The sequence below is a fragment of the Pseudomonas sp. MD195_PC81_125 genome (assembly GCF_014060985.1).
In the GTDB taxonomy this organism is placed as follows: Bacteria; Pseudomonadota; Gammaproteobacteria; order Pseudomonadales; family Pseudomonadaceae; genus Aquipseudomonas; species Aquipseudomonas parakoreensis.
The window spans coordinates 1-45,586 of sequence record NZ_JABULD010000035.1; the positions used below are offsets into that span (position 1 = coordinate 1).

General features: G+C 59.8%; 27 protein-coding genes, 1 tRNA gene and 15 pseudogenes. 12 read left to right on the top strand and 31 right to left on the bottom strand.

All coding sequences use genetic code 11. From position 1 onward, the window contains the following. The 9 genes and pseudogenes from HT737_RS01785 to HT737_RS01825 all read right to left on the bottom strand — a co-directional run. A partial coding sequence (locus HT737_RS01785; RefSeq protein WP_182401172.1) for a hypothetical protein occupies positions 1-183 on the bottom strand: 183 nt, incomplete at its 3' end. A 106-nt stretch (positions 184-289) separates the two neighbouring features. Next, a complete protein-coding gene (locus tag HT737_RS01790) occupies positions 290-1,900 on the bottom strand; it encodes a gamma-glutamyltransferase family protein (protein ID WP_182401174.1) in 1,611 nt (536 codons plus the stop codon). Between the two features lie 25 nt (positions 1,901-1,925). Next, positions 1,926-2,967 (bottom strand): annotated as a pseudogene (locus HT737_RS01795) (polyamine ABC transporter substrate-binding protein). Between the two features lie 71 nt (positions 2,968-3,038). Further along, positions 3,039-3,819 (bottom strand): annotated as a pseudogene (locus HT737_RS01800) (amino acid ABC transporter ATP-binding protein). Between the two features lie 2 nt (positions 3,820-3,821). Then, a complete protein-coding gene (locus tag HT737_RS01805; protein ID WP_374011125.1) occupies positions 3,822-4,511 on the bottom strand; it encodes an amino acid ABC transporter permease in 690 nt (229 codons plus the stop codon). 99 nt (positions 4,512-4,610) lie between these two features. Continuing rightward, positions 4,611-5,417 (bottom strand): ABC transporter substrate-binding protein, encoded by an 807-nt coding sequence (locus HT737_RS01810; RefSeq protein WP_182401176.1) that lies wholly within the window; start codon positions 5,415-5,417, stop codon positions 4,611-4,613. 79 nt (positions 5,418-5,496) lie between these two features. Then, the gene (locus tag HT737_RS01815; RefSeq protein WP_182401178.1) at positions 5,497-6,165 is read right to left on the bottom strand and encodes a GntR family transcriptional regulator; all 669 of its coding nucleotides are present in this window, start codon (positions 6,163-6,165) and stop codon (positions 5,497-5,499) included. A 271-nt stretch (positions 6,166-6,436) separates the two neighbouring features. After that, a pseudogene (locus tag HT737_RS01820) lies at positions 6,437-6,746 on the bottom strand (plastocyanin/azurin family copper-binding protein). A gap of 14 nt (positions 6,747-6,760) precedes the next feature. After that, positions 6,761-7,706: pseudogene (locus HT737_RS01825) on the bottom strand (metallophosphoesterase). A gap of 178 nt (positions 7,707-7,884) precedes the next feature. On the opposite strand from HT737_RS01825, the gene HT737_RS01830 reads away from it, so the two are divergent. From HT737_RS01830 to HT737_RS01845, 4 genes and pseudogenes are all read left to right on the top strand, one after another. Next, the gene (locus HT737_RS01830) at positions 7,885-8,397 is read left to right on the top strand and encodes a sigma-70 family RNA polymerase sigma factor (RefSeq protein ID WP_041064046.1); all 513 of its coding nucleotides are present in this window, start codon (positions 7,885-7,887) and stop codon (positions 8,395-8,397) included. After that, positions 8,390-9,131: pseudogene (locus HT737_RS01835) on the top strand (anti-sigma factor). The gene HT737_RS01830 and the pseudogene HT737_RS01835 overlap by 8 nt, the downstream one beginning before the upstream one ends. Positions 9,132-9,269: 138 nt before the next feature. Further along, positions 9,270-11,892: pseudogene (locus tag HT737_RS01840) on the top strand (EAL domain-containing protein). 792 nt (positions 11,893-12,684) lie between these two features. Then, positions 12,685-13,572, top strand: coding sequence for a hypothetical protein (locus HT737_RS01845; RefSeq protein ID WP_306287136.1), 888 nt, complete (start codon positions 12,685-12,687; stop codon positions 13,570-13,572). A 168-nt stretch (positions 13,573-13,740) separates the two neighbouring features. On the opposite strand, the gene HT737_RS01850 is transcribed toward HT737_RS01845, so the two are convergent. Continuing rightward, positions 13,741-14,388 carry a hydrolase gene (locus HT737_RS01850; RefSeq protein ID WP_182401180.1) on the bottom strand — a complete coding sequence of 216 codons (648 nt, stop codon included), beginning with the start codon at positions 14,386-14,388 and terminating at the stop codon, positions 13,741-13,743. Between the two features lie 179 nt (positions 14,389-14,567). On the opposite strand from HT737_RS01850, the gene HT737_RS01855 reads away from it, so the two are divergent. The 3 genes from HT737_RS01855 to HT737_RS01865 all read left to right on the top strand — a co-directional run bounded on the left by HT737_RS01855 (position 14,568) and on the right by HT737_RS01865 (position 17,574). Further along, positions 14,568-15,485 carry a LysR family transcriptional regulator gene (locus HT737_RS01855; protein WP_182401182.1) on the top strand — a complete coding sequence of 306 codons (918 nt, stop codon included), beginning with the start codon at positions 14,568-14,570 and terminating at the stop codon, positions 15,483-15,485. A 189-nt stretch (positions 15,486-15,674) separates the two neighbouring features. Then, a complete protein-coding gene (locus tag HT737_RS01860) occupies positions 15,675-16,106 on the top strand; it encodes a VOC family protein (protein WP_182401184.1) in 432 nt (143 codons plus the stop codon). 484 nt (positions 16,107-16,590) lie between these two features. Continuing rightward, complete coding sequence (locus HT737_RS01865; protein ID WP_182401186.1) at positions 16,591-17,574, top strand: LLM class oxidoreductase; 984 nt, start codon at positions 16,591-16,593, stop codon at positions 17,572-17,574. Between the two features lie 38 nt (positions 17,575-17,612). Here HT737_RS01865 and HT737_RS31600 read toward each other — a convergent pair. The 5 genes and pseudogenes from HT737_RS31600 to HT737_RS01885 all read right to left on the bottom strand — a co-directional run. Further along, positions 17,613-17,795, bottom strand: a pseudogene (locus tag HT737_RS31600) (potassium transporter); the annotation flags it as partial. Positions 17,796-17,988: 193 nt separating this feature from the next. Further along, complete coding sequence (locus tag HT737_RS01870) at positions 17,989-18,291, bottom strand: putative quinol monooxygenase (protein WP_025569629.1); 303 nt, start codon at positions 18,289-18,291, stop codon at positions 17,989-17,991. 226 nt (positions 18,292-18,517) lie between these two features. Further along, complete coding sequence (locus tag HT737_RS01875; RefSeq protein ID WP_182401188.1) at positions 18,518-19,618, bottom strand: low temperature requirement protein A; 1,101 nt, start codon at positions 19,616-19,618, stop codon at positions 18,518-18,520. 98 nt (positions 19,619-19,716) lie between these two features. Continuing rightward, positions 19,717-20,256 (bottom strand): thioredoxin domain-containing protein, encoded by a 540-nt coding sequence (locus HT737_RS01880; RefSeq protein ID WP_182401190.1) that lies wholly within the window; start codon positions 20,254-20,256, stop codon positions 19,717-19,719. An 11-nt stretch (positions 20,257-20,267) separates the two neighbouring features. Continuing rightward, on the bottom strand, positions 20,268-20,810 hold the full coding sequence (locus HT737_RS01885; protein WP_182401192.1) for a redoxin domain-containing protein: 543 nt from the start codon (positions 20,808-20,810) through the stop codon (positions 20,268-20,270). A 510-nt stretch (positions 20,811-21,320) separates the two neighbouring features. Between HT737_RS01885 and HT737_RS31130 the strand changes: the two are divergent. After that, positions 21,321-21,434, top strand: a pseudogene (locus HT737_RS31130) (FAD-dependent oxidoreductase); the annotation flags it as partial. Between the two features lie 351 nt (positions 21,435-21,785). Here HT737_RS31130 and HT737_RS01890 read toward each other — a convergent pair. From HT737_RS01890 to HT737_RS01915, 6 genes and pseudogenes are all read right to left on the bottom strand, one after another. Further along, positions 21,786-23,142, bottom strand: a pseudogene (locus HT737_RS01890) (glutamine synthetase family protein). 12 nt (positions 23,143-23,154) lie between these two features. Continuing rightward, entirely contained in the window at positions 23,155-23,712 is a 558-nt protein-coding gene (locus tag HT737_RS01895; protein WP_047294492.1) for a helix-turn-helix domain-containing protein, read from the bottom strand. Positions 23,713-23,725: 13 nt separating this feature from the next. Further along, positions 23,726-25,015, bottom strand: a complete 1,290-nt coding sequence (locus tag HT737_RS01900) for an FAD-binding oxidoreductase (protein WP_182401194.1) — start codon at positions 25,013-25,015, stop codon at positions 23,726-23,728. Between the two features lie 93 nt (positions 25,016-25,108). Then, positions 25,109-26,294 (bottom strand): annotated as a pseudogene (locus HT737_RS01905) (DUF2252 family protein). A 62-nt stretch (positions 26,295-26,356) separates the two neighbouring features. Continuing rightward, positions 26,357-27,685 (bottom strand): annotated as a pseudogene (locus tag HT737_RS01910) (ATP-binding protein). Next, the gene (locus HT737_RS01915; protein WP_145598160.1) at positions 27,682-28,392 is read right to left on the bottom strand and encodes a response regulator; all 711 of its coding nucleotides are present in this window, start codon (positions 28,390-28,392) and stop codon (positions 27,682-27,684) included. The pseudogene HT737_RS01910 and the gene HT737_RS01915 overlap by 4 nt, the downstream one beginning before the upstream one ends. Positions 28,393-28,557: 165 nt before the next feature. Between HT737_RS01915 and HT737_RS01920 the strand changes: the two genes are divergently transcribed. Both HT737_RS01920 and HT737_RS01925 read left to right on the top strand, forming a co-directional pair. Beyond that, the gene (locus HT737_RS01920) at positions 28,558-28,881 is read left to right on the top strand and encodes a hypothetical protein (protein ID WP_182401196.1); all 324 of its coding nucleotides are present in this window, start codon (positions 28,558-28,560) and stop codon (positions 28,879-28,881) included. Between the two features lie 35 nt (positions 28,882-28,916). Continuing rightward, a pseudogene (locus HT737_RS01925) lies at positions 28,917-29,589 on the top strand (DUF3313 domain-containing protein). 22 nt (positions 29,590-29,611) lie between these two features. Here HT737_RS01925 and HT737_RS01930 read toward each other — a convergent pair. The 3 genes from HT737_RS01930 to HT737_RS01940 form a co-directional block, all read right to left on the bottom strand. Then, on the bottom strand, positions 29,612-31,234 hold the full coding sequence (locus HT737_RS01930; RefSeq protein ID WP_182401198.1) for a mechanosensitive ion channel family protein: 1,623 nt from the start codon (positions 31,232-31,234) through the stop codon (positions 29,612-29,614). A gap of 290 nt (positions 31,235-31,524) precedes the next feature. Continuing rightward, positions 31,525-32,226: a hypothetical protein gene (locus HT737_RS01935; RefSeq protein WP_182401200.1), complete on the bottom strand. Its 702-nt coding sequence runs from the start codon at positions 32,224-32,226 to the stop codon at positions 31,525-31,527. Between the two features lie 146 nt (positions 32,227-32,372). Then, positions 32,373-32,978: a TetR/AcrR family transcriptional regulator gene (locus HT737_RS01940; RefSeq protein WP_121185525.1), complete on the bottom strand. Its 606-nt coding sequence runs from the start codon at positions 32,976-32,978 to the stop codon at positions 32,373-32,375. Between the two features lie 161 nt (positions 32,979-33,139). Here HT737_RS01940 and HT737_RS01945 point away from each other — a divergent pair. Together HT737_RS01945 and HT737_RS01950 are read left to right on the top strand one after the other, a co-directional pair. Continuing rightward, a pseudogene (locus HT737_RS01945) lies at positions 33,140-34,525 on the top strand (aspartate aminotransferase family protein). 194 nt (positions 34,526-34,719) lie between these two features. Further along, positions 34,720-36,018: an OprD family porin gene (locus tag HT737_RS01950; RefSeq protein WP_182401202.1), complete on the top strand. Its 1,299-nt coding sequence runs from the start codon at positions 34,720-34,722 to the stop codon at positions 36,016-36,018. Positions 36,019-36,267: 249 nt separating this feature from the next. On the opposite strand, the gene HT737_RS01955 is transcribed toward HT737_RS01950, so the two are convergent. The 7 genes and pseudogenes from HT737_RS01955 to fdnG all read right to left on the bottom strand — a co-directional run bounded on the left by HT737_RS01955 (position 36,268) and on the right by fdnG (position 45,339). Next, a tRNA-Sec gene (locus HT737_RS01955) sits at positions 36,268-36,363 on the bottom strand. Positions 36,364-36,370: 7 nt separating this feature from the next. Next, positions 36,371-38,288: pseudogene (gene selB, locus HT737_RS01960) on the bottom strand (selenocysteine-specific translation elongation factor). Further along, positions 38,285-39,697, bottom strand: coding sequence for an L-seryl-tRNA(Sec) selenium transferase (selA, locus tag HT737_RS01965; protein WP_182401204.1), 1,413 nt, complete (start codon positions 39,695-39,697; stop codon positions 38,285-38,287). Before selA ends, selB begins: the two are co-directional and overlap by 4 nt. Before the next feature lie 49 nt (positions 39,698-39,746). Then, a complete protein-coding gene (gene fdhE / locus HT737_RS01970; protein ID WP_182401206.1) occupies positions 39,747-40,673 on the bottom strand; it encodes a formate dehydrogenase accessory protein FdhE in 927 nt (308 codons plus the stop codon). A gap of 3 nt (positions 40,674-40,676) precedes the next feature. Then, a complete protein-coding gene (locus tag HT737_RS01975; protein WP_121185538.1) occupies positions 40,677-41,342 on the bottom strand; it encodes a formate dehydrogenase subunit gamma in 666 nt (221 codons plus the stop codon). Continuing rightward, positions 41,339-42,274: a formate dehydrogenase subunit beta gene (gene fdxH / locus HT737_RS01980; protein WP_182401208.1), complete on the bottom strand. Its 936-nt coding sequence runs from the start codon at positions 42,272-42,274 to the stop codon at positions 41,339-41,341. Before fdxH ends, HT737_RS01975 begins: the two co-directional genes overlap by 4 nt. Further along, positions 42,275-45,339 (bottom strand): annotated as a pseudogene (gene fdnG / locus HT737_RS01985) (formate dehydrogenase-N subunit alpha). Between the last annotated feature and the right edge of the window lie 247 nt (positions 45,340-45,586).

A 45,586-nucleotide genomic window follows, 5' to 3' on the forward strand; every position in this document is an offset into this window, starting at 1 on the left:
GCCGAGGAAGGAAAACAGCCACGCTTCATAAACCGACACGGCGGCGCTGAGCAACGCCAGCGCGAGGACGTAGCCACGAGCCCCCCGAGTGCAGGCCCAGAGAAACCTGGCCAGACCGTTGGGCGGCGGTGGCAACTCGTCAGGCGGGAAAGGGTCGAGTCTTCGTTCAAACACACGAAGCATGGTGTTCTCCAAAACAGTCAAGTCAGGGAGATTCTGCCACCGATTGGATCCCGGGAGGTCTTTGTGAAAAAGTGTGTGCTCCTGACCTGACGAGTGCCTGACATCGCTACCAAACCGCGATATGCGAATCCGCCCTGGGCTCGGTCCCGCCACACAGCACACCCGTCACCGGATCACGCAAAATGATCTGCCCGCGTCCGTAATCCGTGAGGTCACTGGCGATCTGCACCTCATGTCCGCGACGCGCCAACGCATTGGCCAGATCCCTTGAAGCGCCCTGCTCGATGCCAACCTTCATCCCGCCCAGCCACTGCCAGCGCGGCGCGTCCAGTGCCGACTGCGGGTTCAGGCCGAAGTCCACCAGGTTCATGACCATCTGCACATGGCCTTGCGGCTGCATGTAGCCGCCCATGACGCCGAACGGTCCCAGCGCCTGGCCGTCCTTGGTCAGGAAGCCGGGAATGATCGTGTGAAAGGTCTTTTTGCCCGGCGCCAACGCGTTGGCATGCTCGGGATCAAGGCTGAATTCCTGCCCTCGGTTTTGCAGGGCGATGCCGCTGTCCGGCAACACCACGCCGGAGCCGAAGCCGTGGTAATTGCTCTGGATGAACGAGACCATGTTGCCCTGCCCGTCCGCGGTGGCCAGGTACACCGTGCCACTGGCGTGTGGATCGCCCGGCTTCGGCGGCTGCGCCTGATCGCCAATCTGAGCACGGCGGCGGGCGCTGTACTCGTCACTCAACAGATCGGCCACGGCCACGCGCATGTGCAAAGGATCAGTGATGTAGTGCAGGCCATCGCTGTAGGCCAGCTTCATCGCTTCCAGCTGGCGGTGCCAGGTCTGTTGGCTGTCACGGTGGTCGAAGTCGAAGCCTTCAAGAATTTTCAGCGCCATCAGCGCGACCAGCCCCTGCCCACTCGGCGGGATTTCCCAGACATCCACGCCGCGATAATTGACGTGGATGGGCTCGACCCACTGCGCGCGGTAATGCTCAAGATCCGTGGCGCGCAGATAGCCGCCCGTTGCCCGCGAATGCGCATCCAGGCGTTGCGCCAAATCGCCGCGATACAAACTCTCGCAACGCGTGAGGGCCAGTTCTTCGAGGGTTCGCGCCTGCGCCGGGTTACGGAAAATCTCTCCGGCCCTGGGCGCGCGACCGTCAATCAGGAACGTGTCGAACCAGGCCTGCAGCCCTTCATTGCGATGGGGACTGAACTCATCCAGCGCGATCTGCCATTGATGGGCAACCACCGGCGACAGCGGAAAACCGTCTCTGGCCAGACTAATCGCCGGTTGCAGCAGATCGGCAAATGGCAGCACGCCAAAACGTTGTGACAGCTCGGCCCAGGCCGATGGACAACCGGGTACCGTCACGGGCGTCCAGCCATACAACGGCATTTGCTCATGGCCGGCCGCCTTCACCGCTTCGATGCTCAGACTGGCCGGGGCATGGCCGTTGGCATTGAGGCCATGCAACTGGTCCTTGAACCAGACCAGCGCAAACGCATCGCCGCCCAGGCCACACCCCGTAGGCTCGACCACGGTCAGCGCCGCCGCCGTGGCGATGGCGGCGTCGATCGCGTTACCACCCTTTTGCAGCATCTCGATACCGGCCTGCGCGGCCAAAGGTTGGGACGCCGCAACCATGCCACGACGGGCGAAGACGCTTTGGCGTTGCGACGGATAAGGGTATTCGTGAGCAGAAAATTTCAACATGGCAAAGGCTCTTCAAATCAGCAATTCATTGGCCGGACTTGATCCGGTTCCATTCGCGGGTGATCAGACGCTGGATGTTTTCCGGCAGATCGGCGGAGACGAAGGCGTGGTTGATCACCTCTCAGTCGGGTAGATCCCCGGATTCACCGCTGACCTTCGGATCCATCAGCGCCGTGGCGTCCTTGTTCGGGGTTGGCGTAGCCGACGTAATCGCTGACCGGTGCAATCACCTCTGGGCGCAGCAGGTAATTGATAAACGCATGGGCGTTGGCGACGTTAGCGGCGTCTTTGGGGATCGCCAGCATGTCAAACCAGAGGTTCACGCCTTCCTTGGGAATCAGGTAACGAATGTCGATGTTTTTGCCCGCCTCGCGCGCCCGGGTCTGGGCCTGCATCACGTCACCGGAATAGCCGATCGCCACGCAGATATCGCCGTTGGCCAGGTCGGCGGTGTACTTCGATGAGTTGAAATAGGTCACCGAAGGCCGCAACGTCATCAGCAATTTAGAGGCCTGTTTGTAGTCGTCCGGCTTGACGCTGTTAGGGTCAAGCCCGAGGTAAAGCAGGGCCTGGGGAATGATCTTCACCGGCGCATCGAGGAACGCCACGCCGCAGCTTTTCAGCTTGGCGAGATTTTGCGGGTCGAACACCATTGACCAGGAATCGAGCGGCACATCCTTGCCCAGCACGGCGCGTACTTTCTCCTCGTTGTAGCCGATGCCTACCGTGCCCCACATGTACGGCACGGCGTATTGGTTACCGGGGTCGGCAGCCTGCAGACGTTGCATCAAACGCGGGTCGAGGTGCTTCCAGTTATCGAGCAATCCGCGTTGCAGCGGCTGATAGGCGCCAGCGCGAATCTGCTTGGACAAAAACTGGCTGGACGGCACCACCACGTCATAGCCCGAATGCCCAGAGAGCAACTTGGCTTCGAGCATTTCATTGGTGTCGAAAATGTCGTACTGAACCTTGATCGTGCTGGCCTTTTCGAAGTTCTTCAGCGTGTCGGGACCGATGTAATCGGACCAGTTGTAGACCTTCACCACCGAGTCGGCGGCCTGAAGCATGGGGACCACGGCGGCGTAGCACAGCGCCGCAAACACACTCGATAAACGCATCGTCGATTTCCTTGTGAAATTCACAGCACGCGGCTGAGGAAGGCCTGGGTTCGGGGATGAGTCGGACGGCTGAAGATCTGTTCCGGCGGGCCTTGTTCGATCAGTTCGCCCTGATCGAGCACCACCACCCGGTCGGCGACCTCGCGGGCAAAGCCCATTTCATGGGTGACCACGACCATGGTCATGCCCTCCTCGGCCAGCTCTTTCATCACTTGCAGTACCTCGCCGACGGTTTCCGGGTCGAGGGCGCTGGTGGGTTCGTCGAACAGCATCGCCTGCGGTTTCATCGCCAGCGCTCGGGCGATCGCCACTCGTTGCTGCTGGCCGCCGGAAAGCATCGACGGGGTAATGCCCGGCCTTGTCTGCCAGCCCGACTCGCTTGAGCAAGGCCCGCGCCTGTTCCAGCGCAGCCTGGCGTGGCACACCCAACACCTGTATCGGTGCCTCGATGATGTTTTCCAGAGCGGTCATGTGCGGGAACAGGTTGAAGCGCTGGAACACCATGCCGATGTCGCGACGCTGGCGAGCGATGTTGCGCTCCGAATCACGCACCAGACTGCCGTCCGCCCGGGTGCGATAGCCCATGGGCCGACCGCTGACCCGGATCTCCCCGCCCTGAATGTCTTCGAGCAGGTTGATGCAGCGGATGAACGTGGTTTTGCCGGAGCCCGAAGCGCCGATCAGCACCACCACTTCGCCACGGCGCACTTGCAGCGAGATGCCCTTGAGAATCTGTAGATCGCCGAAAGACTTGTGAATGTTCAGCGCTTCGATGATCAGTTCGTCAGTTGGCTGCGCCATGCTTAGCGTCCCCTCAGCAGTTTCAGAGTGCTGCGACCGAACATCCGACTGGAGGCCGGCGGTGGCGAAGAAGGTCGGTCGGACTGACCGAAGCGGTTCTCCAGCCAGCGCTGAAAGAAGCCCCACAGCGTGGTAAGCAACAGGAAATAAATCGCCACCACCAGGTACAACTCGAACACCCGAAAAGTCGCCGAGGTGACCATTTGCGTGCTGAGCAACAGTTCTTGCACGCCGATCACGCTGACCAGCGTGGTGTTTTTCAGCATCACGTTGAACTCGTTGCCCAGCGGCGGCACGATCACCCGGAACGCTTGCGGCAGGACGATGCGGCGCATCAGTTTGGCGAAGGTCATGCCCAGCGAACGCCCGGCCTCGTACTGGCCCTTGTCCACGGCGCCGATCCCGGCGCGGATGATCTCGGCCATGTACGCGCCTTCGTTGAGCCCCAGAGCAATGATTGCCGCCTGAATGTTGCCGGGCACCACCAGCCCGAACAGCTCAATGTCTTCGAAGCGAAAAATCCCGCCCGCCGCCAGCGCGGTGTAGAGGAAAACGATCTGCACCAGCAACGGCGTGCCGCGCATCAGCCATACATAAAAACGCACGGGACAGATGCAACAACGGGTTCTTCGACAAGCGCAACAATGCAGCGGCCAACCCCAGCACACAGCCCAGCAGCATTGCCAGCACACTGATCAGGCAGGTCAGCCAGAGCCCGGTGAGATAAACCCCGCTCGGCTGCAACAGGTATTGCCAGAACACATCCCAATTGAAGTTCATCAACGCTTACCTCAATCGAGTGTGTCGCTGGAAACGTGCCATTTGCTCAGAAGCTGGTTGTAGCTGCCGTCGCTGCGCATGTCGGTGATGATCTGCTGCACCGCAGCGCTCAGTTGCGCATCGTCCTTGCGGATGCCCAGGCCGGTGAGAATCCGGCTGAAGGCCGGGACGCCTTCTTCGAACAGATCCGGAGCCGTCGCCGCGTAATAACCGGCGGTTTCCACCGTGGTGCCGTAAGCGTCGACCTGATTGATGCGCAAGGCCTGGAAGGCATCGGTGTCGGTGTTGTAGACCACCAGTTTCATCGGTGGCTTGCCGGCCTTGGTCAGGCTTTCATTTTCCGCATCGAGCAAGGTCTTGATGGTCGAGCCGTTAAGCACCGCGATCTTGTGCCCGCTCAGATCCGCCAGGGTTTTCTGCGCCTTCGGATTGCCTTTGGGCACGACGACTGCCTGGCTGGAATACATGTAGTTGACGATGTCGATCACCTCACGGCGCTCGGGCTTGTCGAACAGCTGGTCGACGATCATGTCGCACTGTTTGGCAAGCAAGGCCGGGAGCAGTCCGGAGAACGGAATCACCCGCCAATCGACCTGCTTGTCGCCCAGGCGCTTGGCGATTTCCAGGCCCAGGTCGACGGTCAGGCCTTTGGGCTTTTGCGCTTCATCGAAAGACACCAGCGGCGGCGAATCCATGCCCGAGCAATAGGTCAGTTTGTCGACCTTGACCAGACGCTCCGGCACCGTGGGTGCGGCGAGCGCCCATTGCGAACAGAGTCCGAGGGAAATTGCAGCCAATAACAGGCGAGACGTATGCATGACCAGACACTCCAGTTCGGTTAGTAACGGGGCAGTACTCAACGTCAAAACATCGGCGGACTCGTGTTCCGCTCTGTGGTTATTTTTCCGATTGCAAAAATTTGATCAGCTCGGGCACCGTGCCTTCGATGTGCTCGCGCACCACGGCTTCGGCCTTGCTGGCGTCGCCGGCACGAATCGCATCAAGGATGATCTGGTGCTCCTGGCGGGCGCTCAGCGGCTTTTCGATGTGCTGCAGCCACAGGCGCATGGGCGCTTCGATCAGCGCGTAGAGGGCGCTGATCTGCTTGAGCAACCGAGGGCGTTCGCTGAGGCTGCACAGGTATTCATGGAACTTGCGATGGCGGCTGACCCACGCCGCACTCTCGTCGCGGTAGTCATCCATTTCATCGAGAAGCCGTTCCAGCGCCGTCAACTGACGCTCGCTGATCCTGGGCACCGCGATGCGAATCGCCAGGCCCTCTAGCGCACTGCGCATCTCGAACACTTCGTGCATCTGCTCGACATCCAGACCACTGACCACCGCGCCGCGATTGGGCCTCAGCGTCACCAGACCCTGCGCATCGAGACGGCGAAACGCCTCGCGCACCGGCATGCGGCTCATGCCGATTTCACTGGCGATGTCCTCGGCGATCAACCGGTCGCCCTTGCGGTACCGACCACCACAAATGCCCTCCAACAGAAAGTTGTAGGCCTCTTCTTCGGCGGTCATCGGTTGACGTTGATCGAAGGCAGGAGCGAATTGCATGGCAGCACCTTTTGTCTTTTTTGTATCCAGTTATCCACGGATGCAAAAAAGCACGATGCATGCCAGATTTCTCCGCACCGGGCCAAGCGCTTGATTTGAATGATTTAACTCACGAATTCATAACGAACAGCGATTTAATGCTGCCGCCCGAAGCTAGAACAGTGCTACCCGATAGCCCATGGCAAGCCCCGCAAAGGTGCAGATTGGTAGCTGAGTAACACTCAGGCCAGCGACACCTTTGCGGTACGTATTCAGCAGATCACGAGCCAGTTCACTGCGTCACCACCACCTTGCCGATCATCTGCGGATGCAACAACGCAAAAATATTCAAACTCCCCCGGCGTATCGAATACCCAGGAAAAGCTGTCATTGGTGTCCAGCGCACCCGAGCGAAACACCTTGTGGGTTTCCGCCACCGTGTGCGGGATCTGATCATCATTGACCCACGTCACTTTGGTGCCGACGGCCACGGTCAGGTCCTTGGGGGCGAACATGAATTCCTCGATGTCGATCTTCACTTCCGCTGCCCACACCGGTATCGCCAGCAACAGGCACATCAGCGCCAACAGTCGCGTTTTCATCGGTTCACCCTCCGTCACACCAGTGTCGAATCAATCAGGGCCAGTGGGTGATCGCCCTGGGTCGCGCGCACGTCGGTGATCCCCAGGTAATTGCGCAGCTGATCCGCCGCCACCGTCATCGGCCCCGGCGACGGTGCGGCACCCGGTGCCGGCTGCGGATAGGCGGTGCCACGGGCGGTGTGGAAGGTCATGTTGCCCTCGACTTTCTGGATCACCTGATGGATGTGCCCGTTGAGCACCGTCACCGAGCCGTACTTGCGCAGCATCGCGATCGCCTGATCGCCGTCCTCGGTGCCCCAGCCCCACGGCTGATAAACCGTCCACAACGGGATGTGGGTGAACACGACGATCGGCGTGCTGCTGCTGACTGCGCGCAAGTCATCGGCCAGCCAGGCCAGTTGCTCGGCGCCGAGGGTGGCTTCATGACCGGCCTGGAAATTGAAGACATTGATCAGCCCGATGAAATGCACGCCATGATCATCAAAGCTATACCAGCCGTTGCCTTTGGTGCCCTTGCCGTAACGCTCCAGGTACAGCTTGCCGCCACCCTCGTCGAGGGTGTCGTGTTCGCCGGGGACGTAATGCACGGTGGATGGCAGGCCCTTGAGCAACTGTGCGGCGGTGTCGAATTCCTCGGGCTTGGACAGGTGGGTGATGTCGCCAGTGTGCAAGATCAGCGATGGCCGTCTGGGCAGCGCGATGACCTTGTCGATGGCCACCTGCAAGGTCTTGACCGGTTCGGGATTGGCTTCCTTGTTGAAGCCGATGTGCGAATCGCTGATCTGCACGAAGTGAAAAGGTGCTGTCCAGCGCCTTGGGATCGCTGACGTTGCCTGCGTCATCCAGCGCAAAGGCTTTGGGGATGCCGCCGCTCAGGGCCCAGAGAACCCCGGCCCCGGCCCACGCCGAGCATTTGAGCAGGGTTCGCCGGTCCGGGTTGAGCGGGCCGTCGGTGCGCAGCGGGTGTTTTTGCTTGAATGTCCATCAATGTGTCCTCGCGGGCGAACTACAGTGAGGTAGCTGACACGAGGTAAACCTTGCGGCGTGAGGCTTTATTCCACGGCAAAAAATAAATCTTTTTGCGCGAATAAAACCTGCCGCAGCGCGGTTACAGGGGGGTGACGGTGCGGAACCGACCATGAAGCGATTTGAGGAATTGATTGCGCCCCATCTGGACGCGGCCTACAACCTTGCGCGCTGGCTTACCGGCAACGACAGCGCTGCGCGCGACGTCGTGCAGGAAAGCGCCCTGCGCGCCTTCCGGTTTTTGCAACGTTTCGCCGACGGCAACGCCAAGGCGTGGTTTCTGACCATCGTGCGCAACGAAAGCTACACCTGGCTCAAGGCTTCGGCCGGGCGCCATTGGGTCGCCATCGATGACGACCGGGTCGCTGACGAAGGCCCGCTGAGCCACAGCCAGACCCCGGAACTGCTGGCCATTCACATGGAAAATGCCGCCTTGCTCCAGCAGGCGCTGAGTGCTCTGCCGCCGGTGTTTCGCGAGGTGATTGTGCTCAAGGAACTCGAAGACATGCCTTACAAGGACATCGCCCTGGTGGTCGATATTCCGATTGGCACCGTCATGTCCAGACTGGCCCGGGCACGTGCCCTGCTCAAGCTCGAACTATTGAAGTTGCACGATCATGAATGAACTCGACTGCGCGGTTTGCCAGACACAGTTGCACGGCTATCTGGATCAGGAACTGGATCCGGCGACGGCGGCGCAGGTGACCGCGCACTTGAGCACCTGTGCCGAATGCGCGCAGCTGCACGAGCAAGCGAAATTGCTCAAGGTCAGCGTGAAGCGCCATGTACCCCTACTACCCGGCGCCCGCCGCATGGGCGGCGAGCGTGTTCGCCGCAGACAAACCTGAGCCGAGGTTCATCCAGCGCTGGCAAAAATGGCTGGCCCCGGCCTTTTCCGCCGCCGCGCTGGCTCTGGCGCTGGTGCTGTATGTCGCCACTCCCGGCAGCGAGCAACCCTTGATCGACGAGGCCGTGTCCAGCCACGTACGCTCGTTGATGGGCGAACACCTCAACGACGTGGTGTCGTCCGATCGCCACACCGTCAAACCGTGGTTCACCGGCAAACTCGACTTCTCGCCCCCGGTATTCGACTACACGGCGCAAGGCTTCCCCTTGCTTGGCGGGCGTCTGGATTACCTGCAACACCAGACCACCGCCGCCCTGAGCTACGGGCATGCCAAGCACATCATCAACCTGTTCATCCTGCCGACGAACGAGGCGGACCAAGCCGTGCAGAGTCACAGCGTGCGCGGATTCAACGTGGTCTCGTGGCAGGCCGCTCATATGCGTTTCGTGCTGGTGTCGGATGTGGAGAAAGGAGAATTGGAGGTCTTGGGGCAGTTGCTCAGAGCGCAATGACGGTGCGCCAAAGGCAAAATCCCCGCGTATTCACTACGCTTGAGAAATCCGCCGCAGCGCCATTGCCAACAACAGATTGAACAATGCGCTCGGGCCGCTGTTCCAGATGAGCAAACCCTAGCTACCAAGGACGAGCATATGGACAGTTTCGCTCCTGCCACGCCGGTTCCGCCTCAGCAAAGCGCCATTACCCGCCGCCTAGCATTTGCGGTCGCCACGCTGTTTATCGTCGGGGTGATTGCTGCGATTGGCACCCTGCTCAGCATTGCCGCTCGCCTGGATCGCGAGGATGTCGAGCAAACCCGCTTCTATACGGCCCGCGCCCTGGAAAATCGCATTGCGACCTCCAAAAGCTACATCACCAGTTACGCTGACTGGAACACGGCCTACGAACACCTGCATCCACATGTCGATACCGACTGGGCGTACAACCAGCAAAATATCGGCAAAACCCTGTTCACCACCGACGGTTATGACGGTGTTTTTGTGTTGAATCGACAGGGGACCCAATACGCCGTGGTGCAAGGGCAACAGAAAGAAGGTGACATCTCGCGCTGGCTCGAGGTATCTGCCGCCTCACTGATTGATCAAGTGCAAAGCCAATCCAGTCTGACGGTGCCTGTCAGCACCTACTCACTGTTCGACGGATGGCCGGCACTGGTTACGGCGGCGGCAATTTTGCCCAACGACGAACGTCCAGTGGGCGATCCGACACAAACCTCGGTGCTGGTGTTCGTCGACAAGCTGACGCCCGCCAAACTGCGGGTGATCGGAGTCGCTTATGGCCTGAGCAACCTGACCCTGACTCCGGACGGACAACTTGCCGAAGAACAATCACGAGTACCGCTGGACAGCACCGGTTACAGCTTGATAGCGGATCTGGAACGACCCGGGCAGCAACTGCTGTGGTCACTGCTGCCAACCCTCGGCGCCGTGCTGGCCGTGCTGATGCTGTTGACCGCCTATTTCTTGCGTCACGCCGTGCGTTCTTCAACCTACGTCGACCACAGTTTCAGCACGCTGCAGGCTTCGAATCAGGCACTGGAGGCGGCCAACCATGCGCTGGAAGCCAGTGAAGAACGCTTTCGCGCGGTCGCCGAAGCGGCGTCGGACTGGATCTGGGAAGTCGACAGGCACTTGCGCCTGACCTATCTCTCGGCGCGCTTCAGCGAGGTGACCGGCTACCCGCAAACCCAGTGGCTGGGCCAGGGCATCGGGCAACTGGTGGCGTGCGATACCACGCCGCTGGAGCTGTGGCTGAAAAAACTCACCGAGGACAGCAATGCCAGCGACTTGCGTTGCACCTACCGCGATCACGCCGGGCAGCAACGCCACTGCCGACTGTCGGCGCGGCCAATTATCGAGAAGCAAACCGTGGTCGGCTATCGCGGCACCGCCAGCGACATCACCGACGAAGTCGCCGCCCATGCGCAGATCCAGCACCTGTCGATGCACGACGCCCTCACTGGCCTGCCCAATCGCAACCAGTTGGCGCGTTATCTGGATGAGGCGCTGCTGCTCAAGGAGCACGCGCCGCCGCTGTCGCTGCTGGTGATCGACCTGGACAACTTCAAGCCGATCAACGACTCCCTCGGCCATCCGGCAGGCGACGCGGTGCTGCAGGAAGTCGCCAGTCGTCTGCGCGAATGCACCCGCGAGCACGACATCGTCGCACGCCTGGGTGGCGACGAATTTGTCGTGGTGCTCAATGGCATGGACACTCGGCAGGAAGTCGACCGGTTCTGCACCCGGCTGGTCGAGAGCCTGCATCAACCGATGCTCTTCGAGCACCATCCGTTGCACGTCGGGGCCAGCATCGGTATCGCCCTGAGCCGCCGCCAGGGCTTCGTGCCCAGCGAGTTGATCCGTTGCGCCGACATCGCGCTGTATCAGGCCAAGTCCGAGGGCAAAAACACCTGGTGCTATTTCGAAGCGCACATGAACGACCAGATCCAGACCCGCCGGCAAATGGAAAGCGACCTGCGCGGCGCGCTGAAAAAACGACGAATTCATTCTGCATTACCAGCCGCGCTACACCGTCGACGGCAAGCACATTGTCTCGGTCGAGGCGCTGGTGCGCTGGCAGCACCCGACCAAGGGGCTGCTGGGACCGGACGTGTTCATCGGCCTGGCGGAACAGACCGATCTGATCGTGGCGCTGGGACGCTGGGTGTTGCGCGAAGCCTGTGAAACCGCACTCGAATGGCCGTCAGACATCCTCCTGTCAGTCAACCTGTCCCCGGCACAGTTCGCCCTCAGCGATGTCGTCGAAGACGTTCGCGAAGCGCTGATCCAGACCCGTTTCCCGGCCAGTCGCCTGGAACTGGAAATTACCGAAAACGTGATGCTCGTCGACACCGACGGCGCGCTGGCCACGATGAATGCGCTCAAGCAACTCGGCGTGCGCCTGAACATGGACGACTTTGGCACCGGCTATTCGTCTCTCGGCTACCTGCGCGCCTACCCGTTCGACGGGATCAAGATCGACAAGCGCTTCATCGCCTCGATCAGCAACGGCGCCAACGATCGCGCCGTGGTCCAGGCGATCATCGGCCTGGGTAAAGCCATGGGCCTGACCGTCACCGCCGAAGGCGTGGAAACCGAGGAGCAACTGGCGATTCTGGGCAAGGATCAATGCAATGAGGTGCAGGGTTATTTCATGAGTCGGCCCATCGACAAAGCGGCGTTCGCCCGATTGTTGCAAACCGCCAGAACCGGGCCGGCCGATCATTCGCCGTCGAAGAAAGGTCGCGTCATCTAGCCGGCCTTGTATCACTGCCATTCAATCATTGAAATGCACAAAGCCCGTTTCGACACGCGTTGTTAATACGGTTTTCCTGTTGACTTCAATTGATTTTGTTCAGGGTGTGTTTAGGGCCGTCATGCTTGAATAGCCCTCGCCGCGGGCCAGGCTCAACATCAATCTCGCGCCACACACAAGTTCAATGCAGGCGTCACCGGACTGTCAGGATTGCGGTCAAAAGAACAACTTCACTAAAGGGTTAACGATGGATCGATATGATGCCCGGCTTGTTGTAGAGCGCACTTCGCGGGCTGGAATGTTGACGGGACTGATTGCAAGAAATCCATGCCTGAGCATTTTTTTTCATGACACTGGCGGTGTTCATGGCATTGCAGTACAAACCCGCGGTCCTCAACTACACAACACGCTTTGTCGACTTTGCCGACTACATGTTGCTGCACGGCATCACACTGTTCCCGATCACCGAAGACCTCAAACCCTATCCCGACTACACGGTCCTCAATACCTTATTGGTCTACCTAGTGTCCTTGCCATTCGGCCGGGTATCCGTTCTTTCCATGGGTTTTCCGTCCTGCGTGGCCGCGTCGCTGATGCTGGTATTCATTTATCGACTGGGCGCGCTGCACAGCAAGAAGTGGGGGGCGTACGGCGTTCTTTTCAGTCTGCTGACCTGGGCTTTTCTCGACGGCGTCAACTCGCTGGCACTGGATATCTATCCGGCGCTGTTAACGGTGATGTGCTTCTACTTTGCCTATACGGCCGAGATCAAAAAAAGACCCGCGCCGCCTGGTGTTTCTGTACGTCGGGCTGGCACTGGGTTTCGCTTTTCGTGGGCCTATCGGCTTGATCGGACCTGCGAGTGTCATTGGCGCTTATTACTTACTGAGCCGGCAGTGGCGCATGTTGCTGCTGTTTTCACTGCTCTCGGGGGTGATTCTGACTGTAGGGGTGGTGTTACTGGCATGGGCGGCCTACGTGCAAGGAGGGCCAGCGTTCCTCGACGAAGTGCTGAACATGCAGGGCATCGCACGCTTCGGTTCCGACCACGCGCCACGCTATTACTTCTACTTCTCGACAGGTCTGCTGACCTACGGCATCACGGTGTTTTACGCCATCAACGTCATTCTCAAGAAGTACAAACTGTTCTTCCGTTCGAACCGCGATAGAAACATCTACCTGCTGCGCTATCTAACCGGCTGGCTGCTAGTGCTGCTGGTGCTGTTCACTCTTCCGAGTTCCAAGAAAGCACGCTACATCCTGGCAATCACCCCGGCGATTTCATTGCTGGCCGCTTACCTCTTCGTCAGCAAGGAAGCCGCCTTCGTCCGCGCCAAAAACGGCCTGCTCAACGTCTGCCTGAAGCTGCCCCTGCTGGGGTTGGGTATGCTGGTGGCGGTGCTGGTCTACAACAACTTCGCCGATGTTCCGTTACAACCTAATTACCTGGGCGTGGGCCTGGGGTTGTCTGCCTTGTTGAGTGTCTACCATGGTAAACACCAGTACTTCGCCGAGCATCCCTATCGCGAGTTCATAACGCTGTCGTTTGGCGTAGCGGCTTTTCTGATACTGGATATGTTTTTTCTTCAACCCGATCACCTACCACCTGGAACTCATGATCGAACCCACACCGAAGTTTTTGCCGTATTGGTTTTGGTGAAGCCTCTTCCTGATTCATGAGTTAGCGACACGACTGTCCAGCATCCACATGTTGGTATCTGACGGGGTCATGACGCATCCAAGGTACTGAATCGGCGGCAGGGCCTGCACAAAAGCGGTCGTTTGGAGCAGGAAAAAATAAGGTGGCGCCCGCTTTCGCGAGCGACACCTTCATCCACTGCCTCCTAATCAAGCCTTCTTGTTCGCCTCTTCCAGCGCTTTTTCAGCGTTGAACCCGTCGAAGTTCTCGAATACGCCCAGAAAGCCCGGTACGGTTACTTCTCGCGCCCAGTCGCGCTGTAGTTCGCAGTACATTTGCACCCGACTGATGAGCTTCGCGCCCGCCTGTTCCATTCTGCGCAACGCCGCCTCGTGCGCGGCGAGCGATGTGCCGCCGACCGCATCGACCGGCACATAAACGTCATAACCTTCCTGGATCGCGTCGAGCACCGGGAATGTCAGGCACGCTTCGGTCCAGAGTGCAGTCATGATCAGCTTCTTGCGCCCGAGCGCCTTGACTGCCTGCTTGAATTGCGTGTCCTCCCAACTGTTGATCGATGTGCGGTCATAGGTCGGCAGATGGCCGAGCACCTTTTGCAACTCCTGAATCGGCGGCTTGTTGCGGCCGGTCCCGACATTGACTGTCGAGTGAATGATCGGAAGGTTGTAGTTGACCGCCGCCTTCGCGACGCTGGTTATGTTGAAGACGAGTTCATCACGCGGCATCGAGCGGATCGAAGAAACCTGAACAGGTTGATAATCGATGATGATCAACGCCGAGTTTTCCGGGGTCAGTAGCTGATCGGTATGGGGGTTGCGGAGAGTCTCGCTTGCCATCGGCAAATCCTTTTCATGGGTGACGCACGTTTATGAATCAGGCCGGAGCCTGTGCGGGTGATGGATTCCGAGACATGTGCGAATGACGCCATGCCCGGAAAATCCATTGTGCTGTTCCCATGTTCGACGCAGTAGTAGCATTGCGCGACGTGCTGTGTCGCGAAAAGAGGAACGCAAGCGTGGATATCGAAGAACTGCAGACCTTCGTGGAAGTGGCTGATGCCGGGGGCATTTCGCAGGCGGCTCTGCGTCTTGGCGTGTCGAAATCGATCGTCAGCCGCCGCCTGGCTCGGCTTGAAACCGAATTGGGTGTGCAATTGCTGGCACGCTCCACTCGCGGCGCGGCACTTACCGAGGCCGGTGCGACGTTCCGGGACTACGCCGCCAGGGTTTGCACCGAGATCGACATCGCCAAGGAAACGATCCTGCCCGCCGGCGCCCTCCGCGGCCGCTTGCGCGTGGCCGTGCCGCTGTCGTTCGGCCAGAGTCACTTCGCCCCGATGCTGGCAGAAATGGCGCGTCGGCATCCGCAACTGCACATCCAGACCTGTTACAGCGATCGCTTCGTTGACCTCATTGCCGAGGGCTACGATTGCGCCATCCGGGTGGGCTATATGCAGGACTCCAATCTGATCGCCAGACGAATTGGCCCGGTCTACGCCAAGCTCGTCGCCAGCCCCGCCTACATCAACGCGCATGGAGAACCCCAGACGCCGGATGAACTGATTGCTCATCAGGCCCTCATGCAGGGCACCGAAGCCTGGCAATTCATGGATGGCGACAAAGTCATCACGGTCCGTCCGCAAGGCCGCTTCAAGGCCGACAATGGCATCGCGCTGGTCGCCGCCGCGACCGCAGGCCTGGGTGTCGCCTACCTGCCCGACTGCGTCACCCATGAACACGTGGCATCCGGCGCACTGGTGCCGATCATGACAAACCATCCTCCCCCTCCGGCCGGTGCCTACATCATCCGCCCGCCGGGTCCGCATCCTGCGCGAAAAATTCGTGTGCTCACTGAACTGCTGATCGAGTTCTTCGGCGAAACGCCACACCTGGCGGTGCAGCCGCTGTCACATCAGGATGATGCGTTGGCGTGAGGTTGGGTTAAGCGAGAGCGACAGACGTTTCTCTTGATCCGCCATTCGCGTAGGGCAGCTTCCGGTCAACGCGACTCGTTAACTCTCACCCGAGCGTGCATCATCGCCACGATCCCGTCGTGGTATCGAAGCCATCAGTGCAGAACCTGCCCGTCCGCAAAACGAGTCTTTTGAAACGGAAGTCTTCTCATGTTCGAACGTAACAAACTGGTTCCGGAGTTAATGGTCACCAACCTGGATAGCAGCCTGGCTTTTTGGGTTTCTCGTCTGGGGTTCAAAGTCGCTTATCAACGCCCGGAAGATGGATTTGCATATCTTGATTTGAATGGTGCTCAAGTAATGCTTGAGCAGATTGATTCGGACGCGGGTCAATGGCTGACTGCGCCGTTGGCCAAGCCGTTTGGAAGAGGCATCAACTTACAGATTGATGTTGAGGCTGTCGCACCCATCATCCAGAAACTTGATGAGGCTGGATGTCCACTCTATCGAGAATGCAAAAACACTTGGTATCGGGCTGAAAATGTAGAAGTAGGCCAGCGCGAATTCATCGTCCAGGACCCCGACGGTTATCTCGTAAGGTTGGTAGAGCGGTTGGGGGAGAGACCGGCTTGCCCGTTCTGAAACCGAGCCAAGCAGTCCGTCAACTTCGGGCCGGTGCAGGCCTTCACGACAGGCAGCAATCGGCCAGAAGCGGGCATCGGCAAGCGACCGCTGTTGCCTAATAGCGGCCGTTGTGGAATGGCAGGAAACGACCGATAGATGTCTTCGATATGCAACTTTCGCCCGGCAGCGGCTCGATTGTAAGAATATGGCGGAGAGCTGCAAAACCGCCTACGCTTATAGAATGATTCCTCGAACACCTTGCCCATCTGGTGGTATAGAGCCGAGAGATCTGACTTCCTTTGACCGTCCACTTAACACCCACCCGGACCGACCCGCGCCTATCGCCAGCAACTGCCCCCTGAATCCGGTCCACACGACCAGCAGTACGGCGCAACGGGTAAAAGCCAGACCCAGTCCCCCACCTGTCGTTCAAAAGCGACCGATGCCGCAGCACCTCTGGAAACGGGGGCGCTGTTCACGTTCTGCCATGAGGTCAATCCGTATGTATCGGCCGAGCACGACTCCTTACCAGCAGCATCGAGGGTTCAGCCGGACCTTCACTCAGGGGCATTTGAGCCTTGGATTATTCTTTCCCATGGAGGCGTTCGACGGGGACACTCCGAGCATGCTCAACCAGGTCACACTGGCTAAACAAGCCGAGGCGCTGGGCTTCTGCGCGCTCTGGTTTCGCGACGTGCCGCTTCGCGACCCTGGCTTCGGCGATGTCGGCCAAGTCTTCGACCCCTGGGTGTACCTGGGCTATATGGCTGCCCATACCTCGGAGATTGCGCTTGGCACCGCTTCCATTGCCATCCCTTTGCACCATCCCCTGCACACGGCCAAGGCGTCAGCCAGCGTCGATCAGTTGAGCACAGGTCGCTTGATTCTGGGGGTGGCTTCGGGAGATCGGCCGGTGGAGTTTTCGGCTTTTGGTGTCGATCCCGAAAGGCGTGGAGAAATCTTTCGAGAACACTACGAAGTGATTCGGCAAGCCCACAGCACCAGCTTTGAGCCCATCCACTGGAGCACTGGCGAAATGCACGGCGCAGACCTGATTCCGAAACCCACCACCCAATTCATTCCAATGCTGGTGACCGGCAACAGTCGCCAGTCACTGGATTGGATCGCGCGTGAGAGCAACGGATGGATCAACTATCCACGCATACCGAATATGCAGCGGCTGGTCGTGGAAGATTGGCGGCTGGAGGTCACCAGGCAATGTGGCTCTGTGTACAAGCCCTTTACTCAGTCGCTGTACATCGATCTCGATGAGAATCCGTCCACGTCACCCACACGTATCCATTTGGGGTTCAAACTTGGACGTTACCATCTACGGTTTTTGCTGGAGTCGCTTGAGGAAATCGGCGTGGACCACGTCATTCTCAATCTCAAATATGGCAAGCGCCCTGCGGCGGAGGTTATCGAGGAATTGGGTACGCACATCGTTGCGCAGTTCGGAGTGCAGCCGCGTCAGGCAGCTCATTGAACATCGGTCACTGCTACGCCGACGAATGCTCACTTGACGAAACCATAAGGTGTCACGGCGCGGATGACCTCCGGTTCTATATCACTGATGGAGATCTTCGCGCCATGAGCGACCGGTGCCCGGCAAACAATCTACCCTACCCAGCCTAAACCCGTGATGAGCACGTTGCCTTGCAGATTCTGTGCGGCTTCCACGCCGTCCATGGACACGATTTGCGCGCGTATCCTTTCACTTAACCGAGCGCGCGAGCATGGTATGAATCCTTGACACGGCACTTTAGCCATGACTTTTATCTTCAATACAGGTGTTTTGATTGATCACCGCCCGGAACAGCAGCAGGCCCAGGCTATCCTGATTTTCACAAAATACATCCTGGGCCTCCCCGAACTGAATGGAACTTCCTGTTGGATTTGCTTAACCGGGCAGCTTGGCCGCAAGGACGTCAACCTTCTCGATTGATGGAGGTTCGGCAAACAGCTCGGCAGCATTTGCCATAAGCGCCGCCGCGACCTTGCCCGAAAGATGAGCCTGCCGGCCCGCTTCATCCGGGAATGCGTCAAAGATGCCAAAGGTAGACGGCCCCAAGCGGATTCCAAACCAGGCTGTAGTGGCTGGCTCCTCCTCCACTAAAGGAAGGCCGCTCAAGAGAAAGCGCTCCACCTCTTTCTCTTTCCCAGGTTTTGCTTCCAGACGAACGAACAACGCTACTTTGACCATGACGTGGCTCCTGTTGTTACGATGCGGCTGGTGCTATCTGGTCGCAATAGCTAAAAGGGGCATCCGGCTGTTAACTATGGTCGACGACACCAGGATTACAAACCCAAAGAGACCAAGGGTAGCGTCGCATGTCGCTCGGACACTGAGAATGACGTAGTAGGCAGCGCGCAAACCGCAGACCAGCCGCTTGATCACTTTTCCCGAGCTGTGGCCTGATAATCAAGACTCAACGATATCTGAAATTCAGGAGAACATAACAGATCATGGTGACTGTCAAGCCGACCAATATGTACTCGACACGCGGTAGAAATATAACTAACCCACCTAAAGAAAACACGATCAAGGTGTTTTGCAGTATGTATTTCCTTATTCGACTCACAGCTATGAAATAGCCATATTGCTTCCCCAGGAAAAACAAGACCATGCCGGTTATCGACATAATCTGGAAATCGCGCATCGCAATGTCATTCAGGATCGCATGCCTGATCAAATTTGCCAGGAGTGCCAGCCCCATAAAAAGAAAAAGGTGCGAGTAGATCAAGGCGTGCCCACTCATGCTGCTTTGATGTTTGTTCAATAAGTAAAAACTATCAAAATAGATCCACCAGATACTGCAAATCATGATAAATCCGGTGATGGCCGCCATCACACTATAATAACCCCATTGAATGTTAGATAAGCCTCCGGAAAGGCTAATAATTGACTCCCCCAATAAGATTAGGGTGAGTAGGCCTATGCGCTCAACCAAGTGTTCCGTGTGTGCTGGCAACGGTTTTAATTTAGTCCAGAAAAGTACAGGAAACAGAATATCAAGAACAATCCCAATATAAGCAACAAGGTAACGCAAGGGCGGGTCAAAAGTAACGGATGAAAGACTAATAACTGCGCTAACTAATAGGGCGAAGCCGAGCTTTGAGGAAAGTTCTCCGCGAGAATCGAGTTTACTAATGGACGAAATATACATGACACTGATGATCGCACGTATACCAAAATAGCAGGCAATAATAAGCGGGTAGTTCACTTCCAGGCCTTCCCCGATCCGTGCCGATAGCACAATGAGCAGGAGCATTATGAATAATGTTGCCAAACGGTGAAGATTACTGTCTGTATCAAACCTGTTGGAGTAAATCGTGTGACTGGACCAGATCCACCACAACGGTACAAAAAGCAGTAAGAATGTCCATAGTTGCTTATGTTCAAAGTGGCCTTCATGAACATGTCCGAGAGTGTGCGTAACCTGGCCTATCGTAACAACGAAAGTCAGGTCAAAAAACAACTCCAACCATGTTGCGTGTCGATTTTTTTCATAATACTTCAAAGATTTCATTAGTTGCCGGCTCCGTGTCCACCTCTTTAATGTAAAAGGAAGCTAACGTTGGTTTTTCCTCGGCTCCGATGTGGGTGATGCCAAGCCGATTTGGCTCTCTAGCGATTTCGTCCACGCACTAACAAAAGCTCAATCATCTGACTCATCCCGATGAACTCTGGAACTCCGTCATAGCGAATCCCGTCAATGTAAAACGCTGGGGTGCCATTCACGCCGCTGCGTACACCGCCATTGAAATCGGCTTGTATTTTGGGAATGTAAGTATCCTCTTGCATTGCAAGATCGAATTCCTCCCTGGAAAGGCCGTGTTTGAGAACAATGGCGCGATACAGCGGCAGACCCAATCGATCCTGATTTTCATACAATTCGTCGTGAGCCTCCCAGAAGAACCCTCGACTCCCGGCATACTCCGCGGTGACCGCTGCACCCAGCGCATGCGGGTGAGCGGTGGTCAGAGGAAAGTTACGGAACACGAACAGCAAATCATCGCGAAAATGCTGCTGCAGATTCTTGACCATCCAATACGCTTCACCGCAATAGGGACATTCATAGTCGCCAAATTCCACCAAGGTGACCTTGGCATGCGCACTTCCCTGACGATGGTCGTTGGCACTTACTGGGACTTTGAGAGTGGCCATGTAATCACCTGTTAATTTTTGATTGGCGTGCCTTGTGGCGAATTCACCAGAGCATCCAGCGCATCCAGAATGCCGTCCGCCCCAGGGTTGATTGCCATTGGTGAGACGTAGCTCCAGGCGACCACCCCGTCCTTGTCAATCACGAACAGCGCACGCTTACAAAACCCGAGCTGGGACTCGTACGCTCCATACTGTGGTGCAACAGCCCCTTTGGGCTCGAAATCGGCCAGCAGGCTGAAGTGAAAATTCCGATCTTTGGCAAAGGCCTGATGACACCAGGCGCTGTCAACCGAGATACCCAGTAGCGCCGCACCGTATTCTCTGAATGTGGGTAGCAACTGGTTGTACAAGGTCAGTTGGTCACCACACACCGAAGTCCAGTCAGCGGGATAAAACGCCAATATCACGGGATTTCCCTTTAGCTCACGCAGCGACAACTGTTGATCAGGGGTCGCGTGAAGAGTGAAGTCGGGCGCGACAGTGCCGGCCGGCAGCGGACCCTGAACCAGGTCGCCATTGGTTTTTTGTGCATCATCGAACTCTAAAGTATTCATTGCTTGAACCTTGATAGATGGGTGGTTGGGACGTGCTCAGTGGGATGCGACGTGCCCGGCGGGATAACTCCATCCACCATCAAGGGGTTCAAAAAAAGACAACGCTGCCTCGATCTCAGCCTGAGCCTGAGTGATTTCGGCAGCGAAACGTTCACGTTCCGCATCAAGGAACACAAGAAGATCCGCCGTGTAATCGCGGAATTGGATTAGGCCAGGTTGGCAGGGGAATGGTCAGATTCGCTCTGGCTCACCAATGACTATAGTCGTTGATGACGCTTGCCGTAGTCGCTGAACGAATTTTCGGTACCCTCAAGTGCCAACAACACTTACGCGCTTATCTTGCTGCCATTTCAGGCGGCGCTTTAACACGATGATTTTGGCAGCTATTTCGCCACTTCAGACAAATCTACATCTGCTTTCTGGACGACAACGGCTGCCCGTTACGACAAGCAGAAACCGACCAGAGGCAGACACTGACACCGCCTTCAGGTCGACAGAATGAAGGTTGATATGGGAAATGCTCTGGACAAACGAGTCGTTGTCATTAGTGCCGGCATCGTGGGCGCTTCGCTGGCGTATCACCTGGCTGATAAAGGCGGGAATATCACCTTGGTTGAGGCTGAAGGTAATCAAAGATGCGGCTCGTGCAGCGATGGTGCTGTACCTAACGAATAGTCGAGATCGGTCTTCGGGAAGCTGAGCGGTAGCCTTTGCGAATATTGTCACTGACCGCTTTTGGCTGATAGCTGCCAGCCAACGTCAACTATTTCCAACTCAGCGCAAACACCGCATGGGATGGCGTTGGATTTTCTCCAGACGTCATTCAAGCCGTTCTTTCGCCATGGTCACGCCCGGTGTTCAAAATACCTGGTGGCTCCATCATCAGTTCGATGAGCGATGGAATTCACCGGTACTGAATTCCATCCGTTCATGGCGGCCGCTGGACCTGACTCAAGTGTGGCGCTGAACCAGTGATCACAAATACCAGCGATACTCCCGCGCGCTGATCTCCTGCATGAATGCCAGGTGATCCTGACGTTTGTTCTCGCAATACACGTCGACAAACTCGGCGCCCAGTCCCGCCCGCAGTTGCGGCTGATGCTGCAACGCGCGCACGGCATCGAGGATTTCCGTGGGGAAAGCGATGCCGCTGTTGCGATCGTCGTTGAGGGGCGGGATCGGTTCCTTGCCTGATTCCAGACCATGTTCCACGCCCACCAGAATTGCCGCCAGCACCAGATACGGGTTGGCGTCGGCGCCGGCCAGTCGGTATTCGATGCGCAGGTTTTTCGTATCCGACTCGGGGGATGCGCAGGCAGGCGTCACGATCCTCGTAACCCCAGCTCGCCTTGGTCGCAGTGTTCACCGTGCCGCTCAAACGGCGCATGGCGTTCTGGTTCGGCGCGAAGATCGGCATGCTGTGCGGCAGCAGATCCAGGCACCCCGCCACCGCATGGCGCAGCGGCTGTTGGTGATTGGCGGCCAGCAGATTGTTGCCGGCGGCGTCATACAGGCTGACATGCACATGCATGCCGCTGCCCGGATGCTGCACGTACGGCTTGGCCATGAAACTGGCGCGATAGCCGTGCTTGAGCGCAACGCCGCGGGTGCTGCGACAGAACAGCGCCGCCCAGTCGGCGGCGCGCAAACCATCGTCCAGATGGCCGAAATTGATCTCGAACTGGCCCGGCCCCAGCTCTGCGGTAATCACCGTGGCGTCGATGCCCTGCGCCCGCGTCGCTTCAACCATGTCGTCGAGCACCGGGGCGAAACGCGACAGACGCTCGATGTGCATGTTCGGCTGATCATCAGCGTCGTCGGTCAGCTCGTCGCGAGGGAATTGCGGGATGCCGTCGCGAAGTTTTTTGTCGAACAGATAGAACTCAAGCTCAAACGCGACCACCGGGTGAATGCCTTTGCTCGCCAATCGATCCAGTACTTTTGCCAGCACTTCGCGGGGTTCGAACTCGATGGGTTTGGCGGTACCGTCGGAGGTGATCAGCATCTGCCCCAGCGGCTGATTTTCCCAGGTCACGGGCTTGAGGGTGCCGGGCACCAAGCGGCGCACAGCGTCCGGGTCGCCGTCGTTGAAGCAGTAATCGCCGATCTTGAACAGACCGCCCTGCACGCCCAGCAACACGCAGTTCTGCGGCAGTTTCAAGGCGCTTCCCGCTGCGACTTTTTCGAGCATGTCCACCGGATAGCGCTTGCCGTAAAAATGCCCCGGAATGTCCAGGGAAATCAGGTCGACATAGCGTACCTCGGGGTAGCGTTGGCGAAACGCGCGCACTTCGGCGAGCAGGTCAGAGCAGACAGCGTCCATCGTATTCATCCTTTGTTGTTATCAGGTGTAGACCCAGAGCACGCGGGTGAGCTGCGCGGTGAGGTTGCCGTAGCGGCAATGGGTGTGACTGTCGAATTGAAAGCTGTCGCCGGCGCTCAAGGTCACCGGCTCGTCGTCGTTGCCCAGCCACAAGGTCAGCTCGCCTTCGAGGACGTAACCGCCCTGCTCCGAGCTGTCGCTCATGTGCCGGTCACCGCTGCTCGCGCCTGGTTCCAGATGACTTTCGAGCATCGAGAACGAGGCACGCATCTGCGGCGACACCAGAATGTCGGTAATGCCGCTGGCGTAATACAGCGTGCGGCGCTCGTCCGGGCGGGTAACCCACGGCACTTGTCTGGGTTTGGGCAGGCTGTAGAAATAGGTGGTCGGCACGCCGAGGGTTTCGCTGATCGCGGTGAGGTCGGCCACGGTCGGGCGCGACAGCCCACGTTCGACTTGCGAGAGAAACCCCACCGAACGGCCGATTTTGTCCGCCAGTTCCTTGAGGGTGCATTTCTTGTGCTTGCGCAGGTCGTGGATCAGGATCGCCAGCGCCGCGATTTCTTCTTGCTTGTTCATGGCCAAAATCCCATCAAATACTGTCGCGCAGGCGATACCAGGCCTTGCCGATGGCTTCCAGCGGTGCGGCGAAGTGCTTGCCGCCGGGGAAACGGCCATTGCTCAGGCCCTGGTACAACGCCAGTTCATCCGTCTCGCCGAGAATTGCATCGGACACCGCACGGGCGGCGGCCAGTGTCGGCAGCACGCCGTGCCCCGAATAACCCTGAAGCCAATAACGGTTGCCCTCGCCGCCGACATCCGGCGTACGGTTCATGGTCAGGTCGATGTGCCCGCCCCAGGCGAATTGCAGTTCAACGCCCTTGAGTTGCGGGAACACCCGTTCGAGAAACGGCCGGGTCGCCGCCGCAATGTCCTTGGGCATGCCACCCAGATAGGTGCAGCCGCCGCCGAACAACAAGCGGTTGTCCGGCGTGCGGCGGAAGTAATCAAGGACGAACTGGTTGTCGGTCACGCAGACGTTGCTCGGCAGCAACGCCGTGGCTTGCTCGGGGGTCAGTGGCGCGGTGGCGACCTGGTAGGTGCCGACCGGCAGGATGCAGCTGGAGAGCTGCGGATCGAGTTCATCGAGATAGGCATTGCAGGCCAGCACCAGCACATCGGCCTTCACCGAACCGCGCTCGGTATTGACCCGGAAGCCATTGCCCTCCTGCTGATAACTCAGCGCTTTGCTTTGCTCATGAATACGCCCGCCGGCGCGCTCGATGGCGGCGGCCAGGCCAAGGGCCAGTTTCAGCGGATTGAGGTGCGCGCCTTCGGCGTCGTACAGGCCGGCCTGGTAGCGTTCGCTGGCGACCCATTGCGGCAGGTCTTCACGGGGAATGAATTGCAGGCCGTCATGGCCCCATTTGTGACTGGCTTCGTGTTGCCACTCAGTCAGCAGGCTGACTCGCCGCGGCATCACCGAGGTCCACAAATGGCCGGGGCGATAGTCGCAATCAAAACCGTGTCGCACGGGCAATTCACGCAGTTCCTGCGCGGCCCAGCGCATGCCGTCCCATAGGCGACGGGCGCGCTCATAGCCGAGCGCAGCTTCCAGCGGCGGCATGTCGCACGACCAGCCCAGAATCGCCTGCCCGCCATTGCGTCCCGACGCGGCCCAGGCCACGCGACTGGCTTCGAGCACAGTGACGCGCTTGCCGGCCAAAGCCAGACGCAGCGCGGTGTGCAGCCCGCTGAATCCGGCGCCGATGATCACCACTTCCGCTTCGTGCGCGCCTTCCAGCGCCGGCCGCGTGCTGAGAACATGGGCGCAACTGTGGGCGTAATAACTGGCGACATGCTGCTGGGCTTGCTGAAACATTCGGCGCCTCATGAAATTTATTTCTTATAATTTCATGAAAATCTACAGAACAAATTTCATATCGGCAACCGACAACTGTCTCACTCACACAGATCAATGCTCCAGCGCATAACGCCGACAATGTTCGAGATAGCCTTTCTCATGACGACCCACCAATTGCACGACACTGGACCACAGCCACGACGGTGCATCCAGGGTCTTCGAGCGACACGCCTGCAGTTCACGCATCCATGAGGCGCGGGTACTCATGTCCATCTGCCGGGCGTGGGCCAGCCCCACGACACGGGCCAGATAGCCGGCGGCGAGCTTCGCGTCGGTCTGACTCAACTGATCGAGCTCCAGTTTCATGTCTTGTGGCAGCAGTTCGCGGATGAAGAAGCCATGGTCGAGCAGCCGGGTGGCGATCATCCGGTTACCCAGGCCCGGCGAGAGAAAACGCGCGCCTTCAACCACACGTTTGCCGTTGTCGCGGGGCATCGCGGTGCGGGCGACGCGCGGGGGCTGCGGCGGCAACGGCCTCCTTGATGTCGAGCAAGCAATATTCCTCGTCATCACCCTCGCCCACACCGAGTAGCACCGCATAACGCTTGAGCCCCAGCGAACTGCAGCCTTTGACCCAATAGGCCGAATCGAGCATTTTCACCCGGTCGTCCTTGTTGCGCCCCTTCAATGAGGTCACCAGCGTGTGCAGATCTGGCGTGGCGCAAAGGGTCTTCAGCGCACTGCGCTCTTCCCGTGACAGCGACCAGAAGTGCTTGCCCAGCGGAATCGTCGGTTTGGTGTTTTCGATGCGTTCCTGGGCCAGATGCTTCCACGTGCGTTGCACTGCGCTGCGCATCCCGGCCTTGACTTGCGCGGGGCGTGGCGGCTCTTTGTCGACGTCGTCTTCAAACGCCTGCTCGTAGCCGCGCATCATCTCCTCGAGCATGCGCGCCGTGGCCACACCGGGCAGATCGGAACCCCGGGCGGCAGTCGCCAGCGACAGTGCGAGTCGCACCAGGTCATGCGCGGGATCGCCAATAACCGTCTGGTCGAGGTCGCGGATGTGGATATCGATGCGCCCTTTCAGATCGCCGGTCGGTCCCAGATTGCCGGCATGACAATCGCCGCAGATCCACACCGCCGGCCCTTTCGGCAGGCGGCGCCCGGGCTGGCTGTGCAGCCACTCATAAAACTGCACCGTACTGCCGCGCACATAAGCGTGCGCGGAACGGGCCATTTTCAGATTGCGAAGTTGTGAGAGCGGTTCGAGGCGTGCGGAGGGCCGTGGGGTTTTCATGGACGCTTCTTGCAGAGAATGTGTCCTGTTGACCGCCCGTCACGAGAAAATGTTTCAAAGTATTACAAAGGCAGCTCAACCCGAGCCTGCAAGCCGCCGCTGCTGCGATTGCTCAACGTCAGTTCACCGCCCTGCTCGCGCACGATCGCCCGCGCCGCCCGACAGCCCGAGCCCGACGCCACCGGTTTCCCGGTTGCGCGAGGTTTCCAGGCGGAAGAACGGGTCGAACACCCGCTGCAACGACGCTTCGGGAATCCCCGGCCCCTCGTCGCTGACGTCAATGCAGACGCTGTAGCCATCGCTGCTCAAGGTAATGGCCGGCTGCTGCGCATACTTTTCGGCGTTTTCCAGCAGATTGACGATCACACGCTTGATTCCCAGCGGGCGACCTTCGTAGACCAGATGCGCCGGGCCATGGAAATCGATGGCGATGTTCTGGTCGCGGTAGTCGTCGATGATGGTCTGCAGCAACTCCGACAGGTCGAATGCGGTGCTTTGTTCCGGCTGAGTGTCTTCCCGAAAGAACGCCAGCGCAGCGTTGATCATCGACTGCATTTCTTCAATGTCGCGGATCAGTTTGCCCTGATGATCAAAGTCCTCCATAAACTCGCTGCGCAGGCGCATGCGGGTCAGCGGTGCACGCAAGTCGTGGGAGATCGACGCGAGCATGTGCGTACGCTCACTGATGTAGTGCTGGATCTGCGCCTGCATGGTGTTGAAAGCGATGATGGCCTGGCGGATCTCGTCCGGGCCTTCGACCTTGATCGGCGGCGCGCGCAGATCACCGCCAAAACGGCGGGCGGCGCTGGCAAAACGTTGCAGCGGTTTGGCCAGTTGCTGCGTGGCCAGCCAGGCCACCAGTACGGTGGCAATCAAGCCCAGAGCGATGATGATCGCGATGCGTGTGCCGATGTCCAGGCCCCAGGAGCGCTCGGGCGAAGAGAACAACAACCAGCTGGCATCCGGCAGTTGAACCAGCGCCGCGTAGCGCGCCAGCGGACTGCCGCTCGGCCAGTCGGCGGGATTGAACACCCGAATGTCTCGCTCATCACCCAGCAACTGATGCAACCCCGACGTCTTGTTGGCGATCAGCTGCGTTCCTCCCGCAGGCAATCCGAGCGCGTCACGTTGCGCACTCCAGGTCACCTCCTGCGTCGGGCCGGTTGCCGCGTGCGCGAGTTTCGGGCGTAAAGGCGCAGGTGCAGCTCGATCACCTTGACGGTCGCCGCAATCTGCTCCAGCAACCCGGTGCGCTCAATCGGTGGCCGCGCCCAGGTCCCGGCCACCTCCACGAACAGAAAATTGAGCGCCAGCGAAGCCAGCATGGCCGCGACGATGGTCAGGGCAATCCGCCGACTCAACGGATCACGGCGCAGGAAGCGACGGATCATGCGCGCGTGACCTTGGCGGTGAACAGGTAACCGCCGTTGCGCACGGTGCGGATCAGGTCCGGACGCTTGCTGTCCGGCTCGATCTTGCGGCGCAAGCGGCTGACCTGCACGTCGATGCTGCGATCAAAGGCGTCGTGGCCCTGACCGCGAGACAGGTCGATCAGTTGCTCGCGGGTGAGAATGCGTTGCGGGTGATCGAGAAACACCACCAGCAGATCGAACTCGCCACCGGACAGCGGAATCATCACGTTTTCCGGGGAGCGCAGCTCGCGACAAGTGATATCCAGATGCCAACCGGCAAAAGCAATCACCGGTCGCGAAGGTTCGCTGACAGGACTGACCTGCTCACCGGCGCGACGCTGCACCGCGCGCAGGCGCGCCAGCAATTCACGCGGGGCGAACGGTTTGGTCACGTAGTCGTCGGCGCCCAGTTCGAGGCCGACAATCCGGTCGCTCAACTCGCCCATGGCGGTCAGCATGATGATCGGAATGCCCATCTGCGCCCGCACTTTCTGGCACAGGCTCAGGCCGCCTTCACCGGGCAGCATCAGATCGAGAATGATCGTGTCCGGGCGCTGCTGGGCAATCGCCGCCCACATCGCTGCGCCATCAGCGGCGACATCGACCTCGTAGGCGTGCTGGACGAAGAACTTCTTCAGCAGGGCGAGAATTTCCACGTCATCGTCGACGATCAGCAGTCTGCTCACGGGCACAGGATCCTCAGGCCAAAAAAGAACGCATCTAAAACCATTCTGGCCGCCAGGTCATATATTTCAATCGAGCAACATTCCTTCGTCGCGGACATCAAGCGGACATGCTGCGGCAAAACCCTTCGGGCACTCTGCTCGCCATCGACAACCGGGGGGCATTCAATGAGCGCATTGCACGACAGGTACACCGCCGAGGGCCACGACGCCCGCTATCCGTTGATTCTCAGCCAGCGCACCAGTGCGCCTGATCAAGATACGCCGTTGCTGTTTCAGGAGTTCTGCCTGGGCCTGTCAGATGACCAAAGCCGTATCGTCCTGCGCCGCTATTTCGAGCAGTACGGCCCCGGCGATTCGCAATGGGTCGAGTACGTCCACTCGATTCCGACCGCCGACCTCATCCAGTGGATCATGAGCCACGGCCAGCTGCACATCGAATGCTCGGACAACACCCCGCCGCTCTCCTCCCCAATCACTGCCCGCGCTTGAACGACGCGGGTCAAAAGCGCAAAACAAGGATTCGCATGATTAAAAGCCATTGCTTGATGACACTGATGTGCACAGCGTCTCTGAGCCTGTCGGCCTGCAGCAGCAAAACCGTTGAACCGCAGAAGTACACGGGATTTCTGCACGATTACAGCGTGCTGAGCGAGCACACATCGCCATCCGGGCAGACTGTGCTGGGCTGGGTCAGCCCGGCGCTGGCCCGAGGGCGTTACACCCAGGCCTATCTGGCGCCCAGTCAGTTCTACCCCCAGCGTCGCGCCGACCGAGCGAGTTCCGCTGAGCACGCTGTCCGGCGTCACCGACTACTACGACGCCGCGCTCAGGCTGGAACTGGGCAAGGTCATGCACCTGGTATCGCAACCCGGGCCGAATACCCTGATCGTCAGACCCGCGATTACCCGCGTCGCCGCCAGCACCCAGGGCTTGCGCTTGTATGAATGGCTGCCGGTGACCCTGGTTGCCGCCGGCGTGAGCACCGCCACCGGCATCCGCGATCAGGACAGCGAAATCACCACCGAAGTCTCGTTCGAGGACGGCTCCACCGGCGAAGTGGTCGCCGAAGTCGTGCGCAAGGGCACCGGCGTGCCGCTGGAAAACGACAAACAGGTGCTGACTGCCTATGACGTCAAAGGCGTGCTGGACGGCTGGGCCAGTGATCTGGGCAAGTCGTATGCCGCGATCCGTCGCTGACGTTTCGCAAGAGCGGCACTGACTAAGGCAAATCCTCACCCTCCGGCTTTTGTGCGGGGGCCGTGAACCACTTGTCCTTCGGCACTCGCTTCTCTTGCTGCGGGTCATCCAGATAATGCGGCGACATGATCTGCACGCCATACTCGTTGAACACATCCTGAATATTGGCGTGAAGCATGCTCAGCAACACCGCACGCGGGCGCGGCTGGCTCGGAATGGCCTGCGCCACCAAGCGATATTCGGGATAGAAATCCGACAAGGCAGTCTGGAACACCTGAGCCGGCGGGTCTTCCAGAACACCCGGCGTGCGGCGGGCCGCCTCCAGCAACATCGCCTCGACCTGCCGCCACGGGGTGTCGTAACCGATGGTGACCACGGTATCGACCACGTAACCGGGACCCTTCACGGTGCGCGAGTAGTTTTTGGTGACGGTGCCGGTGATCATCGAATTGGGCAGCGTCAGCACTTCACCCAACCCGGTGCGGATGCGTGTAGTGAACATGCCCAGCTCGGTGACGGTGCCTTCATATTCGCCGATCCTGACGAACTCGCCGGGGCGCAAAGTGCGCGTGTAGGTCAGGATCAATCCGGCTGCCGCCTGCCCCACCACACTGGTAGCACCGAGGGAAATCATCAGGCCGATCAGCACCGACAAGCCCTTGAACGCATCGGTGCCGGCGCCCGGCAGATACGGATACGCCATCGCCAGGGCAAACAGCCAGATGGCCAGCGAGGTCAGGCGTTGGGTCGGTTGCAAGGTCTCATGGTTCAGCCAACTGAAGGTGCCCGGGGTCGCCATGCGCCGCAAAATGCGCCGGGCAAACGCCGTCACCCCACGGGCGATAAAGAAAATGGCCAACGCCACGCCGAGTCCGGGAATAGCCCCGACAATTCCATCCAGCAGATAGCCGGCCAACTCGAACAGATAGTTGTTGAGGCTTTCACCCCATGGCCGGGTATAGGGAAATCGCGACAGGACGAACCCGAGCCATTCGTAGGTCAGTAGAGCAATCACCAGCCAACGCAGCACCAACAGCAGGCGACTGACCAACGGATAAAGGAAATTGGCGTCTATCAACTGCACCCGCCCGATTTTCAGCACCTGGGTATGGCGCTCCATCAGCTCGGGCAATTTGCTCAGCAACTTGCGACGCAGGTAGGCCAGGCACCAGAGCAAGCCGACATAGATCAAAGTGGACGCCGCCGCCAGCGCCAGAGACCTGATGATCAGGTGCAGGCTGCGCGCCTCCCCGGTTTCAGTGACCACTTGGCGCAGTTTCTCGGCAGCGCCTTCGGCAGCCTGCTGCACCGAGGCGTACTCGAGACCATCAACGTCCTTGGGCGCGACGATGAACGCGCGCTTGTCGCCCAGTAAAACCATGTAGCTGTTCTGGATCGGGTCGATCGATACCGTCAGATTCTCCGACTCGTCCAGCGCCTCGGTGATGACCGTCTTCGCTCGCTTGACGCGGGTCGCCGGCGATTCGCCCAGCAGCGTCGCGCGAAACAGCATGATGCTGCGGTTGGCGACCTTCAGCTCCACCGCTTCATTCGCAGGCTTTGCCGTCTCCTCAAGCGCCCAGCCACCTGCGGACCCGAGCAAGGCACACACCATCATCGCTACCGCCAGCAGCCTGCTTCGCATGCACGTGTTTCCTTACGCCCGGGTGTCAGAGGAATACGTAAGGCAGCGTAGTTGAGCGCTGAACGGTTGTCAGATCGGCTTGCAGGATGAGGGTGATGACGATAATTCTTGATTGCCATCGTTCGCCCTCTGGCAGCCTCCCCCCATTGCCTCACCCATTACCGGTCGGGTTTTCGGTGATATCGAATGTGCAGTCGATCTCGCGGAGTTGTTCCGTGTTTTGTTGGAAGATGCCTTTTACTATCGTGCCTTTTGCCTGAGTTGGCGTGGGCAAGGCGTCAAAGTTCACTTCACCGCTGGTGGCGAGAAAAAAATCCTGATAGCGAGTGAAAGTAAAGCGCCCGCACTTGGCTATCGTCGCGTCCGAGTGTGTGTCGCAGCCCATTCACGTCAGTGTCGATCTGGATGGCGATATGCTCGTGGCCAACGGCGGGTCGGGTACGGCCAATGACCTCAAGGTAGGGCTCGGGCAGTCCGATGTCGTCTACACGTCGTATGCCCACTTCACTCGCGTCGAAGGTCTGTTTGTCGACCGTTCCCGTGAATGTACCGGTGCCTCCCGGTTCTGCAGTGTCGAAGCCAAAGAGATCGAAACTGCCTTTGCTTATTTCGAATCTCAAGTCGCCAGAGCCGACACGGTAATCGAACGTGCCCCACAAGCGGCTTTGCGTCGTGTCGAAATGCACCTGCAGCGAACCTTCATTCGACGCCAGGGATTCGTTTTCCGGGAAGCGTGAGTAGCGACCCTGTGCCTCAGAGGATGGGGTCAGTGGAAAAGAGTATTCCCGACCATCGCCTGCAAGGTCAGAGGGAAAAGAGAGATCAATGTACCGCTCACGGTTGTTTTCCAGCGGCATTCTGGCCGCAACTTTGTACTTGGCCTCAACGATAGTGACCTTGAGGTCTGTTTCTGCAAGGAAACTCAAAGACGGTTCTTCGTTGATCGTTGCCTCGACCCGTCCCGTCGTGTGACGCAGCAATGTAGGTGTCATGTCGGCACTCCTTGGTTATCCAGCCAGTGGATCGTCCCCGAACAAAGGGCTCCCCAAGCCTAGGGCTCTTTGACTGGCCGCATAACTGTCAGAGTTGACAGGTACCCATACCGCCCGGCGCGACGGTCCGGATCTGTAACTTCCGCTCAACCCTCCAGCATGCCGTGACACAACAGCGTCAACACCCCGCGCATGTGCAAGGCATGCGCCGGCCGGTCCGGTACTTCCTGGGTCGCCAAACGGATGAACGCCATGTTCGCGTACTGGTTGAACAGCGTCGCCGCCACGTCCAGATCGACCGACGCACGCAGCTTGCCCTGTGTCTGGAAATGCCCGAGCAGCGCTTTGGTTTCTTCGATCACCGCCGCATTCCACGGACTCATCGCCTGAGCCAGCTCGCCGGTCAGCAGAAACGGCGCCAATTCACGCCACAGCGAGGCCGGCATCGCTTGCAGTTGGTAGTCGGTCATCAAGCCTTCGAACTCGCACAGCGCCTCCAGCGGATCACTGTCGTCGTCCAGATTGGCCCGCGCATCACGCATCGCCTGCTCGTCCGGCTGTTTGAGCAAGGCCAGCAAAATTTCCTGTTTGCCGCCGAAATAATTGACCACCGTTGGCGCGGAAACACCGGCCTGATTGGCGATTTGCTCCAGCGTGGTCGCGCCGAAGCCGTTGCTGATGAACAACTCCAGCGCTGCCTGCGCGATGATTTCCCTGCGCTGTTCCTTTTGCCGTTCTCTGAGCCCGCTCATGGTGCTGGTGTCCTGTCTTGCTGATGGCCGTCAGCCTACGGATTTATTTTTTCACCGACAAATATTTTTCTTTTACAAAAATATTTTTAAGTGACAAATATTAGCCGTGCACCGCTGGAATGAACGCGCACTCACTTGCCCCGTTTCTCTGGAGAACCGCCATGTCCGCCGTATTCGATCCGACCCGCAGCACCCGCGATTACCAGGCCGCCGACGCCGCCCACCACATTCACGCCTTCGTCGACCAGAAGGCGCTCAACGAGGAAGGCCCGCGGGTGATGGTCAGCSGGGGATCGCCTGGCGCTGTGGGGACAACGACGGCAAGCGCTATCTGGACGGCATGTCCGGGCTGTGGTGCACCAACCTCGGTTACGGGCGCAAGGATCTGGCCGCCGCGGCCACCGCGCAGCTGCAACAACTGCCCTACTACAACATGTTCTTCCACACCACTCACCCGCAGGTGATCGAGCTTTCCGAACTGCTGTTCAGCCTGCTGCCCAAGCACTACAGCCACGCGATCTACACCAACTCCGGCTCCGAAGCCAACGAAGTGCTGATCCGCACCGTACGCAAGTTCTGGCAGGTGATGGGCCAGCCCGAGAAGAAAATCATGATTGGCCGCTGGAACGGCTACCACGGCTCGACGCTGGCCGCGACGGCGCTGGGCGGCATGAAATTCATGCACGAAATGGGCGGCAGCATCCCTGACGTCGCGCACATCGATGAGCCGTACTGGTTCGCCCATGAAGGCGACCTCAGCCCGGAAGACTTCGGCCTGCGCGCCGCACGGCAACTGGAAGACAAGATTCTTGAACTGGGCGCCGACAAGGTCGCCGCGTTCGTCGCCGAACCGTTCCAGGGTGCTGGCGGCATGATCATCCCGCCCACCACCTACTGGCCGGAAATCCAGCGCATTTGTCGTAAGTACGACGTGTTGCTGTGCGCCGACGAAGTGATTGGCGGGTTTGGCCGCACCGGCGAATGGTTTGCGCACCAGGCCTTCGGTTTTGAACCGGACACGCTGTCGATCGCCAAAGGCCTGACCTCCGGCTACATCCCCATGGGCGGCCTGATCCTGTCGCGACGCATGGCCGAAGCGCTGGTGGAAAAAGGCGGCGTGTTCGCCCATGGTCTGACCTACTCCGGTCACCCGGTGGCGGCGGCGGTGGCGATCGCCAACCTCAAGGCCCTGCGCGATGAAGGCGTGGTCACGCAGGTAAAAAAACGACACCGGCCCGTACCTCCAAAGCTGCCTGCGCGAAGTGTTCGGCAACCATCCGCTGGTGGGCGAGATTCAGGGCGTCGGGCTGGTGGCGGCATTGCAGTTCGCCGAAGACAAAGCCACCCGCAAGCGCTTTGCCAACGAGAACGACATCGCCTGGCGCTGCCGCACCATTGGTTTTGAAGAAGGCCTGATCATTCGTTCGACGCTGGGCCGAATGATCATGGCCCCCGCATTGATTGCCACGCGGGCGGAGCTGGATGAGCTGGTCGACAAAACGCGCATCGCCGTGGATCGCACGGCTCGCGAATACGGCCGCCTGTAACCCATACCCCCTGTGGGAGCTAGCCTGCTGGCGAAAGCGGAGTGCCATTCAACATCAATGTCGACTGGCAGGCCGCCTTCGCTAGCAGGCTAGCTCCCACAAGGGCACTCGGTTGAACTCAGCACATCGGCTCAATCCGGCCCGGTTGATCGTGCCCATCATCGGAGACTTTCCCTGATTGTCGGTCTCTCTCGATGGCTCCCTCGACACCACGCTTTGCACTGTTGGCCCTGCTTTGCGCAGCGACCGACACTGTTTTCGCCAGCGACTTCTTCAACGACGCCAAAACCGACGTGCTCAGCCGCAACTTCTTCCTGAGCAACGACTACCGCTCGCCCTCGCCCTCGCCCTCCGGCAAAAACTATAAGCAGGAATGGGCCCAGGGTTTTATTGGCACGTTCACCTCTGGCTACACACCGGGCAGCATCGGTTTTGGCATCGATGCCCACGCCTTTCTCGGCCTGAAACTCGACGGCGGCAAAGGTCATTCCGGCACTGGGCTGTTGCCGGTCGACAGCAGCGGTCGCAGTGAACCGAACTACTCCAGCGCTGGCGGCGCGTTCAAACTCAAGGTTTCGCGAACGACCTTCGCGTTCGGCGAGATGACCGTGGAAACCCCGGTGTTCGACACCTCGGACAAACGCCTGCAACCGGAATACGCCACAGGCTTACTGTTGAACAGCCGTGAAGTCGACAACGTAAACCTCACGGCTGGCCACTTCACCGCGTTCAAGAATCAGGACAGTTCTTCAAGCCACGGCGACTTTTCCGGCTACGGCGCCACCACCGAGGCCGGCGGAATCAGTTTTCTCGGCGCGGATCTGTTCGGCGACAGTCCCATCGGCGGTTCGCTGTACGCTTCGGAACTGACGGACACCTGGCATCAGTACTACGCCAATCTGCACGTCAAACAGTCCGGCCTGCTGCTCGACGCGAACCTCTACCACACCCGCGATACCGGCCGCTCGCTGGCCGGCGCCATCGATAACACGGCGTTCAGTCTGTCCGGCAAGTACAACTTTGGCCCGCATGGATTGATGCTCGGCTGGCAGCGCATCAACGGCAACACGCCGTTCGATTCCGTTGGCGGTGACTCTATCTACCTCGCCAACTCAATCAAATACGCCGACTTCAACGGTGCCGGCGAACGTTCCTGGCAAGCACGCTACGACCTTGACCTCGGCGCCTTCGGCATCCCCGGCCTGACCTTCATGACCCGTTATGTTCGCGGCAGCCACATCGACGGCACCCACGCGCCCAAGGGCGGCGCGTACAACCCGTTCGATGCCGACACCGGCGACTATCAGCCGCAGCAAGGCGCTGGCGGCAAGCATTGGGAACGGGATGTCGACCTGAAATACATCGTGCAATCGGGAGCGGCGAAGGATTTGTCGGTGCAGCTGTCGCATGTCTCGCACCGAGCGAATGAGGCACAGGCCGGCGATGATATCGACCGGATTTATGTGGTGATTCAGTATCCGTTGGGGCTTTGATGGCGGGTGGTTAAACCCAGACTCAGAGCTGACGTCGCCCTACGAATCCATCGACTGGAAAAACTACACGAAGCCACCGACAACGAAACCCTGCTGTATACGCCAGTCTGAAAACCCCAATCCCCTGTGGGAGCGAGCTTGCTCGCGAAAGCGCCCGATCAGTCGACACAGATGTTGAATGACGTACCGCATTCGCGAGCAAAGCTCGCTCCCACAGGGGATTCAGTGCGTCGTGAATGCTGCGGTAATTGGCGGAAGGCAGCCGGAGTCGAACCTGCCCGGGAACGGATGCCGTCCCCAACCGGGTTTGAAGCCCGGCCGCGCCACCGGGCGCGATTGCCTTCCTTTGAACTCAGGGTGCGTCGGCACTGGCCAGCGCATTATCGTGGCGAATCACGCGGGATTCGCCAATGCGTCGGGTCAGGCCGACGCGGTCGAAGTATTCCAGGTACTGAATACAGCGTTTGCGTCCCAAGCCTAGCGCATCACGAAAAGTTGTCACCTGGATCTGCGGATTTTCCTGCTCCAGCTGCAACAGGACATTGGCCATGCGCCGCAGTTGCCCAGCAGGCAGAAACAGATCGCGCACCACTTGGTGCATCAGCCCCAGGCGCGCCAGTTTGCGCAGCAGCAGACGCACCGCAGCGTCGTCTTCACCGAGCATTTTCGCAACATCGCGCACCCACGGCGGATCGTAGCCGGCTTCTTCGAACAGCGGCTGCATGCGCTGCCACAGGGTTTCGTCTTCGGCATTCAAGCGCACCTGATGATCCGGCAGATGCAGCCATGGCCCGCTGGCGTTGATCGATCCGGCGCTGCGCAGCTCTTCCAGCAGACTGGCAAAGGTCGAGCGCTCCAGCGCCAGACCACTGAAGCGTCGCAGGCGATCGCGATCCGGTCCCATCTGGTCCGGTTCCAGCTCATGCAGTCTGGCCAACTGTTCCAACAGAATGAACTTCAACTGCCCCCAGCGCTGCACGTTGAACAGCACCGGGCCTTGGCGGGTATCGATCAGGCGCACATTGGCCGGTAGCGTCCAGTCATCACGCGGGCGATTGAACTGGCGCTCCAGCCGTTGCGGATCGAGGCCGCCCGCGCTGTGGTCGAGCAGCAGTGGCAGCGCCTGCTCAAGACTGACGCTGTCGGCCAGCGCTTGCAACTGCCCCCAGCCGTTCCGGGCTGCGGCGCTGCCGGGCCGGGGCGAACGGATCGAGCACCTGACCGCCACCGAGGGTGCGTTGCGCGCTCTGGTCACGCAGAATAAGGCGGTCGCCCTTCACCGCGTGCACCGGCGCGTTGATCAGCAGTTGCGCGAACATGCGCTCGCCGGCACGCAAACGCGGGCCTTCGAGCAATGCCACGCGAGCGATGACGTCCTGAGTGCCGAGGTGCACGTGCACCGGATGAAAGTGTTCGAACGTGCGCTCGCCGGGCAGCAGTTGAAACTCAATGTCGACCCGTTGCGTCGGTGCGTGCAGCCATTCGGCCAGCAGCCATTGGCCGCGATGAATCTGCTCCAGGGTCAACCGGTCACCACTGATATTCAGCGCCACCCGTTGCCCGGCAAAGGCCTGTTCGGCGGTTTGACTCTGCGCGTGCAACCCGCGCACCCGCACCGCTTTACCGGACGGCCCGAGGGCGAGCTTATCGCCGACGCAAACGGCGCCCGACAACGCGGTGCCAGTCACCACGATCCCGGCGCCCGCCACGCTGAAGGCACGATCAATGGCCAGGCGAAAACCACCTTCGCGACTGCGCTCATGGACTTCACGTTGAACCTGCAGCAAGTTCCGGCGCAGTTCATCGACACCCTGCCCGGTCACGCTGGACACCGTCAGCATCGGTGCCTCGGCAAACGGCCCGGTTTCCAGCAGATCGAGTACCTGGCGTTCAACCTCTTCCACCCTGCCCGGTTCGACCCGGTCGCATTTGGTGATCGCCACCAGTGCCCGGGGAATGCCCAGCAACTGCACAATCGCCAGATGCTCACGGGTTTGCGGCATCACCCCGTCGTCCGCCGCCACCACCAGCAACACCAGATCGATGCCCTGCGCGCCGGCGAGCATGTTGTGAGTGAATTTCTCGTGGCCCGGTACATCGATGAACCCGGTCAGCCCGGCACCGGGTTCCAGCTCCGCGTAGAGATAACCGAGGTCGATGGTCATCCCGCGCTCGCGCTCCTGCGGGCGGCGGTCGCCGGCTTGCCCGGTCAGGGCTTGCAGCAAGGAAGTCTTGCCGTGGTCGATGTGCCCGGCGGTGCCGACAATCACGACTCGACCTGCAACTGCGGCAACTGCGCCAGCCACGCCGGTTCATCGTCGAGTTGGCGTAGATCGAGCCACAGCGCATCGTCGTCAATACGCCCGAGCACCGGGATCGGTAACCCGCGCAGCGCCGCTTCCAGATTCAGCAGGCAACGCCCGCGCAAACGCTTGGACACTTGCGGACGCAGGCACAGCGCGGCACTCGGCAGGCGCGCCACCGGTTGGCTGCCGCTGCCGATCATGCCCAAGGCCTGCACGGCGCTGACCTGCCAGGGTTCACCCAAGACGCCAGCCATCGCCGGTTGCAAACGGCAAGCCTGGGCGAGGATCTCGGCTTGCGGACGAGTCAACAGGCGCAAACTCGGCAGCCGTTCCGCGAGGCGATCCGGATCGCGATACAGGCCAAGCACCGCTTCCAGTGCGGCCAGGGTCAACTTGTCGACCCGCAAGGCGCGCTTCAACGGATTCTTTTTGATCTTTGTGATCAAGTCTTTGCGCCCGACAATCAACCCGGCCTGCGGCCCGCCGAGCAATTTGTCGCCACTGAAGGTAACGATGTCCGCGCCATCAAGCAGCGCCTGCCTTACCGTCGGCTCCGCTGGAAGGCCCCAGCGGGTCAGGTCGAGCAGACTGCCGCTGCCCAGATCTTCCAGCAACGGCAAACCATGCCGATGGGCCAGTTCGGCCAGTTCGGCGGTGGGCACCCGGGCGGTAAAGCCTTCGATGCTGTAGTTGCTCGCATGCACGCGCATGATCAAGCCGCTGCGTGGGCTGATCGCGGCTTCGTAGTCGCGGGCGTGGGTGCGGTTGGTCGTGCCGACTTCATGCAGGCGCACGCCGGCGCGGGCCATGATGTCGGGGATGCGAAACGCGCCGCCGATCTCGATCAGTTCGCCGCGCGAGATAATGCCTTCCTTACGCGTGCCGAGGCTGTTGAGTGTCAGGAGCACCGCAGCGGCATTGTTGTTGACCACGGTGACGGCTTCGGCACCGGTCAGTTCGCGGATCAGGCCTTCGATCAGGTCGTCGCGATCACCGCGCTTGCCGGTCGCCAGATCGAATTCCAGATTGAGCGGATAGCGCGCGGCCATCTGCACCGCGTCGATGGCTTCTTCGGGCAACAACGCCCGGCCGAGGTTGGTGTGCAGTACCGTGCCGGTCAGGTTGAACACCCGCCGTACGTTGCTGCGCTGCTGCTGGGCCAGACGTTCGCCGACGCGACCGGCGAGCACGTCGGGGCTGATTTCAATCGCCGACAATTGCCCGTTCAATACGCTGGAACGCAACTCATCGAGCAACTGGCGCAAACCGGCCAGCAACGACTCACGGCCATAACGCTCGGCCAGCGGCAGACAGGCCGGGTGACGTAACAACCCATCAATGGACGGTAAACGCGGGGCCACACTTGCGGACATCAGCCACTCCCGAAAAAACAAGACTGTCCGGCGAGTGTAGACGTTCTGGTCATTCGTCTCCCGGCGCCAGCAACAGATTCGGTGCCAGACGCTGATAACTATCCTGCGCCAGACGCATGTCGAGCAGCAGGCTGGTGAGATCCGCCGACAGCGCTTCGCCTTCGGCATCGTTTTCCAGGTACACCAGCTTCAGGTAGCTGTTGCAGCCCGGGCACACCTCCGCCCGAATCGGCGCCTGATTGGCGGCGTGGCGATCATCCTCAAGGCTCAGGTAATCCAGCCCTTTGCTCGACTCGCAATACACGCACTTGACCCGCACCACATGCCATTCACAGGCGCACAGCGAACACACCAGATAACGCAGGCCGTTGTGCTTGCCGCGATGGCGGATCACCCCGGCCATCGCCGGTGACCCGCAGCCCGGGCATTGGCTGAGGCTGTCGCCGGGTTTCAGTTGCAGGTTCGGTGCGCTGAGCAACCAGTGGCTCCACGCCGCTTGCAGGCCGGCGCCGAGGAACGGCACCAACTGCGCCGGCACCATTGAATACTGACCGCTGACCAACGCCACCGCCCACGCACGCAACTGGCCGGCACTGGCGCTGCGCAGTGTAGCGAGCGCGTCGACTACGGCGGGTTGCTCGGGCGCCACGTAACGTTGCAATAAAGCCTCCAGATAAGCCTGCCAAGCGTCTTCGCGCACCAGTGTGTCGGCGGCGAACGGCGGTAAACCATGTTGCTGACAGGCTTCGATCCTTTGCTGATCAAACGGTGCTGTCAGCGGCGGATCATCGAACACCTGCTGCTGAGCCCGACACAATCCGGCGATCAGTCGCAGGTAATCAGCCAGCGGATGCCCATGAGCCAATTGCTCCAGACGCTGGGCGCGCAAAGTGAACAGGTTGTGCGGCGGCAGGTGCAGAAACGGCGGCGAACTGGCCGCCGCTTCGATTTCCCCGGGTTCAAGAATGGTTGGCAAAAGTCAGCCCTTTTTGGTGATCGGTCGCTCCGGCACGTCCGGATTGCGTTCATTACGGGTGATGTCGCGATACCAGAGTTCGTGGTGTTTCCTGGCCCAGGCGCGGCTGACCCAGCCATGCAGCATCGCGTCCACCGAACCCTTGATCCACAGGCCGGCATAGATGTGCACGATGATGCTCAGGATCAGCACAAACCCGGCCAGCGCATGCAGGAGCATGGCCCAGCGAATCACGGTGATGCCGAAGTACGCGCTGAAATACGCGCGCCAGATCACCAGCCCGGTGAACAGCAAGCCGAGCATGCACAGCAGTAAAGTCCAGAACAGCAGCTTCTGCCCGGCGTTGTATTTGCCCACCGGCGGCACGCTTTCTTCATCGTTGACCAGCACCCGGTCGATGCGGCGCAGCCACTTCCCGTCGTTGTCGATGAAGAAGTTCGCGCGCCAGAAACGGAACACCAGGCCGAGGAACAACACGAACATCAGCACGCCCATGAACGGGTGCAGAATCCGCGTCCACGGTCCGCCGCCGAACAGGTGGGTCAGCCAGAACATCGACGGATGAAACAATGCCAGCCCCGACAGCCCGGCCATAAAGAACAGAATCGCTACCAGCCAGTGATTGGTGCGCTGGTTGGCGGTGTAGCGCAGGATCGTCTTGTTGCTCATGGCCGGTCCTCCCCGCGTGGGTCGAAGGTGTGCACCGCCGGATCGACAACGTGCACCGAGGTATCAGGTGGCGTCGGATGTTCATCCTCCTCGACGCGATTCGGCCCGATACGCACGTAGTGGAAGAACCCGGCCAGCACCGCCGCACCCATTGCCAGCAAGCCCAGCGGTTTGCTGATGCCTTTCCACAAGCCCACCAGCGGACTGATGGCCGGTGCATCCGGCAACCCGGCGTAGATCTTCGGCGTGTCGGCGTGGTGCAGCACGTACATCACGTGAGTGCCGCCGACGCCTTCCGGGTCATACAGCCCGGCGTTGTCGAAGCCACGGCTTTTCAGATCGACGATGCGTTCGGCAGCGTGCTCCTTCATGTCTTCCTTGGTGCCGAAGACGATGGCGCCGGTCGGGCAGGTTTTCACGCAGGCTGGCTCCAGCCCTACCGCCACCCGATCCGAACACAAGGTGCATTTGTAGGCCTTGTGATCCTTCTGCGAGATGCGCGGAATGTTGAACGGGCAACCGGTGATGCAATAACCGCAACCGATGCAATGATCCTGATCGAAATCGACGATGCCGTTGGCGTGCTTGATGATCGCCCCGGGACTTGGGCAGGCCGTCAGGCAACCCGGCTCGGCGCAATGCATGCAGCCGTCCTTGCGGATCAGCCACTCCAGGTTACCGGCGTCGGTCTCGTGTTCGGTGAAACGCATCAAGGTCCAGGTTTCTGCGCTCAGGTCCTGCGGGTTGTCGTAGGTGCCGTGGTTGTGGCCGACCTCGTCGCGCAGCTCGTTCCATTCCGAGCAGGCGACCTGGCAGGCCTTGCAACCGATGCATTTGGTGGTGTCGATCAGCTTGGCGACTTCCTGCTGATTCCTCACCGAGGGCGGCACCGTGGTGGTGGCCGAGCGGGCAATGATGTCTTGGCTGGCCATTTACAGTTTCTCCACGTTGACCAGGAATGACTTGGATTCCGGGGTCTGTGTGTTGCCATCGCCGAGGAACGGCACCAGGGTGTTGGTCAGGTAACCGTGGCGCGTTTGACCGGTGAATCCCCAGTGCAGCGGGATGCCGATCTGATGCACCACCTGGCCGTTGACCTGCAGCGGCCGGATGCGTTTGGTCACCACCGCCACCGCCTCGATGAACCCGCGCTTGCAACTGACCCGCACTCGATCTCCGGCGGCGATGCCCTTCTCCTTCGCCAGCACTTCGCCAATTTCGACGAACTGCTCGGGCTGGGCAATCGCATTCAACTTGCAATGCTTGCTCCAGAAGTGGAAGTGCTCGGTCAGCCGGTAACTGGTGCCGGCGTACGGGAAGTCCTTGCTTCGCCGAGGCTTTCCCAGACCGAGTCGAAGATCCGCGCCGCCGGGTTGCTGGTGGCTTTCTTGTTCTGCGGGTGCAGCGGGTTGATGCCGATGGGCGTTTCGAACGGCTCGTAGTGCTCGGGGAATGGCCCCTCGTTCATCTTGTCGACGGCGAAGAACCGCGCCACGCCTTCGGGGTTCATGATGAACGGGTTCATCCCGGCTTCCGGCGGCACATCGGCCTTGTAGTCCGGCACATCGGTGCCGCCCCAGGCCTTGCCGTTCCACCACACCAGACGTTTTTTCGGATCCCACGGTTTGCCCGCGACGTCTGCCGAAGCGCGGTTGTAGAGAATCCGCCGGTTGGCCGGCCACGCCCAGGCCCAGCCCAGATGCTGGTGCATGCCATACGGGTCGGCGTTGTCACGCCGGGCCATCTGGTTGCCGGCCTCGGTCCAACTGCCGGCGAAGATCCAGCAACCGGACGCGGTGCTGCCGTCGTCCTTGAGCTGAGCGAATGCCGCCAGTTGCGAACCGGCCTTGACCGTCGCGCCACTGGCATCGGTGAAGTCGGCCATGGCGCTGCCGTTGATTTCCTTCGCCAGTTCTTCCGGCGAGGGTTCGTCGGGGATCTTGTACGGCCACGACAGTTTCAGCAGCGGATCGGGGAATTTGCCGCCCTCGGCCTGATAACGCTTGCGCAGGCGCAAGAACAGTTCGCTCATGATGCGGATATCGGTTTGCGCTTCGCCCGGGCCATCAGCGCCCTTCCAGTGCCATTGCAGCCAGCGGCTGCTGTTGACCAGCGAGCCGTCCTCCTCGGCGAAGCAGGTGGTGGGCAGGCGAATCACTTCGGTCTGGATCTCCGCGCTTTTCACGTCGTTGTACGGCCCGACGTTGTGCCAGAACTCCGAGGTCTCGGTGGCCAGCGGGTCCATCACCACCAGCCACTTGAGCTTGGCCAGTGCGCCCATGACCCGGTTCTTGTCCGGCAGCGCGGCGATGGGGTTGAAGCCTTGGCACATGTAGCCGTTGACCTTGCCCTGGCTCATCAGGTCGAACATTTTCAGCACGTCGTAGTTGGGAATGTCGAGTTTCGGCAAATGGTCATAGAGCCAATCGTTCTCGACGGTGGCGTTGGCGCCGTACCACGACTTCATCAGGCTGACGTGGAATTTGCTGTAGTTCTGCCAGTAGGACAGCTGCCCCGGACGCAGCGGCATTTGCGTGCGCTTTTTGATGAAGGCGTTGTAGTCCTGCTCGGCATCGCCCCCCAGGGTCAGATAGCCCGGCAGTGCGTTGGACAACAACCCGAGGTCGGTCAGGCCTTGAATGTTCGAGTGGCCGCGCAAGGCATTCACCCCGCCACCGGGCATGCCGACGTTGCCCAGCAGCAATTGCACCATCGCCGCGCTGCGGATGATCTGCGCGCCAATCGAGTGTTGCGTCCAGCCGAGGGCGTAGAGAATGGTCATGGTCTTGCCCGGGATCGAGCAAGTGGCGATTTCTTCCCAGATCTTTTTCATCGCCTCGACCGGCATCCCACAGATCTGGCTCGCCAGATCAATGTTGTAGCGGCTGTAATGCTGCTTCATCAATTGATAGACACAGCGCGGGTCCTGCAGGGTCGGGTCGACCTTGACGAAGCCGTCCTCGCCCAGCTCGTAACCCCAGCCGGATTTGTCGGTGTAGCTGCGCTTCGTCGCGTCATAGCCGCTGAAGAGGCCGTCTTCGAAGCTGAACCCGGCTTTGACGATGAACGAAACGTCGGTGTAGTTGCGCACGTACTCGTGCTGAATCTTGTCCTCGGTCAGCAAGTAATTGATCAACCCGCCCATGAAGGCGATGTCGGTACCGGTGCGGATTGGCGCGTAATAGTCGGCCACCGAAGCGGTCCGGGTAAAACGCGGGTCGACCACGATCAGCCGGGCAGCGTTATGCGCTTTGGCCTCGGTCACCCATTTGAAGCCGCACGGATGCGCTTCTGCTGCGTTGCCACCCATCACCAGGATCAGATTCGCGTTGGCGATATCGGTCCAGGTATTGGTCATGGCTCCACGGCCGTACGTCGGGGCAAGACTTGCCACCGTCGGGCCGTGTCAGACACGCGCCTGGTTATCGAACCCCAGCATGCCGAGACTGCGAATCACCTTCTGGGTGATGTAGCCCGCTTCGTTGGACGCTGCCGACGCCGCGAGGAACCCGGTGGAGACCCAGCGGTTCACCGTTTGCCCGTTGGCATTTTTTTCGATGAAGTTGGCGTCGCGGTCGGCCTTCATCAGGTCGGCGATACGATCGAGCGCTTCATCCCAACTGATCCGCGTCCATTCGCTGCTGCCGGGCTTGCGCACCTGCGGGTATTGCAAGCGGCCGGGGCTGTGAATGAAGTCCAGCAGGCCCGCGCCTTTTGGACACAGGGTGCCGCGGTTGACCGGGTGGTCGGCGTCGCCCTCGATATGAATGATATTTTGCGCGACGTTCTTCGCGGCATCGCCCTGGCTGTACATGATCAACCCGCAACCGACCGAGCAATACGGGCAGGTGTTGCGGGTTTCATGGGTGTGGGCAAGCTTGAAGTGACGCACCTGCTCGGCGAAGGCCTGCGTCGGGGCCATGCCCAACGCGCCCAGGCTAGAGCCTGCAAGGCCGATACCGGCGACCTTGAAGAATTGACGACGGCTGAGATCCATCGTGCACTCCTGATCAGGTGGAACCCGGTACTTGAGCCGGGCTTTTTCTGGACAAACACGGTTACGGCAGAATGGCTGCCGGCTTTTTCACTGTAGACAATGACCACATGCTCTGTGTGAAAACCGACCGTCGGCCGTTTGTCGGTCTATTGGCCAATGAACGCAAAACCCTGTGGGAGCTGGCTTGCCAGCGAAAGCAGTGGATCAGTCAACACTAATAGCGACAGTGACGACGCCATCGCTGGCA

Bases quoted from the DNA above. Each gene is read 5' to 3' on its own strand.
- HT737_RS01870 (WP_025569629.1), bottom strand. From the start codon at position 18,291: ATGGTCAAAGTAGCGTTGTTCGTTCGTCTGGAAGCAAAACCTGGGAAA.
- HT737_RS01830 (WP_041064046.1), top strand. From the start codon at position 7,885: ATGAAGCGATTTGAGGAATTGATTGCGCCCCATCTGGACGCGGCCTAC.
- HT737_RS01885 (WP_182401192.1), bottom strand. From the start codon at position 20,810: ATGAATACTTTAGAGTTCGATGATGCACAAAAAACCAATGGCGACCTG.
- HT737_RS01950 (WP_182401202.1), top strand. From the start codon at position 34,720: ATGGCTCCCTCGACACCACGCTTTGCACTGTTGGCCCTGCTTTGCGCA.
- HT737_RS01900 (WP_182401194.1), bottom strand. From the start codon at position 25,015: ATGTTTCAGCAAGCCCAGCAGCATGTCGCCAGTTATTACGCCCACAGT.
- selA (WP_182401204.1), bottom strand. From the start codon at position 39,697: ATGTCCGCAAGTGTGGCCCCGCGTTTACCGTCCATTGATGGGTTGTTA.
- HT737_RS01815 (WP_182401178.1), bottom strand. From the start codon at position 6,165: ATGCAATTCGCTCCTGCCTTCGATCAACGTCAACCGATGACCGCCGAA.
- HT737_RS01975 (WP_121185538.1), bottom strand. From the start codon at position 41,342: ATGAGCAACAAGACGATCCTGCGCTACACCGCCAACCAGCGCACCAAT.
- HT737_RS01935 (WP_182401200.1), bottom strand. From the start codon at position 32,226: ATGACACCTACATTGCTGCGTCACACGACGGGACGGGTCGAGGCAACG.
- HT737_RS01860 (WP_182401184.1), top strand. From the start codon at position 15,675: ATGTTCGAACGTAACAAACTGGTTCCGGAGTTAATGGTCACCAACCTG.
- HT737_RS01865 (WP_182401186.1), top strand. From the start codon at position 16,591: ATGTATCGGCCGAGCACGACTCCTTACCAGCAGCATCGAGGGTTCAGC.
- HT737_RS01940 (WP_121185525.1), bottom strand. From the start codon at position 32,978: ATGAGCGGGCTCAGAGAACGGCAAAAGGAACAGCGCAGGGAAATCATC.
- HT737_RS01930 (WP_182401198.1), bottom strand. From the start codon at position 31,234: ATGCGAAGCAGGCTGCTGGCGGTAGCGATGATGGTGTGTGCCTTGCTC.
- HT737_RS01810 (WP_182401176.1), bottom strand. From the start codon at position 5,417: ATGCATACGTCTCGCCTGTTATTGGCTGCAATTTCCCTCGGACTCTGT.
- HT737_RS01790 (WP_182401174.1), bottom strand. From the start codon at position 1,900: ATGTTGAAATTTTCTGCTCACGAATACCCTTATCCGTCGCAACGCCAA.
- HT737_RS01895 (WP_047294492.1), bottom strand. From the start codon at position 23,712: ATGAACAAGCAAGAAGAAATCGCGGCGCTGGCGATCCTGATCCACGAC.
- HT737_RS01880 (WP_182401190.1), bottom strand. From the start codon at position 20,256: ATGGCCACTCTCAAAGTCCCAGTAAGTGCCAACGACCATCGTCAGGGA.
- fdxH (WP_182401208.1), bottom strand. From the start codon at position 42,274: ATGGCCAGCCAAGACATCATTGCCCGCTCGGCCACCACCACGGTGCCG.
- HT737_RS01920 (WP_182401196.1), top strand. From the start codon at position 28,558: ATGAGCGCATTGCACGACAGGTACACCGCCGAGGGCCACGACGCCCGC.
- HT737_RS01875 (WP_182401188.1), bottom strand. From the start codon at position 19,618: ATGAAATCTTTGAAGTATTATGAAAAAAATCGACACGCAACATGGTTG.
- HT737_RS01850 (WP_182401180.1), bottom strand. From the start codon at position 14,388: ATGGCAAGCGAGACTCTCCGCAACCCCCATACCGATCAGCTACTGACC.